The organism is Actinomycetospora sp. TBRC 11914 (assembly GCF_012933465.1).
Taxonomy (GTDB): Bacteria; Actinomycetota; Actinomycetes; order Mycobacteriales; family Pseudonocardiaceae; genus Actinomycetospora.
Genome location: NZ_JABBND010000020.1, coordinates 57231 through 112572, shown reverse-complemented (window position 1 = coordinate 112572; position 55342 = coordinate 57231). Strand labels below are relative to the sequence as shown.

General features: G+C 74.2%; 58 protein-coding genes and 1 tRNA gene. 29 read left to right on the top strand and 30 right to left on the bottom strand.

The features are described 5' to 3' along the window. The first annotated feature begins 61 nt into the window (after positions 1-61). Complete coding sequence (locus HH311_RS25370) at positions 62-682, top strand: malonic semialdehyde reductase (protein WP_169186490.1); 621 nt, start codon at positions 62-64, stop codon at positions 680-682. 153 nt (positions 683-835) lie between these two features. On the opposite strand, the gene HH311_RS25365 is transcribed toward HH311_RS25370, so the two are convergent. Then, a complete protein-coding gene (locus HH311_RS25365; RefSeq protein ID WP_312030395.1) occupies positions 836-1636 on the bottom strand; it encodes an enoyl-CoA hydratase/isomerase family protein in 801 nt (266 codons plus the stop codon). A gap of 154 nt (positions 1637-1790) precedes the next feature. On the opposite strand from HH311_RS25365, the gene HH311_RS25360 reads away from it, so the two are divergent. Together HH311_RS25360 and HH311_RS25355 are read left to right on the top strand one after the other, a co-directional pair. Then, the gene (locus HH311_RS25360; RefSeq protein ID WP_169186489.1) at positions 1791-2933 is read left to right on the top strand and encodes a metallophosphoesterase; all 1143 of its coding nucleotides are present in this window, start codon (positions 1791-1793) and stop codon (positions 2931-2933) included. After that, positions 2930-5800, top strand: a complete 2871-nt coding sequence (locus HH311_RS25355; protein WP_169186488.1) for an AAA family ATPase — start codon at positions 2930-2932, stop codon at positions 5798-5800. The genes HH311_RS25360 and HH311_RS25355 overlap by 4 nt, the downstream gene beginning before the upstream one ends. 327 nt (positions 5801-6127) lie before the next feature. Here HH311_RS25355 and HH311_RS25350 read toward each other — a convergent pair whose 3' ends face one another. Both HH311_RS25350 and HH311_RS25345 read right to left on the bottom strand, forming a co-directional pair. Next, positions 6128-6805 (bottom strand): 4'-phosphopantetheinyl transferase superfamily protein, encoded by a 678-nt coding sequence (locus HH311_RS25350; protein ID WP_312030394.1) that lies wholly within the window; start codon positions 6803-6805, stop codon positions 6128-6130. Further along, entirely contained in the window at positions 6793-7695 is a 903-nt protein-coding gene (locus HH311_RS25345; protein ID WP_169186487.1) for a metallophosphoesterase, read from the bottom strand. Before HH311_RS25345 ends, HH311_RS25350 begins: the two co-directional genes overlap by 13 nt. Before the next feature lie 86 nt (positions 7696-7781). Here HH311_RS25345 and HH311_RS25340 point away from each other — a divergent pair, with 86 nt between their 5' ends. Beyond that, complete coding sequence (locus HH311_RS25340) at positions 7782-8957, top strand: adenylate/guanylate cyclase domain-containing protein (protein WP_169186486.1); 1176 nt, start codon at positions 7782-7784, stop codon at positions 8955-8957. Positions 8958-9142: 185 nt separating this feature from the next. Here HH311_RS25340 and HH311_RS25335 read toward each other — a convergent pair whose 3' ends face one another. Further along, positions 9143-9370, bottom strand: coding sequence for a hypothetical protein (locus HH311_RS25335; RefSeq protein ID WP_169186485.1), 228 nt, complete (start codon positions 9368-9370; stop codon positions 9143-9145). A gap of 87 nt (positions 9371-9457) precedes the next feature. Between HH311_RS25335 and HH311_RS25330 the strand changes: the two genes are divergently transcribed. After that, positions 9458-10138: a DUF4440 domain-containing protein gene (locus HH311_RS25330; protein ID WP_211190780.1), complete on the top strand. Its 681-nt coding sequence runs from the start codon at positions 9458-9460 to the stop codon at positions 10136-10138. Between the two features lie 3 nt (positions 10139-10141). On the opposite strand, the gene HH311_RS25325 is transcribed toward HH311_RS25330, so the two are convergent. Next, the gene (locus HH311_RS25325) at positions 10142-10594 is read right to left on the bottom strand and encodes an SRPBCC family protein (protein WP_169186484.1); all 453 of its coding nucleotides are present in this window, start codon (positions 10592-10594) and stop codon (positions 10142-10144) included. Positions 10595-10748: 154 nt separating this feature from the next. After that, positions 10749-11288, bottom strand: coding sequence for a DUF1097 domain-containing protein (locus HH311_RS25320; RefSeq protein ID WP_169186483.1), 540 nt, complete (start codon positions 11286-11288; stop codon positions 10749-10751). 377 nt (positions 11289-11665) lie between these two features. On the opposite strand from HH311_RS25320, the gene HH311_RS33580 reads away from it, so the two are divergent. Together HH311_RS33580 and HH311_RS25310 are read left to right on the top strand one after the other, a co-directional pair. Beyond that, positions 11666-12139 (top strand): Clp protease N-terminal domain-containing protein, encoded by a 474-nt coding sequence (locus HH311_RS33580; RefSeq protein ID WP_169186482.1) that lies wholly within the window; start codon positions 11666-11668, stop codon positions 12137-12139. Between the two features lie 329 nt (positions 12140-12468). Then, positions 12469-12666, top strand: a complete 198-nt coding sequence (locus tag HH311_RS25310) for a hypothetical protein (protein ID WP_169186481.1) — start codon at positions 12469-12471, stop codon at positions 12664-12666. On the opposite strand, the gene HH311_RS25305 is transcribed toward HH311_RS25310, so the two are convergent. Beyond that, positions 12663-13826: an SGNH/GDSL hydrolase family protein gene (locus tag HH311_RS25305; protein WP_396027460.1), complete on the bottom strand. Its 1164-nt coding sequence runs from the start codon at positions 13824-13826 to the stop codon at positions 12663-12665. The genes HH311_RS25310 and HH311_RS25305 overlap by 4 nt on opposite strands. 81 nt (positions 13827-13907) lie before the next feature. On the opposite strand from HH311_RS25305, the gene HH311_RS25300 reads away from it, so the two are divergent. Beyond that, positions 13908-14369 carry an SRPBCC family protein gene (locus HH311_RS25300; RefSeq protein ID WP_169186480.1) on the top strand — a complete coding sequence of 154 codons (462 nt, stop codon included), beginning with the start codon at positions 13908-13910 and terminating at the stop codon, positions 14367-14369. Here HH311_RS25300 and HH311_RS25295 read toward each other — a convergent pair. The 9 genes from HH311_RS25295 to HH311_RS25255 all read right to left on the bottom strand — a co-directional run bounded on the left by HH311_RS25295 (position 14347) and on the right by HH311_RS25255 (position 23360). After that, the gene (locus tag HH311_RS25295) at positions 14347-14706 is read right to left on the bottom strand and encodes a VOC family protein (RefSeq protein WP_169186479.1); all 360 of its coding nucleotides are present in this window, start codon (positions 14704-14706) and stop codon (positions 14347-14349) included. The genes HH311_RS25300 and HH311_RS25295 overlap by 23 nt on opposite strands. Before the next feature lie 196 nt (positions 14707-14902). Beyond that, the gene (locus HH311_RS25290; RefSeq protein WP_169186478.1) at positions 14903-15625 is read right to left on the bottom strand and encodes a CDP-alcohol phosphatidyltransferase family protein; all 723 of its coding nucleotides are present in this window, start codon (positions 15623-15625) and stop codon (positions 14903-14905) included. A gap of 112 nt (positions 15626-15737) precedes the next feature. Further along, on the bottom strand, positions 15738-16472 hold the full coding sequence (locus tag HH311_RS25285; protein ID WP_169186477.1) for a GAF and ANTAR domain-containing protein: 735 nt from the start codon (positions 16470-16472) through the stop codon (positions 15738-15740). Positions 16473-16626: 154 nt separating this feature from the next. Then, positions 16627-18237 carry a cation transporter gene (locus tag HH311_RS25280; protein WP_169186476.1) on the bottom strand — a complete coding sequence of 537 codons (1611 nt, stop codon included), beginning with the start codon at positions 18235-18237 and terminating at the stop codon, positions 16627-16629. A gap of 45 nt (positions 18238-18282) precedes the next feature. Then, positions 18283-19029, bottom strand: coding sequence for a helix-turn-helix domain-containing protein (locus tag HH311_RS32230; RefSeq protein ID WP_312030392.1), 747 nt, complete (start codon positions 19027-19029; stop codon positions 18283-18285). A 146-nt stretch (positions 19030-19175) separates the two neighbouring features. After that, complete coding sequence (locus HH311_RS25270; protein ID WP_169186475.1) at positions 19176-19937, bottom strand: dihydrodipicolinate synthase family protein; 762 nt, start codon at positions 19935-19937, stop codon at positions 19176-19178. Positions 19938-19981: 44 nt separating this feature from the next. After that, positions 19982-21289: an MFS transporter gene (locus tag HH311_RS25265; protein ID WP_169186474.1), complete on the bottom strand. Its 1308-nt coding sequence runs from the start codon at positions 21287-21289 to the stop codon at positions 19982-19984. Then, positions 21286-22053, bottom strand: a complete 768-nt coding sequence (locus tag HH311_RS25260; RefSeq protein WP_169186473.1) for a FadR/GntR family transcriptional regulator — start codon at positions 22051-22053, stop codon at positions 21286-21288. The genes HH311_RS25265 and HH311_RS25260 overlap by 4 nt, the downstream gene beginning before the upstream one ends. Then, positions 22050-23360, bottom strand: a complete 1311-nt coding sequence (locus HH311_RS25255) for an enolase C-terminal domain-like protein (RefSeq protein WP_169186472.1) — start codon at positions 23358-23360, stop codon at positions 22050-22052. Before HH311_RS25255 ends, HH311_RS25260 begins: the two co-directional genes overlap by 4 nt. A 305-nt stretch (positions 23361-23665) precedes the next feature. Here HH311_RS25255 and HH311_RS25250 point away from each other — a divergent pair, with 305 nt between their 5' ends. Further along, the gene (locus HH311_RS25250) at positions 23666-24586 is read left to right on the top strand and encodes a DUF2961 domain-containing protein (RefSeq protein ID WP_169186471.1); all 921 of its coding nucleotides are present in this window, start codon (positions 23666-23668) and stop codon (positions 24584-24586) included. A gap of 49 nt (positions 24587-24635) precedes the next feature. Here the strand turns inward: HH311_RS25250 and HH311_RS25245 are convergent, their stop codons facing one another. The 6 genes from HH311_RS25245 to HH311_RS25220 all read right to left on the bottom strand — a co-directional run bounded on the left by HH311_RS25245 (position 24636) and on the right by HH311_RS25220 (position 31683). Then, entirely contained in the window at positions 24636-24890 is a 255-nt protein-coding gene (locus HH311_RS25245) for a DUF1059 domain-containing protein (protein ID WP_169186470.1), read from the bottom strand. A 90-nt stretch (positions 24891-24980) separates the two neighbouring features. Continuing rightward, positions 24981-25796, bottom strand: coding sequence for a sigma-70 family RNA polymerase sigma factor (locus HH311_RS25240; protein ID WP_169186469.1), 816 nt, complete (start codon positions 25794-25796; stop codon positions 24981-24983). Between the two features lie 404 nt (positions 25797-26200). Beyond that, on the bottom strand, positions 26201-27472 hold the full coding sequence (locus tag HH311_RS25235) for a patatin-like phospholipase family protein (RefSeq protein WP_169186468.1): 1272 nt from the start codon (positions 27470-27472) through the stop codon (positions 26201-26203). Positions 27473-27579: 107 nt separating this feature from the next. Then, the gene (gene gvpJ, locus HH311_RS25230) at positions 27580-27981 is read right to left on the bottom strand and encodes a gas vesicle protein GvpJ (RefSeq protein ID WP_169186467.1); all 402 of its coding nucleotides are present in this window, start codon (positions 27979-27981) and stop codon (positions 27580-27582) included. A gap of 67 nt (positions 27982-28048) precedes the next feature. After that, entirely contained in the window at positions 28049-30967 is a 2919-nt protein-coding gene (locus HH311_RS25225; protein ID WP_312030391.1) for a LuxR C-terminal-related transcriptional regulator, read from the bottom strand. 350 nt (positions 30968-31317) lie between these two features. Next, positions 31318-31683, bottom strand: coding sequence for a cupin domain-containing protein (locus tag HH311_RS25220; RefSeq protein WP_169186466.1), 366 nt, complete (start codon positions 31681-31683; stop codon positions 31318-31320). A gap of 326 nt (positions 31684-32009) precedes the next feature. On the opposite strand from HH311_RS25220, the gene HH311_RS25215 reads away from it, so the two are divergent. From HH311_RS25215 to HH311_RS25190, 6 genes are all read left to right on the top strand, one after another. After that, positions 32010-33209, top strand: a complete 1200-nt coding sequence (locus HH311_RS25215; protein WP_169186465.1) for an epoxide hydrolase family protein — start codon at positions 32010-32012, stop codon at positions 33207-33209. A gap of 35 nt (positions 33210-33244) precedes the next feature. Then, positions 33245-34435 (top strand): epoxide hydrolase family protein, encoded by a 1191-nt coding sequence (locus HH311_RS25210; RefSeq protein WP_169186464.1) that lies wholly within the window; start codon positions 33245-33247, stop codon positions 34433-34435. Next, positions 34432-35409, top strand: coding sequence for a thioredoxin (locus HH311_RS33575; protein ID WP_169186463.1), 978 nt, complete (start codon positions 34432-34434; stop codon positions 35407-35409). Before HH311_RS25210 ends, HH311_RS33575 begins: the two co-directional genes overlap by 4 nt. Before the next feature lie 116 nt (positions 35410-35525). Further along, positions 35526-36236, top strand: a complete 711-nt coding sequence (locus tag HH311_RS25200) for an SDR family oxidoreductase (RefSeq protein ID WP_248293066.1) — start codon at positions 35526-35528, stop codon at positions 36234-36236. A 74-nt stretch (positions 36237-36310) separates the two neighbouring features. Next, a complete protein-coding gene (locus HH311_RS25195) occupies positions 36311-37210 on the top strand; it encodes an MBL fold metallo-hydrolase (RefSeq protein ID WP_169186461.1) in 900 nt (299 codons plus the stop codon). 241 nt (positions 37211-37451) lie between these two features. Next, the gene (locus tag HH311_RS25190) at positions 37452-38444 is read left to right on the top strand and encodes an alpha/beta fold hydrolase (RefSeq protein WP_169186460.1); all 993 of its coding nucleotides are present in this window, start codon (positions 37452-37454) and stop codon (positions 38442-38444) included. Positions 38445-38466: 22 nt separating this feature from the next. On the opposite strand, the gene HH311_RS25185 is transcribed toward HH311_RS25190, so the two are convergent. From HH311_RS25185 to HH311_RS33570, 3 genes are all read right to left on the bottom strand, one after another. Next, entirely contained in the window at positions 38467-39177 is a 711-nt protein-coding gene (locus HH311_RS25185; protein WP_169186459.1) for an HdeD family acid-resistance protein, read from the bottom strand. 138 nt (positions 39178-39315) lie between these two features. Continuing rightward, positions 39316-40518, bottom strand: coding sequence for an AI-2E family transporter (locus HH311_RS25180; protein WP_169186458.1), 1203 nt, complete (start codon positions 40516-40518; stop codon positions 39316-39318). Positions 40519-40555: 37 nt separating this feature from the next. Further along, positions 40556-41587 (bottom strand): helix-turn-helix domain-containing protein, encoded by a 1032-nt coding sequence (locus HH311_RS33570; protein ID WP_169186457.1) that lies wholly within the window; start codon positions 41585-41587, stop codon positions 40556-40558. A gap of 143 nt (positions 41588-41730) precedes the next feature. Here HH311_RS33570 and HH311_RS25170 point away from each other — a divergent pair, with 143 nt between their 5' ends. After that, entirely contained in the window at positions 41731-42435 is a 705-nt protein-coding gene (locus HH311_RS25170) for an alpha/beta fold hydrolase (protein ID WP_169186456.1), read from the top strand. Positions 42436-42647: 212 nt separating this feature from the next. On the opposite strand, the gene HH311_RS25165 is transcribed toward HH311_RS25170, so the two are convergent. Then, positions 42648-43481, bottom strand: coding sequence for an SDR family oxidoreductase (locus HH311_RS25165; protein WP_312030389.1), 834 nt, complete (start codon positions 43479-43481; stop codon positions 42648-42650). Between the two features lie 100 nt (positions 43482-43581). Between HH311_RS25165 and HH311_RS25160 the strand changes: the two genes are divergently transcribed. Continuing rightward, positions 43582-43851, top strand: coding sequence for a DUF2277 domain-containing protein (locus tag HH311_RS25160; protein ID WP_169186454.1), 270 nt, complete (start codon positions 43582-43584; stop codon positions 43849-43851). A gap of 24 nt (positions 43852-43875) precedes the next feature. Here HH311_RS25160 and HH311_RS25155 read toward each other — a convergent pair whose 3' ends face one another. After that, the gene (locus HH311_RS25155; protein ID WP_169186453.1) at positions 43876-44739 is read right to left on the bottom strand and encodes a LysR substrate-binding domain-containing protein; all 864 of its coding nucleotides are present in this window, start codon (positions 44737-44739) and stop codon (positions 43876-43878) included. A 102-nt stretch (positions 44740-44841) separates the two neighbouring features. Between HH311_RS25155 and HH311_RS25150 the strand changes: the two genes are divergently transcribed. The 3 genes from HH311_RS25150 (at position 44842) to fdhA (ending at position 47453) form a co-directional block, all read left to right on the top strand. After that, complete coding sequence (locus tag HH311_RS25150; protein ID WP_248293065.1) at positions 44842-45828, top strand: 4,5-dihydroxyphthalate decarboxylase; 987 nt, start codon at positions 44842-44844, stop codon at positions 45826-45828. Positions 45829-45889: 61 nt separating this feature from the next. Beyond that, positions 45890-46099, top strand: coding sequence for a BBE domain-containing protein (locus tag HH311_RS25145; protein ID WP_169186452.1), 210 nt, complete (start codon positions 45890-45892; stop codon positions 46097-46099). A 139-nt stretch (positions 46100-46238) separates the two neighbouring features. Beyond that, on the top strand, positions 46239-47453 hold the full coding sequence (gene fdhA, locus HH311_RS25140) for a formaldehyde dehydrogenase, glutathione-independent (protein WP_169186451.1): 1215 nt from the start codon (positions 46239-46241) through the stop codon (positions 47451-47453). A gap of 48 nt (positions 47454-47501) precedes the next feature. Here the strand turns inward: fdhA and HH311_RS25135 are convergent, their stop codons facing one another. Together HH311_RS25135 and HH311_RS25130 are read right to left on the bottom strand one after the other, a co-directional pair. Beyond that, positions 47502-48362: an amidohydrolase family protein gene (locus HH311_RS25135; RefSeq protein ID WP_169186518.1), complete on the bottom strand. Its 861-nt coding sequence runs from the start codon at positions 48360-48362 to the stop codon at positions 47502-47504. A 175-nt stretch (positions 48363-48537) separates the two neighbouring features. Beyond that, positions 48538-49017, bottom strand: a complete 480-nt coding sequence (locus HH311_RS25130; protein WP_169186450.1) for an ArsI/CadI family heavy metal resistance metalloenzyme — start codon at positions 49015-49017, stop codon at positions 48538-48540. 89 nt (positions 49018-49106) lie between these two features. Between HH311_RS25130 and HH311_RS25125 the strand changes: the two genes are divergently transcribed. The 8 genes from HH311_RS25125 to HH311_RS25090 all read left to right on the top strand — a co-directional run bounded on the left by HH311_RS25125 (position 49107) and on the right by HH311_RS25090 (position 54541). Continuing rightward, positions 49107-49526, top strand: a complete 420-nt coding sequence (locus HH311_RS25125; protein WP_169186449.1) for a helix-turn-helix transcriptional regulator — start codon at positions 49107-49109, stop codon at positions 49524-49526. Continuing rightward, positions 49523-50635: an ACR3 family arsenite efflux transporter gene (arsB, locus tag HH311_RS25120; protein WP_312030387.1), complete on the top strand. Its 1113-nt coding sequence runs from the start codon at positions 49523-49525 to the stop codon at positions 50633-50635. The genes HH311_RS25125 and arsB overlap by 4 nt, the downstream gene beginning before the upstream one ends. Further along, on the top strand, positions 50628-51071 hold the full coding sequence (locus HH311_RS25115; protein WP_169186448.1) for an arsenate reductase ArsC: 444 nt from the start codon (positions 50628-50630) through the stop codon (positions 51069-51071). The genes arsB and HH311_RS25115 overlap by 8 nt, the downstream gene beginning before the upstream one ends. 135 nt (positions 51072-51206) lie before the next feature. After that, on the top strand, positions 51207-51626 hold the full coding sequence (locus HH311_RS25110; protein ID WP_169186447.1) for a hypothetical protein: 420 nt from the start codon (positions 51207-51209) through the stop codon (positions 51624-51626). Between the two features lie 370 nt (positions 51627-51996). After that, complete coding sequence (locus HH311_RS25105; RefSeq protein ID WP_169186446.1) at positions 51997-52224, top strand: hypothetical protein; 228 nt, start codon at positions 51997-51999, stop codon at positions 52222-52224. Between the two features lie 406 nt (positions 52225-52630). After that, complete coding sequence (locus tag HH311_RS25100; protein ID WP_169186445.1) at positions 52631-53035, top strand: PRC-barrel domain-containing protein; 405 nt, start codon at positions 52631-52633, stop codon at positions 53033-53035. A gap of 446 nt (positions 53036-53481) precedes the next feature. Beyond that, on the top strand, positions 53482-53811 hold the full coding sequence (locus HH311_RS25095; RefSeq protein WP_169186444.1) for a hypothetical protein: 330 nt from the start codon (positions 53482-53484) through the stop codon (positions 53809-53811). Positions 53812-54082: 271 nt separating this feature from the next. Beyond that, positions 54083-54541, top strand: a complete 459-nt coding sequence (locus tag HH311_RS25090) for an SRPBCC family protein (protein ID WP_169186443.1) — start codon at positions 54083-54085, stop codon at positions 54539-54541. 220 nt (positions 54542-54761) lie between these two features. On the opposite strand, the gene HH311_RS25085 is transcribed toward HH311_RS25090, so the two are convergent. Then, positions 54762-54834 (bottom strand) — tRNA-Asn (locus HH311_RS25085). Between the two features lie 103 nt (positions 54835-54937). Here HH311_RS25085 and HH311_RS25080 point away from each other — a divergent pair. Continuing rightward, positions 54938-55213, top strand: a complete 276-nt coding sequence (locus HH311_RS25080; RefSeq protein WP_169186442.1) for a hypothetical protein — start codon at positions 54938-54940, stop codon at positions 55211-55213. Positions 55214-55342: the final 129 nt, after the last annotated feature.

Below are 55342 nucleotides of genomic sequence, written 5' to 3'. Positions count from 1 at the left end.
TCGGTGCTAGTCTCCGGCTACGTACTTCGAAAAAGCGAGCAACAAGGAGAAGGCGAGCACCATGACCGTCGTCGACGACCACGCCCGAACGCTCCCCCGCCTCGACGACGCCGGGCGGGCGCTGCTGTTCACCGAGGCACGCACGGCGAACACCTTCGCCGACACGCCCGTCACCGACGCCGAGCTCGCGGGCGTCTGGGACCTGGCCCGCTGGGCGCCCACCGCGGCGAACACCCAGCCGCTGCGCGTGGTGTTCGTGCGCCGCGAGGAGGGCAAGGCGCGGCTCGTGCCGCTGATGGCCGAGGGGAACCAGCAGAAGACCGCGCAGGCGCCGGCCACCGCGATCCTCGCCCGGGACACCCGCTTCCACGAGCACGTGCCGACCGTCCTGCCGTTCCGCCCCGAGATGCGCGAGATGCTCGAGGAGAACGAGGGCATGCGCGAGCACATGTCGACCTACGGCACGACGCTGCAGGTCGCCTACTTCATCCTCGCCGTCCGCGCGCAGGGGCTGGCCGCGGGACCGATGGCCGGGTTCGACGCCGAGGCCATCGACCGGGAGTTCTTCCCCGACGGCCGCTTCCGGTCGAGCCTCGTCGTCAACATCGGCCACCCCGGCTCCGACCCGTGGTTCGACCGGCTCCCGCGCCTCGACGCGGACGAGGTCGTCGCCTGGGCCTGACGCCGACTTGCGCGAGGGGACCCTTCGCTCGCTCTAGTCGACCGAAGGGTCCCCTCGCGCGGAGTCCGGTGCGGCTCGCCGATCTGGGCGAGGGGGCCCCTCGCTCGCTCTAGCCGACCGAAGGGTCCCCTCGCGCGGATCACGGGCCGACGCTCAGCGCCCGCGGAACGTCGCTTTCCCGTGCCCCTGCTCGACGAACGACTCCATCGCCCCGCGGAGATCCTCGGTGCCGAACAGCGCGCCGGCGATCTCCGCCGTGTGCGCGTTGGCCTCGCCGAGCCCCCCGACGGCGAGCTCGCGCAGGATCTCCTTGGTGGCCGCGTGGGCCCTCGTCGGGCCCGCCGCCAGGGACCGGGCGAGCTCGCGCGAGGTGGCGTCGACCTCGTCGTCGGGGACCATCCGGTCCACCGCGCCCCACCGCTCCATCTCAGCGGCGCCGAAGCGGCCCGCCGTCATGACGAAGTACTTCGCCCGGCCCTGCCCGACGCGCTCGGCCAGCCGCTGGGTCCCGCCCATCGCCGGCGTCAGCCCGACCGTGGCCTCGATCAGCCCGAAGCTCGCGGACTCGCCGGCGACGATGAGGTCGCAGGCCAGCGCGAGCTCGAACGCCCACGTCAGGGTGAGGCCGTGGGCGGCGAACACCGTCGGGAACGGCAGCAGGTGCACGCGCTCGCCGAGCTCCACCAGCTCGGCGAAGTAGCGGCGGCCGGCCTCGACGTCGGAGTTCTGCGCCAGCGGCAGGAACGCGTCGCGGACGTCGACCCCGCCGGACACGACCTTCCCCTCGGCCCGGAAGAGCGCCCCGCGCGGGCGCTGCGTCTCCAGCGCCGTGACCGCCTCGAGCAGGGCGGTGTGCAGGTCGCGGTCGTAGAGGTTGAGCGGCGGGTGGTTGATCGTCACGACGGCGAGCTCGGGATCGGTGCCGGTCTCGACGCGCACAGGTGGGGTGCTCACGCCCCGGACCCTGCCGCTCGGGCCCGTCGGGCGCCACCGTGCCCGCGAGGCTGTCGGGGGGTCGTGCTCTGCTTGATCACGACGGCGGCCGGGGTGTCGCCGTCGGGTCGTCGGGGCCGACGGCCTACCGTCGTGCCGACCGGGGGAGGTGAGCATGCGCTTCGTCCACACCGCCGACTGGCAGCTGGGCATGACGCGGCGGTTCCTCGGCGCGGGGCGCCCCGGTCAGGCGGCCGGGGAGGCCCAGGCCCGGTTCGCGCAGGCCCGCCTCGACGCGGTGGTGGCGCTCGGCCGGGTGGCCACCGACGAAGGCGCGGCGTTCGTCGTCGTGTGCGGCGACGTGTTCGAGTCGAACCTCGTGGGGCCCGACGTCGTCGGCCGCGCCTGCGAGGCACTGCGCGGGTTCACCGTGCCGGTCCTGCTCCTGCCCGGGAACCACGATCCGGCGGACGCCGCCCTGGTCACCCGCCGGGCCGACTTCGCGCGGCGGTGCCCACCGCACGTCACGGTGCTCGACCGGGCGGGGGTCCACGAGGTCGCGCCCGGGATCGAGGTGGTGGCCGCTCCGTGGACCTCGAAGCGCCCACTGTCCGACCTCGTGGCCGACCAGCTGCGCGCACTCGACCCGGCGCCCTCGGGCGTCGTGCGGGTCCTGGCGGGTCACGGCGCGGTCGACGTGCTCTCGCCCGACGCGCACGATCCCGCGGTCGTGCACACCGACCTCTGCCGGGCGGCGCTCGCTGACGGGCGGGTGCACTACGTCGCGCTGGGCGACCGGCACTCCACCTGGGCGCTCCCGGGCGAGTCACGCATCGGCTACTCCGGCGCGCCCGAGGTCACCTCGCACGACGAGACCGACCCGGGCAACGTCCTCGTCGTCGACGCGGGTCCCGACGGTGCCGTGGTCCGGCCGGTGCGGGTCGGCCGCTGGGCCTTCACGCGCGACCACGCCACGCTCGACTCCGACGCCGACCTCGCGGCCCTCGACGCGCGGCTGTCCGCACTCGCCGCCCCGGAGCGCACGGCGCTGCGGCTGCTCTGCGAGGGCACCCTGACGCTGCGCCAGCGGGCCCGGCTCGACGACGTGCTCGCCGCCCACGTCCCGGTGCTCGCCGCGCTGGAGGTCGACACCACCGAGCTCGTCACCCGCCCCGACGACGCCGACGTCGAGGCCCTGGGCCTGTCGGGGTTCGCCGCGTCGGCCGCGGCGGAGCTGGCGGCGGACGCCGCCGACGCCGAGGCCCTCGACGCGCTCGGCCTGCTCCACCGGCTCGCCGGCACCGGGGGTGAGCGATGAGGCTGCTGCGCATCCGCCTGACGGACTTCCGCGGGGTGCACGACCGCGAGGTCCACCTCGCCGAGCAGGGCGTGACGGTGCTCGAGGGCGAGAACGAGGTCGGGAAGACGTCGACGGTGGCGGCGCTGGACCTCCTCGTCGACTTCCGTGACAGCTCCACCGCAGCCGAGGTCCGCGCGGCCGCCCCCGCGGGCCGCGACGCCGGCCCCGAGGTCGAGGCCGAGATCGTCACCGGGCCCTACCGCCTCGTCTACCGCAAGCGGTGGCTGCGCCGGAAGCTCACCGAGCTCTCCGTCCTCGCGCCGCGCCCGGAGCAGCTCACCGGCCGCGAGGCCCACGAGCGGGTGCTCGCCATCCTCGACGAGACCATGGACCTCAGCCTGTGGCGCGCGCTGCGGGTGGAGCAGCACACCCCGCTGGGGCAGGCCGACCTCGGGGGGCAGGACGCGCTGACCCGGGCACTCGACCGGGCGGCCTCGGGGGCCTCGGGCGCCGGCGGCACCGTCCCGGGAGCCGACGCGGCCGCGGAGGACCTGGTCGACCGGGCCGTCGCCGAGGTCCGGCGCTACCACGGCGGGCACCACCGGCCGGTCGGTCCGCTGCGCGAGGCGATCGACCGGCTCGCCGCCGCCCGCGCCGAGGTGGAGGCGGCCGAGGCGTCGGTGGCGGAGGTCGAGCGGGACGTCGCGCTGCGCGCCGACCTCGACCGTGAGGTCTCCACGCTCACCGTCGAACGGCAGGGCCAGGCCGAGCGGGCCCGGGAGCTGGAGGACCGCTGGTCGGCGTTCGAGTCCCGCCGGCTCGAGGTCGCCGCGGCGGCCGAGCGGGCCGAGGCCGCCCGGGAACGCGCCCGCCGGGCCACCGACCGGCAGGCCGAGCGGGCCCGCCTGGTGTCCCGCGCGGCCGGGACGGCGCAGGCCGCCGACGCCGCCGACACCACGATCGCGGCGCAGGAGGAGCGCGACGCCGCCCGGCGGGCCGACCGCGACGAGCGCCGCGCGGCCTGGGAAGCCGCCCGGGCCGCGGCCACTGAGGCCGACGCCGCGTCCCGCGCCGCCGACGACGCGCTGGCCACCGCCCGTGACCGGGGCGAGCTCGCCGACCTCTCCGGGCGCCTGCGGCGCGCCGAGGCCGCGGAGGCCACGCGCCGCGAGGTGGAACGGGCCGCCGCCGGGCCGCGGGTCGACGCCGCCGCGCTCGAGGAGCTCGAGGAGCTCGACCGGCGCCTGGTGCGCGCCGAGGCCGAGCTCGCCGCGGGCGCGGGCACCGTCGAGGTCGTCGCGCACGAGGGTGCCGCCGGGCTGACCGCCGACGGCGAGGCGGTGCCGCCGGGCGAGACGCGGACGGTGCCCGTGGCCGGCCCGGTGACCGTCGCGGTACCCGGGGTGGTCGAGGTCCGGGTGCGGCCGGGGCTCGACGGCGCGGAGGCCCGGCGCCGGGTGGAGCGCGCCCGCGAGGAGCGCGACCACGCCTGCGCGGCGCTCGGAGTGGCCGACCTGGCGGCGGCGCGGGCGGCCCGGCACGCCGGTGAGGACGCGGCGGCTCGGGTCCGGGAGCTGTCCGCGGTGGTGGCCCGCGAGCTGGGCGGGCGGTCCACGGCCGAGGTCCGCACCGAGGTCGATCGGCTCGCCGAGCGGCTGCGCCCCGAGCCCGACGCGAAACCGCCCGCGAAGCGGAGGGCGCGCGGGCAGCCCGACGGCCCCGCGCTGTTCGACGACCCGGCCCTCGTGGAAGACCCGGAGGCCCCCGACGAGGAGGCCCGGGCCGCCCGCGCGGCCGAACTGGACGGGTTGCGACGCGCGGCCGCCGCGACACGCGACGCCGCGGCCGCCGCCCGACGCGTCGCCGAGGAGGCCGAGCAGGCGTGGCGGCGCGCCGACGACGCGGTGCGCGACGCCGAGTCGGAGGTCGCCGCGGCGCGCACCGCCGGGGCCGTCGCCCGCAACGACGCCGACCGGCTCGCGGCCGAGCTCGCCGAGGCCCGCGCGGGCTCCCCCGACGCCGCCCTCGACGCCGAGGCCACCGACACCCTCGCGCGGGCCCGCCGCACCGAGGCCGACCACGAGCAGCGTGCCGCCGCCCTCGCCGCGGACGATCCGGACACCGTCGAGGCGCTCGTGGTGTCCGCCCGCCGGGCCACCGAGTCGCTGACCACCCGCAGCGCCGAGGTCGAGCGCCGCCGCGCCGAGGTGACCGGCCGGCTGCAGGTGGCCGGGGGCGAGGGCCGCCACGACCGGTTGGCCGCCGCCCGCGACGAGCTCGCCGCCGCGGAGCGCGAGCACGCCTCGGTCTCCCGCCGCGCCGCGGCCGCTGTCCGGCTGCACACGACGCTCGCGCGGCACCGCGACGAGGTCCGGCAGGCCTACGTCGCGCCGTTCCGCCGCGAGGTGGAGCGCCTCGCCCGCATCGTGTTCGGCCCGACGCTCGCGCTCGAGGTCGACCAGGGCCTGCGCATCGTCGCGCGGACCCTGCACGGGGTGACGGTGCCGTTCGAGGCGCTGTCCAGCGGGGCGAAGGAGCAGCTCGGGCTGTGCGCGCGGCTGGCGGTCGCGGCGCTCGTCGACGCCGAGGACGGCGTGCCGGTGATGATCGACGACGCCCTCGGCCACTCCGATCCGGGCCGTCTCGAGCGCCTCGCGGCCGTGTTCACCGCGGCGACCACGGGGACCACGCACCAGGTCGTCGTGCTCACCTGCAGCCCGGCGCGCTACCGCGGGGTCGGCGCCGCGCGCACCGTCGCGCTCTCCCCCTCGCTGCCCCCGCCCACGGCCGTGCCCTCCCCCGCTCCGGTCGAGGAGACGCCGGCCGAGGAGACGTCGGCCGAGCCGGCCGCCCCGACGGACGACCCGCTGCGCGACGTGGGCTGAGGCCTGGCTCGTTGATCACGAGCACACTCGGCAGCCCCACAGGCCGCCCAACCTGCCCCACGTGCCCCTCGCGACCCCGATGGTTCCAGCGAAGCGTCGTTGCTTGCATCCAGTGGCAGAAAAGCCCCGTCGTCGGTGACGCCGACCCAGGCGCCGCAGGCGTGCCCTGGGCTGGTACTCCGCTTCTGAGATCACGAGCACATGAGGAAGCCCCGCGAGCCGGATCGCCTGCCCCATGTGCCCCTCGCGCGAAGACCCACCAAACCACAGGTGTTGCGACCACCCCCTGAGCCCACAGGCCGCGGAACCTGCCCCACGTGCCCCTGATCAAGCACCCCGAGCGGCGAGCGCGATCCCCGTCACCAGGATCCCGCCACCCACGGCCCACCGGCCCGCGAACGACGACACCACCACCCCGTCCACGGTCGGCCCCTCCACCAGCAGCCGCGCCACGAACGTCCCGTCCACCGCCGGCTCGAGCTCCGCGTCCTCGAACCCCAGCCAGCGCCCCGTGAGCGGAAACCAGGCCTTGTAGACCGACTCCTTCGCGGAGAACAGCAGCCGGTCCCACGCGACGTCCGGGCGCTCCGCCGACAAGCGATCCAGCACGGCCCGCTCGCCCGGGGAGGAGACCACGTCGAGCACCCCGTCGGGCACGGCGTCATGCACCTCGGCGTCGATCCCGACCGAGCGCACCGCCGACCGCCACGCCACCGCCGCACCCCGGAACCCCCGGGTGTGGGTGATCGACCCGACCACCCCGTCCGGCCACACCGGGGCCCGCTGCTCCCCCACCGGCACCGCCTCGGCCGGCGCCCCCAACGACGACAGCGCCTCCCGCGCGCAGGTCCGGCCGGTCGTGAACTCCGCCCGCCGGGTCTCGACCGCCCGCGCCACCGCGGTCTCCTCGCTGGCGTGCAGCGGGCCGGCGTCGTCGTCGGCGAGTCGCGCCACCGCCACCACCGACGGCGGCAGGACCGACGAGAGCAGCGCTACCGGCTCCACGGCGCCCCCCGGGCGGCGGCCCAGGCCGTGAACGGGTCGCGCTCCTGCACCGGCGGCGCCGGGAGGATCTGGCGCAGCGGGCCGCGCACGAGGTTGTGGCGCTGCCACTCGCGCGGGTAGCCGACCGACACCTCCTCGAAGCGCACGCCGTCCTCCCACGTGGTGCGCGGCAGGTGCAGGTGCCCGTAGACGACCGCGGCCGCGTCGTACTCCACGTGCCAGCGTGCCGTCTCGGTCGACCCGCACCACAGCGCGAACTCGGGATGGCGGAGCACCTGCAGCGGGAGCGACGTCAGCGGCCAGTGGCTGACCAGCACCGTCGGCATCCCGGCGGGCCGCGCCGCCAGCCGCGCCCGGGAGATCGCCAGCCGCTCCGCGCACCAGGCCGCCGGTCCGGGATGAGGATCCGACGACATCAGGAACTCGTCGGTGCACACCACGCCGGCGTCGCGGGCGAGGTCGAGAGCGGCCTCCTCGTCGAGCCCGACCATGTCCGGGCGCACCCGCCACGAGTAGTCGTAGAGCAGGAACAGCGGGCAGACCAGGGCCGGGCCGCCCTCGCCCTCCCACACCGGCCACTCGTCCTCGGGGGTGAGCACCCCGAGCGAGCGGCACACCTCGACGAGCCGCGCGTACCGGGCCGTCCCGACGTCGTCGGGCTCCTCGCCCCCCGGGGTCCACAGCTCGTGGTTGCCCGGCACCCAGATCACCCGGGCGAAGCGGTCGGCGAGGACCCCCATCGTCCGGTGCAGATGCTCGAGGCGGTCGCCGACGTCGCCGGCGACGATCAGCCAGTCGCCGGGGTCGGACGGGTGCAGGTCGTCCACGACCGCCTCGTTCTCGGAACGGTTGACGTGGAGGTCGCTGGTGGCGAGCAGCCGGGGAGCCATCGGCCGCCCACGATAGTCACCGTGACCTGCGCTCGACGGGGCACCTTTCGCGCGCCGTCGCCCGCCGTGTTTGTCACGATGACCTCGTGCCGCCCCGTCACACGTCGCTGCCGATCCCGCGCCGCCTGCGATCCGCGATGGCGGAGACCGAGTTCGAGCGCGAGGGGCTCCTCGACGGGCTGACCGGGCAGGCGCGGCGCACCCGCGTGGACGTGCTCACCGCCCTCGCCGCCGACGGGGTGAGCACGACGACGATGCGGGATGCCATCGACCGCGATCGGCTCGGTCTGCTGCTGCTCGAGCGCACGCTGAACCCCGAGGACGGCTGGTCGATGACCTCGATCTGCGAGCACACGGGGCAGGACCCCGAGATCATCGCCAAGTGGTTCCGGGCCCTGGGGCGCCCGGTCTCGACCGACCCCGACGAGGAGATCTACACCGACGAGGACGCCGAGATCGCCGAGCGGATCGAGGGATACCGCGCGCTCGGGTTCAGCGACGACGAGATGCTGCCGGTGGTCCGCGCGATCGGGCGCGGGGTGCTCAACATGGCCGACGCGCTGGGCTCGCTGATCGGCGAGGCCCTGCTGGCCGCCGGCGAGCCCGAGCCGGAGACGGCGCTGCGCTACGCGATCGAGGCCCGCCGATTCGCCGAGCACGACGCGCTGCACCTGACCCACCTCGTCGCGGTCGCCCTCGCGGACCGCATCCGCTCGCACGCGGTCGCGATCGAGGAGTCGTCGGCCGGCCGGCTCCAGGGCGCCCAGGAGGTGTCGGTGTGCTTCGCCGACCTCGTGGGGTTCACCGACCTCGGGGAGAACATCTCCGCGGCGGAGCTCTCGGAGGTCGCCGAGCAGCTCGCGGAGTGCGCCACCGAGGTGGCGTCCCGGCCGGTGCGGCTCGCCAAGACCATCGGCGACGCCGTCATGCTCGTCTCCTCCGACCCCGTCGCACTGCTCCGCGCCGCGGTCGACCTGGCGGGCCGCTGGGCGCGGGCCGACGACGGGCGACCCGACGTGCGCATCGGGCTCGCCATCGGCACCGGCGTGCCGCACGCCGGCGACTGGTTCGGCCCGCCGGTCAACCTCGCCTCCCGGGTGACGACGACGGCGCGGCCCGGCCAGGTGGTGGTGACGGCGGCGGTGCACGACGCGGTGGTCGAGCAGGTCGGCGAGGCGGAGTTCCGGTGGCGGGTGGCGGCGCCCCGGCGCTTCAAGGGCATCCGGGGGGCGCAGCGCCTCTACCGGGTGACCGGGATGTGAGCGGCGGGAGGGAGAGCCGGGGCCGGCGACGGTCCGCTCCCCAGCGACCGTCGCCGACCCTCGGCCGTCGGTGTTCCCCGAACACCGACACCAACCGTCCGTCGGTGAGACAACGGTGAAGCACGCGGGTACTCCGCGTCCAGCGGGAACCCTCGATCACCACACGAGTTCACCCACTGGAGTGTCTATTTCGGGCGCTTGACCGCGTGCTCGCCGGCCCGGAGACGCAAGAGGTTGACGGCGACGGTCATCGAGGTGATCACGCCGAGGAAGAACACGACGGCCCCGACGATCGTCGAGCCGGTGAGCACGAGCGCGAGGCCGGCCAGCAGCAGGACTGCGGCCAGGACCCAGCCGCCGATCAGAAGACGCATCTCCGAGACGCCGAGCCTCGCCGCGAGCCGCTCCACCATGCGCGCCAGCGTACGGGATCGCCAGGGTTGACCCTACCCCAGGACTCTTTGGTACGTTTTCCGAACTTCAACCACGAGGAGGCCGACATGACGACGAGGACCGTGCTCGCCGGTGTCCTGGTCAAGGACTGGGCCGCCGCACAGGACTTCTGGACGACGGTGTTCGGCCGGCGGCCGGACGAGGTGCCGATGCACGGGTGCGCCGAGTGGCACGTGGCCGGAGGCGGGTTCCTGCAGCTGGTCGAGGACGCGGGCCGGGCCGGGGCATCGTCGGTGAGCCTGCTGGTCGACGACGTCCGCGCCGAGCGCGACCGCCTCGTCCAGGCCGGCGTCACCGTCCCCGAGGTGTGGACGGTGCCGGAGTTCATCCACGCGGTGACGTTCGCCGACCCCGAGGGCACCCAGGTCACCCTGGTCGAGCCGATCGCGCCGCAGACGGCGGCCGACGTCGTGCGGGCACTCTTCGCCGCCTACCGCGACCAGGACGCCCCCGCCGCTACGGCACTGCTCGCCGACGACTTCGTGTTCACCAGCCCGCAGGACGAGCCCATCGGGCGCGACGAGTGGCTGCGCCGCTGCTTCCCGACGGCGGACCGGATGCGCTCCCAGGAGCTGGTCGACGTCGTCGAGGTCTCCCCCGGCGAGGTGTTCGTGCGCTACGTCTACGAGCTGCACACCGGCGCGCGGCACCGCAACACCGAGGTGCTCACGGTGCGGGACGGGCAGGTCGTCGAGACGCAGGTGTACTTCGGCGCCGAGCTCGCCTGAGGGTCAACCGCCGGTGGTCGCGAGGCGGCGCTCGAGGTTCGCGAGCACGCCGTCGTGGATGCGCTGCAGGCCCTTCGGGGCGAACAGCCGCTCGAAGAACCCACCGACCCCGCCGGCGCCGTCCCAGGTGGTGTCGACCTCCACCGTCGCGGCCGCCTGACCCTCGGGACGGACCCGCCAGGTGGTGACCATGCTCGAGTTGCGGTCGGTCTCGACGACCCCGCCCCCGGGCGCGGTGGAGACCTCGACGCGCTGGTCGCGCTGCCGCTTCGAGGTCGCCTGCAGCACCCAGTGCACGACGGTGCCGGACCCCTCGCCGCCCGCCTCCACCTGGTAGTCGCGGTAGTGCTCGGTCAGGATCGCGGGCCGCACCTCGCGGTAGTCGGCCAGCGCCGCCAGCACCTTCTCGGGGTCGGCGGTGATCGTGCGGCGGGCGGTCGCCCTCACCTGCGCCATCGCGGCTCCTCGGTCGGGGGCGTTCGGCGGCGCCCCGTGGGGTGCCCTGCTTACTCCTCCGGGCCGCGGCACGCAGCGGCCCCCCGAGGTGCCCCCGACTCGCGAGCACCGGCCGGCGCCGTGCGGGCCGGTGCTCGACGAGCGCGGCGCGCGCCTACGCGGCGGCCTCCGCCGCGGGAGCCGGCGCCGAGGACCGCGACCCCAGGCCCGCGAGCCGGCCGACGAGGATGCTGCCGACCCAGCCGTAGAGCCCGCCGACCACGAACGAGATGAGCATGACGGTGAAGGGGCCGGTCGCGACCGCGAAGTCGGTGCCCGACGCCGAGGTGAGCAGCCCCCACCCGACGGTCATCGCGAAGGCGACCACCGCACCGGGGACGAAGTCGAGCAGCGGCACGAGCGCGCCCAGGATCAGCACCGCCGTGCCGGCCCCGACGACGACGCCGGTCAGCGCCGCCCCCGACACCGTTCCGGCCACGATCAGGGTGACCGTCCCCATGACCACACCCCAGACCGTGGCCGGGAGCGACTTCTTGAGCGCGGCCACGTCGCCACCCGCGGCGAAGTAGAGCGCGGCGCCCATGAACGTGGCGGGCACGAAGAGCCCCAGCGCGGCCAGGGGGCCGACGTAGAGCCAGGTCAGGATGCCGCCGAGGACACCGATCACGAGCGCGAGGGCAACGGGGAGTTTCACTGCAGGAGTCCTTCCGAGGGAGCCACGCTGCGCCGGGTGGCCGAGCGAGAACCGTCGAATAGCAGCGTGCCGGGGCGGGACGAATCGCCACAATGCGTCCCCGGGAGCGTCATGCAACGTTTTCCGGATGGCATGTCCCTGACATTTTCCGACGATTCCCGGTGGCCCACGTAACTGCTCCGGCTCGCCACGGAGGTTTCTGTTCCACGGTGGTGTCGCGCGGACCACGGGCGTGTGTCGAATGTGTCGGCGCACGGACTCGCCGCCGCGCACCGGACCGTCACCGCGCGCGGTCGGGCGGCCACGCCCGGCGTCGTGACCCGATCGATTCCGGGATCGAGGGTCACGAACCGGGCTCGGCGGGCGATCCTGGGGATGTGCCCATCGACCGCTCCGCCGCCGGCTCCTGGGCCGGGCTGACCGCGGCGCGTGAGCACGCGGCCGCCCAGGGCGCCAGCTCGGTGGGCACCCAGCACGTGCTCCTGGCCCTCCTGCGGCGGGAGGCCGTCGAGTCCGGGACAGTGCTGCGCGGCGCCGGCGCCGACACCCCCGCGGTGGTGGCCGCCCTGCAGGGCATCACCGGGGTCGGGGCGCGTCCGCACCCGGTCCCGGTCGAGCGGGTCTCGGTCTCGCCGCGGGTGGGCGCCCTCCTGCGCCGCGCGTCCGCCGGCACCGACGCCCCGACCGACCTCGGCGTCCTGGGTCAGCTCCTCGAGGAGGGCGGCGAGCCGTCGCTCGCGCACCTCGTGCTCACCTCGCTCGGGGCCCGACGGCGGGCGCTGGTCGCGCTGCGGGGCGCCACCGCGGCGGCCGCGGTCGGGCACGAGGGCGGGGAGCTCGTCCCGGGCTGAGGCCGGACGGCTGTCAGGAAAGCCACGTTCCGGACGCTGGACGTCCGGACACCGGCGTCGATCATGGGGCGGCCGGGCCACCCCGGAGATCTCGATCCCGGGGGCGACACGCCCACCCGGTGCCACGACTCGCGACCGGGATCGGGATCTTCGAGCTCGGAGGCCGAGGACCCGCCCGGGAAGGTCTGGCGCCTCGGCCGAACGGGAACCCGAGGCCGGGCGGACCACGGCGTCGATGGCGCACAACCAGATCGCCAGTGGTGTGAACCTCTGCGCTACGGTCGCCCAGGGGGCCGAGGGTTGTTGCCGTCACCGCCGCAGGAGTTGGGATGGTCGAGCACATCGACGACGAGCGGGCGGACCGGACGGACACCGACCCGGGCCAGGCACCCGGCGGCCGCGCCGCCGTCGACCGCGGCTGCACCTGCTCCGTGCTGGCCAACGCCGCCTACCGTGCGGGCGCCCCCGGGGAGCGCTCCTTCGTCGACCCGGTCTGCCCGCTGCACGCGCGTCGTCGTGACCCCTAGCGGGAACTGAACGGACCCCCGGGACCGAAGACCGCGCGCGCGAACCGCTCCCCCACCAGCCGGTGGGTCGCGGCGTCGGGGTGGAGGCGGTCGGGCAGCGGGTGCTCGGCGGCGTCGGCCTCGCCGTAGAGCGCGAGCCCGTCGAGCAGGTGCAGGTGTGGGTCGTCGGCCGCCCGCTCGGTGACCAGCCGCGTGAGCTCCTGCCGGATCGTCCGCAGGCTGAGCCGTCCGGCGGCGACGTCGGCCGGATCGCCCGTCGCGCGGAAGCGGACGGCGCCGTCGGCGAGGTCCGCGGCCCCGGGCCCCGGGGTGTCCTCGTGGATCGGGCAGAGCAGCGGGGTGATCACCAGCAGCGGCGTCCGGGGGTGGCCGTCGCGGAGCGTGTCGAGGAAGCCGTGCACCGCCGGGACGAAGGCGCGCATCCGCATCGCGTCGGCATTGGCCAGGTTGATCCCGATCTTGACGCTGAGCAGGTCGGCCGGCCGGTCGCGCATCACGCGCGCGACGAACGGGTCGAGCATCATGCTGCCGCTGAACCCCAGGTTGACCAGCTCGACCCCGCCGGCGGCCGCGGCGAGCGCCGGCCACGTCGTCGTCGGGCTCGCCGCGTTCGAGCCCTGACTGATCGAGCTGCCGTGGTGCAGCCAGACCGGACGCGTGCCGGCCCCCACCGGTTCCAGCGGCGCGTCGGCACGCAGCGCCACGAGCTCGATCGTCTCGTGGTGGGGCAGCCAGAGCTCGACGTGCTTGTCGGCGGCCGGGAGCCCCTCGAAGGCGATCGTCGCCGCCGGGCCCTCGCGGACCTCCGTCGCCCCCGTCGCGAGGTCGGTGACGACGGCGGTGCCCCCGGAGGAGACCTGCTGGTCCACCAGCGAGCCGTCGACCAGCAGGTCGTACACGCCGGCGGGGCGGGGCGGGACGCCGGCGAACGCGAGCGTCGTCCGGTGCGCGTCCAGCTCGAGGCGGGTGGCGGCGGTGCGGAACACCAGCCGGACGCCCGAGGGGTGCGACTGCGCGGCGAGCAGCTGCTGGTCGGCCCGGGCCCGCGCCCACGACGGCAGGCGGTGCGGCCGGATCCCGAACCGGCCCCGGTCGAGGTCGAGCGCCCCGCGCACCAGCTCGGGGACGATCTCCGTCGGGCGCAGCGCGGCGTCGTCGATCACGGCGCCCACCCTCTCGCCGGGCCCGCCCCCCGCGCATCCCGGATCCCGTTCCCGCGCCCGAGCCGCCATCATGATCGGGTGGACGAGTTCACCCATGCCGAGTCGATCCACGTCGACGCCGACCCGCGGGCGGTGTGGGACGTCGTCTCGGACGTCACCCGCACCGGCGAGTGGAGCCCGATCTGCGCGCGCTGCGAGTGGGACCCGGGCGACGGGCCGCACGTCGGCGCGCACTTCACCGGCTACAACGTCAAGCCCGACCGCGAGTGGGAGACGCGCAGCGAGGTGGTCGCCGCCGAGACCGGCCGGGTGTTCCGCTGGTCGGTCAACGGCGGCCGGGTGTTCTGGGGGTTCGAGATGGTTCCCGACGGCGAGGGCACGCGCCTGACCGAGACGTGGGAGTTCCCGCCGGAGGGCCGGGAGTTCTTCCGGCAGCGCTACGGCGAGGCCGCGGACACCGAGATCGCGATCCGGCAGGCCGATGCGCGCGCCGGGATCCCGGAGACGCTCGCGGCGGTCAAGCGTGTGGTGGAGGGCTGACGACGATCCCGCCGAACCCGACCTCGTTGCCGTCCGCGTCGCCGAAGACCGCCTTCTGCATGCCGCCCGGGTAGTCCTCGCGGCGGGCCGGCGTGAGGCCGCGACCGGCGATCCCGGCGAGCGTGCCCTCGAGGTCGTCGACGAGCACCATCAGCGCGCCGTGGCCCGCGTGGGCCGGGTTCTGCTGGACGTAGACCCAGCGGTCGTCGGCGAGCCGCCACACCGACTCGGTGTCGGAGGCGGCGAACGACGGCTCCGACCCGAACAGGCGGGAGTACCACCCGACGACGGCGTCGTGCTCGGAGACGAGCAGTCCGGCGAAGAGGGCGAGCGCCATGGTCGCCAGTGTCGCGCGGCGGGGGCTCGGACGGTCCCGCTGCCCGAGGGGGACCGGGCAGCGGGACCTCGCCGGCCCTCCTGGGGGGCAAGAGGCCCCGACGTGCCGTGATCGTCCCAGCTCCATCCGAGCACGAACAGACGGACACGCCCCGAATTGTGTCTCAGTTTCCGGCGCGTTTCCGACGCGGTCGCGTTCAGCCCTCGGCCGGCGTCGGGTCCGCGTCGCCGTCGTCGGCCCGGGCCACGTTGCGCGGCAGACCGTGCAGCAGTCGTCGGACGTTGACCACGAGCTGCAGGGTGGCGGCGAGCGCCAGCACGGCCCACGCGGTCGCGCCGCCGGTGACGACGAGCGGGGCCACCGACGGGACGGCGCCCGCCCCGAGCAGCGAGAGGCTGCCGAGCACCAACCGGGTGGGGCGCTCGGGGACGCTGACGAGGCCGACCTCCACCACACCCTCCGCGCCCGCGCTCGCGCGGACGGCCTCGTCGAACACGGTCAGGACCGCCGCGGCGGCGCACACCGGGCCGGGGGCGCCGAGGGCCCAGAGCCCGACGAGCATGGCGACGTCGCCGACACGGTCGACCAGCTGGTCGAGGATCCGGCCCCAGGCCGTCGCAGTGTCGGTCATCTCGGCGAGGGCGCCGTCGACGCCGTCGAGGACCGCGACGACGAGCACGAGGACCGCCGCGAGCAGCGGCCACCGGCCGCCGAGCGCGGCGACGGCCCCGACGGCGACCGCGAGCACCCCGCCGGTGTAGGTCACCGCGGTCGGCGGGACGCGCCGGCGCGCCAGCGGGCTCGCGCACCGGTGGGCCAGCCGCAACCACGCCAGCGTCGGCCGGGAGGACCGGACGTCGTAGCCACCGTGCGCCCGCGACCACCGCTCGATGTAGCTCTCGAGGTCCAGGACGTCCACCGCGCACCACCTCGCGAGCCTGTGGGCCCGCGCGGGAGTTCACCCCCCGACGTGGCCCCTCCCGGGGTCTACGGGCCGCGACTGTACCGGCCGGACACGCTCCGGGACCGGATCAGTCGGCGGTGCCCGGCCGGACGCGGGCTCCGCCGGTGTTCTCGGTGAGCCACTGCGCCACGGCGGTGAGCTTCATGTTGGTGTCCTGCGAGGACTTGACCAGCATCTGGAACGCGGTGTCGTCGTCGACGCCGAAACGCTCGGCGAGGATGCCCTTGGCCCGCCCGATCAGGTCGCGGCTGTCGACGGCCCGCTGCAGGTGCCGGGCCTGGCTCGCGCCGTAGAGCAGCAGCGCGGCCTGGACGCCGAAGAGCCCCGCGAGGGTCCGGGAGTGCTCGTCGAACGCGTGCGGCTCCCGGGCGTAGAGGTTCAGCGCGCCGCGCATGCCGCCCTCGGTGGTCAGCTGGGTCGACATCAGGCCGCGGAACCCCATCTCGACGGCGGCGGCCGAGAACTTCGGCCACCGGTGGGCGTCGTCGCCGCCGAGGTCCTGGGCCACCACGAGCCCGCTCTCGGGCGGGTCCTCGATGGCGCTGAGGCAGGGCCCCTCGCCGAGCTCGCTCTGGGTGTCGTCGAGCCGGCCGATCAGGTCGCTCGTGGGGTGGCGCGTCTCGACGTGGCCCTGCTCGATCATCGAGATGCTCCCCGCATCGACGGCGGGGATCGTCTCCACCGCCGAGGCCACGACCTGCCCGAGGACCTGCTCGAGGTCACGGATGCTGCGGTGGCCGGTGAGGTCGTTCACCGCCGTGCGCAGGGCGATGACGAGGCGCTCGTCGTTGCCGGTGTCCATGGCCGTTCCTCCTGGCTCTGCGAGGACCGTCGGGTGACCTCGGGTCGCGGCTCCTCGAACCACGGCCGTCGGCTCGACCGGGACACCCCGCTGCCCGGACCGGGCGGGGGTGGGGCGGCCCCGCGGGTGCCCCGGCGCCGCGGACGCCGAAACGTCACCCGCGCGGGAGGGCAGCCGTGCGGTGACCGCTGACCAGCGCGGCCAGACCGGCGACGTGCACCGGGAGCAGGGCCCGCGTCGTGGAGCCGGGTCCCGGGAGCAGCACGGCGCTGAGGAGACCGGTCGACGACCCCGCCAGGGCCAGGGCGACCCCGCGCCGGCTCGCGCGGCGGGCCGCGGGGAGGGCGCCCAGCAGCGCGATCGCCGGCTCCAGGCCGTCGCTGATCAGGTCGGCCGCCCAGCACACCGGGTTGTGCTCCCGCCAGATCGCCACGGCGACGTCGGCGGCCTCGAGCGCGGCGTCGTCGGCGGCCGCGAGCAGCAGCACGCCGTGCCCGTCGGCCTGCAACTGCCGCACCCGGGTGGCCAACGAGAGTTCGAGGCCCTCCGGGTCGGTCGTCGGGGCGACCACGCTGACCTCGGTGCCGGCGTGCTGGGCGGCCTCCATGACGGCCTCGAGGGCCTCGGCGCCGGCGGCGCGCCCCGGCGCCGCCTCGGGCAGGACCCGCAGGTCGAGGACGACGTGGGTGATGCGGTCCAGCCGCCGGTAGGCGCTGCCGTCGAGGGGCACCATGCCGCGGTCGGTCAGACCGCGGGCGAGCGTGGCGGCGAACGCCTCCCGCCCGAGCCGGGCCGCCCGGGGCATCCCGACCAGCGACACCTGCGCCCCGAGCCCCGGACGCCCCAGGAGCGTGGCCGCGGTCGATGCCAGCAGCGACCCCGCGGCGGCGAGCTCGGCGTAGGTCTCCACCGCCCCGGCGGGCAGCTCCTCGTCCCGCCCGGGCACCACCGGCGCTTCCGGCGGTGGCGGGAAGGCGCTGAGCTCGACGGTGGGCTCCCACGCGGCCCAGACCGCCCGCCGGGCCGACACCTCGGCGATGATCATCACGCGGTGCACCGCGTCGACGGCCAGGGTCCCGGGGTCCTGGGTGCCGGCCTGGACCACGGCGTCGGCGACGCCCAGGAGGAACTCGGTCCCGGGCGGCCCCAGCCAGCGCTCGAGCTGCCGTCGGAGCCGCGGCTGGGCCTGCAGCACCCCGACCACGGCCCGCACCCCGTTCGGCAGCGCCGGCGCCCGGGCCAGCCACATCGCGGTCGCGGCCCCCATCCCCAGCACGTCCCCGGCCAGCGCCACCGAGGACGCGACCAGCGGGGCCGGGTCGGCCGGATGGTTGGGGCGCGACCACGGGAACTCCTCGTCGTCGGTGGACACCGCCTGCTCGGAGGCCTCCACCACCGCGACCAACCGTTCGAGCGTCACCGCGTCGGGGTCGAACGCCACCAGCAGCTGCCCCGTCACCCCGTTGACGTCGGCCCAGCGCACCCCGCGCAGCCGCCCGACCGCGGTCTCGGCCGCGTGGGCCACGCGGCGGTGGGTGGTGCCGTGCCCGGTGAGGCCCCGGACCTCGATGTGGGCGTGGCCCGGCCGCGTCCAGACGTGCCGCCGGCGGCGCCCCGAGCCGACGTCGAGCAACCCGCCCACGGCCCTCGAGACCTGGTCGCGGAGCCCGGCCACGCCCGCCCCGGCCGCGGCGACCGTCGCCTCCACCGGATCGATCACCAGGGACGCCGCGCTCCGCATCGTGTCCAGGGCGAGGCTGCGCATCGCGGCATCACACCGTGTCGCGGGCGGTCGCGCACCCCGAGCGGATCACGGGGACCCGGCGCCACCGCCCGGCACCGGGCCCGACTCGCTGAGCGTGAGGGTGGCGCCGAGGACGCGCCCGTCGTCGTCCCGCCGCGTGGCGACGAGGACGTCGAAGACGCGGCCCCGCCCGGGGCAGGGCACGGCGGTGCGGGCGGGCGCGGGCAGCTCGCCGTGCACGGCGGCGCGGATCGAGGCCCCGACGGTCACGCTCGGCGGGTCGTGCGCGGCGGGGTCGCAGAGCGCGAGATAGGAGCGGCCGACCCCGGCCCGCGTCGGGTCGCCGCCGTTCGCCACGCAGAAGTCGTCCCAGGCCTGGTTCACCCACACCACCCGACCCGCCGTGTCCAGCAGGGCGACCTCGACGCGCCCGTCGCGCCCGGCCCGGGGCTCCCGCAGCGTCGTGCCCGGTCGCGCCCCGTAGCGGCGGCGGTACTGCTCGGCGAACCGGCCGAGGTGGTGGAACCGCCACCGGGTGGCGATGGCAGCCACGGAGTCGCCCCGCGCCCGGTCGGCGGCCACCAGGTCGCGGTGGGCGCTCTCCAACCGCACCCACCGCAGGTACTCGACGGGGGTCTGGTCGCGGTGGCGCCGGAACGCGACCTGCAGCGCCCGCGGGCCGACGCGCGACGCACCCGCGATCTCCGCGATGGTGATGTCGTCCTGCGCGTGGCGCTCGATGAACTCCATCGCGCGGCGCACGTGCGCGAGATCGCGCGCGCCGGACCCTTCCGGCGGTCGGACGCTCCCCACCGGGGGTCCGCCTCCACCCTCCACCATGTGATCCACCCTGATCGCGGCTCGAGCCGGCAACCACGGGGGCCGCTCTGGTCGGGCACCCACGACCGACGGCCCCGCATACCCACCGGCCGCGGGCCGCCACGCGTGGATCGGTGGTCTCACCCCATCCGCACGACGTCCGACGTGCCGAAGCGCTTCGCCACCAGCTGCTTCACCCCGCGCGGGAAGTCGTGCTCGCAGGCCAGGTGGGTCGGGGTGAACGCGCGCACGGCCTCGGCGTCGCCGGCGAACGCCGCCGCGCAGAGCTCCGGGGCGACGTTGGCCAGCGCGAGGATGCCGCCGGCGCACCCGAGCGCCCCGGCCTGGTGGATCAGGGCCGGGTTCCCGGTCCAGACGGGGCCGGAGTAGGACGCGACCGTGGCGAGCAGCCGCGTCGGGTCGCCCGAGGAGTCCTTGGTGCCCGCGACGGGCAGCGACCGCAGCAGGTCGACCGGGATCCCCGGCGGGGAGACCGCCGGGAAGTGGTACGAGAGCACCGGGGTCGGTCCCGCGGCGGCGGCGACGGCCTCGTAGTAGCCGGTCGGGTCGACGAGCCCGCGCGGGGTGCGGGCGATCACCGCGTCCACCCCGGTGTCGCGGGCGCGGGCGGTCAGCTGCGCCGCCTGGTGGGTCGAGGCCGCGCCGGTGCCGCCGACCACGACGGTGTCGCCCACCGCCGAGCGCACCGCGGTGAACAGCCGCAGGCGCTCGTCGTCGTCGAGCGCGTCGGCCTCGCCGGTGGTGCCCGCGACGACGAGCGCGTCGACGCCGAGCTCGACCAGCTGGACAGCCAGACCGGCGGTGGCGTCGGCATCGAGCTCGCCCCGGGCGTCGAACAGCGTCACCAGGGCGACGCCGATGCCGGTGAAGACGGGATCCATCGTCAGGACCTCCTCGCAGGGGGATCAGTGGGACTCGGGCCCGCTCACGCCGCACCGCCCGACGTCGTCGTCGCGCGCTCGGCGTCGACCGCCGCCCGGCCCGGGTTCGCCCGCCCCCGCACCGTGATCATGACGAGGCCGCCGAGCAGGAGCGCGATCGCCAGCACGACCGACGTGGACAGGAAGCTGCCGGAGACGTCCTGCAGGTAGCCGCCCAGGTAGGGCCCGACGAACCCGCCGAGGTTGCCCAGCGCGTTCACCAGACCCATGGCGCCGCCGGCCAGGGTGACCGGCACGGCGAGCGACGCGCTCGCCCAGAACGGTCCGTCGTAGGCCAGGGCGCCGGCCATCGCCACGCTGACCAGCGCGATCGAGAGCGCGGCCAGGTTGCCGAGGGCGACCGAGGCCACCAGGGTGACCGCCCCGATGGCGAGCGACACCAGCACGTGCAGGCCGTAGCGCCGGGTGCGGTCGGCGGCCCGCCCGTTGAGGTACATCGCGACCGCGGCGACGACGTACGGGATCGCCGTCAACCAGCCGACGAGCGTGGAGTTGCCGCCGGTGGTGGCCTTGAGCAGCGTCGGCAGCCACAGCGTCAGGCCGTAGAAGCCGACCTGGATGAGGAAGTACACACCGACGAGGCGCCAGACCACGCTGGACCGGAACACCTCGCCGTAGCCGGCGAAGGCCGGCGCGTCCCGCTCGTCGTCGGCGAGGGAGTCCTCGATCCAGTCCCGCTCGGCGGGCGACACCCACGACGCCTGCGACGGCCGGTCGGAGACCATGAACCACCACAGCGGCAGCGCGATGAGGAACGGCAGCGCGCCCTGGATGAAGAACAGCGCGCGCCAGTCGGAGAACGAGAGGATCCAGCCCGACAGCGGCGCCGTGATGATCGACGAGATCGGGATGTTCATCATCCACACCCCGAACGCGCGGGCCCGTTCGCGGCGCGGGAACCAGTGGCTGATCAGCACCAGGATCGCGGGCCAGATGCCGCCCTCGGCCACCCCGAGCAGCAGGCGGACCACCAGCAGCTGCCCGAAGGACTGCACCGCGCCGGAGAGCAGCGCGAAGACGCCCCAGGCGACGATCATGATGGCGACGAACTTCTTCGCGCTCCACCGCTCGGCCAGGTGCCCGCCGGGGATCTGCAGGACGAGGTAGCCCAGGAAGAACACGCCGCCGGCCAGGCCCTGCTGGGCCTTGTCGAGGTGCAGGTCCTGGCCCAGCCCGCCGAACGCGAAGCTGATGTTCGTCCGGTCCATGTACGAGATGACGTAGACGATCACGGCGACGGGGATGAGGCGGACCCATCGCGCCCGGCCGATCGGGGGTGCTGTGGCGGTCATCGTCGACCACTTCCTTCGTCGGTGCCGTCGGTGCCGTTGGTGTCGTGCGGTCCGTCGAGGTGGGCGCGCACCCACTCCTCGACCTCGGTGACGTGAGTGGTGGCGGCCGTCCAGGCGGCGAGCGAGTCGCGGGCGCGCAGGGCGCGCAGGATCGCCGTGTGCTGGTCGTGGGTCCACGACAGGACGTCCTGCTCGACGACCGCGCGCCAGATCCGCACGCGGGCGGTGCGCCCGGCGACGGCGCCGGTCAGGGAGGCGAGCGTGGCGTTGCCGGCCGCCGTCGCGATCGCCGCGTGGAAGTCGAGGTCCTCGGCGACGAGGCGCTCGGGCTCGGTGAGGTCGCGCATCCGCTCGAGGCGGGCCCGGAGGTCGACGAGGCCGGCGTCGTCGATGCGGGTCGCCGCCAGCGCGGTGACGCCCGGCTCGAGGATGCGGCGGCACTCGAAGAGCTCCGCGACGCCCTGCTCGCCGACGAGGTCGAGGAACGTCCCCGAGGCCCGCACGAGCCGGTCGGGGCGCAGGTCGGTGACGAACGTGCCGGTCCCGCGGCGCACCTCGAGGACCCCGGCGCCGGCCAGGGCGCGGACGGCCTCGCGCAGCGAGAGCCGGGAGACGGCGAGGTCCGCGGCCAGGTCCGCCTCGGGCGGCAGCCGCTCCCCCGCCGAGAACTCCCCGGTCTCGATCCGCGCGACGAGCGCCCCGATCACCCGGTCGACGACGCTGTCGGGCCGATCGGGGGGCGCCCCGGCCACGTCCGTGCTCATCGGCCCGGCTCCGCCCACACCGCGCCGTCCGGGAAGGCGTACGCCTCGCGCGTCGCCGCCCGGATCTCCGCGCTGTAGCCCGGGGCCGTCGGCGGCAGGTAGGACGTGCCGCGCATCCGGACCGGGTCGGCGAAGTGCTCGTGCAGGTGGTCGACGTACTCGATCATCCGGTCCACGCGGGTGCCGCTGACCGCCACGAAGTCGAACATCGACAGGTGCTGCACGAGCTCGCACAGCCCGACGCCGCCGGCGTGGGGGCAGACGGGCACGTCGTGGGCGGCGGCCAGCAGCAGCACGGCCACGGCCTCGTCGACCCCGCCGGGGCGGGCCGCGTCGAGCTGGCAGACGCCCATCGCGCCCGCGGCCAGGAACTGCTTGAACATCACCGCGTTGTGCGCGTGCTCGCCGGTGGCGACCCGGGTCGGCGCGATGGCCCGGGCGATCGCGGCGTGGGCGAGCACGTCGTCCGGACTCGTCGGCTCCTCGAACCACCAGATGTCGCAGGGCGCGAGGGCCTCCATCCACCGGATCGCGTCGGCGGCGCCCAGGGTCTGGTTGGCGTCGATCATGAGCCGCCGACCGGGCCCGAGGACGTCGCGGGCGAGGCCGCAGCGGCGCACGTCGGCGTCGAGGTCGGCCCCGACCTTCAGCTTGATCGACTCCCAGCCCGCGGCGACCGCCTCCCGGCAGCGTCGGACGAGCTTCTCGTCGTCGTAGCCGAGCCAGCCGGCGCTGGTGGTGTAGGCGGGGTAGCCCTCCTCGCGCAGCAGCGCCTCGCGCTCGGCGCGCCCCGGGACCTGCTTCTCGAGCAGCTCGAGGGCGGCCTCGGGGGTGAGGGTGTCGCGCAGGTAGCGCCAGTCGACGAGGTCGACCAGCTGGCGGGGCGTCATGTCGGCGAGCACCTTCCACACCGGCCTGCCGGTGGCCCGCCCGATGAGGTCCCAGGCCGCGTTGACGACCGCGGCCAGCCCGAGCTGGATGGTGCCCTTGGCCGGGCCGAGCCAGCGCAGCTGGCTGTCGCCCTGCAGGTGGCGGGAGAACGCGCCGGGGTCGGCGACCAGCTCGGCCACCGACCAGCCGCGGGCCCGGCGACCGATCGCGGCCGCCGCCTCGACGGCAAGCTCGTTGCCGCGCCCGATGGTGAAGGTGAACCCGTGCCCGGAGAGGCCGTCGGGGCCGTCGGTGTGCAGCACGACGTAGGCCGCCGAGTAGTCCGGCGCCTCGTTCATGGCGTCGGAGCCGTCGAGCTCCCGCGACGTCGGGAACCGGAGGTCGACGGTCTCCACGTCGACGATCACCGCGTCCATGGCGCTCCCGGAGCCTCGACATCTGATCTGTCGTCGATTCCTGTGCGGCTGTCGGGTGGATCACAGCCCATTTCCTACCGTGACAGAGACAGACATCAGATGTCTACCGGCGGCGGCCAGGGAGTCACCGTGGCCCGGCCGAACCGGTCCGTGGTGCGGCCGACCGGACGGCGAGGAGGCCGTCCAGGTGTTCCGTCGTGTCCGAGCGGGTGACGCCGCCCGGTGGTGGGTGACGGCGCGGAGGCACCTGGCCTTGGATCGGAGTCCCCCGTCGGTCCCCGGCCCACCTCCAGGAGGGCGCGTCGATGTCCTCGCCTCTCGCCTCGTTGAGCAGCGACAAACTACGTATGGTCAAGGTCGAGAACGTGACGGTCGCGACCAGGACCGAGCGGACGCTGGCCGATCTCACCGGCCCCGGCAGCGTGAAGTCACTGTGGATGGCCCTCGGTGGCGGCAACGGTCCTGCCCTCGACGCCCGCCTGCGCGTGTACTACGACGGCGCCGCGACCCCTGCGGTCGACATCGACATGGGCACGCTCCTCGCGACGCACTTCGGCGCGGGCTCAGTGGCCGGGTCGCACACGCTGGCCCACGTGCACGTCGAGATCAACAGCAACAACGTCAACACCGGATTCCTGGTGACGTTCCCGATGCCGTTCGGGGCGCGGATCCGGCTCGCGTACTACAACGCGAGCACCACCCAGCCGGCGACCATCTACTCGATGGTCGCGTACGCGTTGACCCCCACCGACCGGGCCAACGGGACCCGGCTGCGACAGCAGGGCGCCCGCTGGCTCGACCAGCGGGTGGCGCGGACCGCGTCCCAGACCACCACGCTCGCGACGATCACCGGTGGGCCGGGGTGGATCGTGTACCACTCGCAGGTGTGCGGGGTGGGTGCGACGAACCTGTCCTGGCTGGAGCGCAACGTGCAGATCGCCGTCGACGGCGAGGCCACCCCGTCGATCGTGTCCACCGGCACGGAGGACTGGTTCGACAGCGCCTGGTACTTCAACGGCTGGAAGGACTTCGAGGCCGGTGTGCACTCCTACATCGGCACCGACCAGCCGGCCGCCCCGAACCAGTACGTCGCGGGCATGGCCACCGACTTCATGTCGAAATGGGGCGGCGTCCCCTTCACCACCTCGGCGACCATGACCGCGCTGACCGAACCCGCCTGCACCACCGGCGACAGCCTCTGCTGGTGCATCCTCTACTACCAGTAGATGCGGTCGAGCGCGGTCGTCGAGGCGTCGCCGGCCGAGCCCGGCGCGCTCAGTGTCGGGGGTCCGGCTGGTCCTGGGGCAGGTCGGCGAAGGCCTGCTTGACGTCCCGGTACCAGTCCATCGACTTCTTCGGGTGCCGCCAGCGCCCCTTCATCGCCTCGCGCGCCTCCCGGTGGGTGCCGTCACCGGCCTTCTCGGCGTCCTTGAGGTGGCGGTCCTGGGCCTTGATGACGTCGTCGGCGGTCTCGCCCCGGTGCTCGAGCTCGCAGGGTCCCCCGAGCTGGCGGCAGGTCATGGTCTTCATCTCGTTCCCTCTCGTCCGTGGTGTGGTCGTTCACCCCTGTGACGTTCGCGGCGCCGCGGGTGTGACCGGCTCTCGGTAGGGCCCCGGCGCTCAACGCCGCGTCACTCGCGCCAGGACCTCCGGCTCGGCACGGAAGGTGATGCGCTCGACCAGGCCGTCGACGACGGTGAAGTCGAACAGCACCTTGGCCTCACCCCGGAGGAACCAGGCTGCCGCCGGCCGGTCGTCGACGGAGACCGCGAGCGCCGACTGCGCGCTGCCGTCGAAGAACGTCGCCACCGCGTGTGCTCCGTCGATCCGCGCCGGCGTGCCGGCCCGGATCGCGGCGTCGTCGGCCGTCACCGCGGCGTCCGGGGCCAGTAACCGCATCAACCGGTCGAACTCGCCGTGGCGGGCCGCGGCCATGAAGGCGTCGACGACCTCCCGGTCGGCCAGTTCGTCGTCCGGCGAGGGCTGACGCACCTTGGCCCGTGCCCGAGAGGCGAGCTTGCGGGCCGCCACCGGGGTGGTGTCCAGGACGCCGGCGATGGCCGGGAAGTCGAAGCCGAAGCTGTCGTGCAGCACGAACGCGACCCGCTCCTGGGGCGACAGCCGGTCCAGGACCACCTGGAGCGCGACGCCGACCGTGTCGGCGAGGGCGACCTCCTCGGCCACGTCGGGCGCGACGTCGGGCACCTCGATCTCGGCCGCCGGGACCGGGGTCCGGGACCGCAACCGGTCCAGGCACAGCCGGGTGGTCACCGTCGTCAGCCAGGCGGGAAGGCTCTCGGGGTCGGTGTCCGTCCCCGTGAGCCGCAGCCAGGCCTGCTGGACGACGTCCTCGGCCTCGGCGTGATCGGCCAGCACCCGGGTGGCCAGGCCCACCAGGCGCGGCCGTTCCGCCTCGAAGCTCTCCGTACGGTCCACCGCGTCCGCCCTCCGCTCGTCCCTGCCCTCTCCTCGATGTGACGAACGGGCCGCCCCGAGTGTGACCGTCGGCCACCGGAGGCCGGACCTCAGCGGCGAGCCCCGTCCCGTCCGGTCCGGGAGGTGGGCGTGGGCTGACGGATCGGCAGCTCGACGCGCACTCGCTGTGGAGGTCGTCGGCGCGCGCCGGCCCGGTGGCCGACCGCGTACATCAGGGCTCCCACCGTGACGTGTGAGAGCGTGCTGGCTACGACCAGTAAGAGTGTGCTCACCGCGTGTCCCCGAGTCGACGGTGCGTCCACCCTGGCCTCGCTCGCCCGGGCCTCCACCGTTACCGCTCGTCACGAAGTGGGGCTGGTAGGTGGGCGTCGTGCGTCCATCCAGGGCAGGGAGCGTCGAGACGTTCAGGAGGCGGGACCGAGGGCCAGGGTCCGGATCCGGCCCGCGTCGACGGTCGCGGTGGCCGTGCCCTCGGCGGTCGTCCGGTCGGGCCGGACGAGGCGGACCCGCCAGGTGATCTCGGCCCCGGCGACCTGCTTGCGGGTGAGGTCGACGGCGACGTCGCGCGCCAGCAGCTCGGCGACCGCGGTCACCGGATCCCCGGACAACGGGGCGAACGGTGCCTCCGCCGTGACGCGCGCGCCGCGGAGCAGGCCCGCCACGGTCGACGCGTCACGGTCGAGCCAGGCCCGTTCGAGGGCGAGGCCGACGAGGAAGCGGTCGGCCTGCTCGGCCCCCTCGCGCTGCAGCCGGGCGAGGAACGCCGGGTCGCGGTTGAGCTTGGACGCCGCCCCGAGCAGGTCGGACCAGGGCGCACGCGGCATCTCCAGGACGCGGACCATGATCGGGCGATAACCGCTGGTCTCGGTGAGTGCCCCGGACTCGAGCAGCTGGTCGGTGCGCTCGATGCCGTGCAGCTCCTGGTTGAGGGAGAGGTTCCCGGCGAGCTCGTTGCGACGCTCGGCGATGTCCGAGGTGGTGCGCGGCTCCCGGTCGATGCGACTCGGGTTGATCTGCAGGACCCACAGCTCGTCGGGGTGGTCATCGGCGAGCTGGGAGACGGGCGGGTTCTGGGAGAACAGGCCGTCCCAATAGACACCTCCGTCGACCGGGATCGCGCGGAACAGCGTCGGGATCGCGGCCGAGGCGAGCACGGTGTCGGGAGTGATCCGGTCACGGCGGCTGTCGAAGGCCCGGAACTCGCCGGTGAGGACCTCGACGGCCCCCAGCACCAGGCGCGGGTACCGGCCCTCGCTGTCGACGGGCAGCGCGTCGAAGTCGACGTGGCGGCGCAGGAGGCGCCGGAACTCCTCCCGGCCGTCGAGCGCCGGCGGCACCAGGTAGGGATTCAGCGGCGGCACCAGCCCGAGGTTCTGCCCGACCCCGGCCCCGACCGTCACGAGGTTGACCAGACGCTGCAGCGGGCCCGTGGCCGCGTTGTCGGCCCAGAAGTCCGCCAACGCCGGCCCGATCTCGTCCGGTCGGCCGTGCACCAGGCACGACCAGGCGATCAGCGCGTTGACGGCGCCGCCGGAGGTGCCGCTGATCCCGACGACGTCTGCTGCCGCGACGGCGCCGGAACCGAAGAAGCGGCTGAGTGCGCCGGCGCTGAACGCGGTGTGGCTGCCTCCACCCTGGCAGGCGAGGGCGAGACGCCGCGGGCCGCCGTGGGTCACGTCGGCGCCAGGTCAGGGTCGGTGTTCCACATCGCCGACACCCTCGCAGGCCGCGGGAGGTGGGGGAATCCCGAGATCGGCGCGGCCGCGCCGCGACGGCCTCCGGCTCAGCGACGGCGCCTCCCCGGGGCACGCTGCTGGTCCTTGCCGCGGATCTCGTCCCACTTCTCCTTGCCGGCCTCGAGCACGCCGGTGGTCTTGCTCTTCGCGGCACGGTAGGTCGCTCCTTCGGCGGCCGCGCGCCCGCCGCCGCCGAGGAGGTCGGGAAGACCCTTCCCGCCCTTGGCGTGGAGGTCGAGACGGTTGGTGGCCTCGGCGAAGCGCAGGTAGGTGTCGACGCTGGCCACGACGACCCGGGCGTCGATGGTGAGGATCTCGATGCCGACCAGGGACACCTTGATGAACGCATCGATGACCAGGCCCTTGTCGAGGACGAGGTCGAGGACCTCGGCCAGGCCGCCCTGCGGCGAGTGCTGGACCCTGCCTGCGCCCGACCGAGCCACCGTCACCGCAGGCACCTCCCGACACCACGAGGGTCCGCTGCGGACAGCGGACCTCTCCAGCATCGCGGCCCGGTCAAGACCGCCGAGGGGCGAGCCCGAGCGTGCCCCGCGAGTACTCGGCTCGCCCCGGCGGACCAGCCGGTGCGCCGGACAGCCCGAGGCGTAGCTCCCGGCGGGATCCGACGCCCAGCTTCGTGAACACCTTCCGCAGGTGCCACTCGATGGTCCGGGCGCTGAGGAACAGTTGCGCCCCGATCTCGGCGTTGGTCTGTCCGTCGGCGGCGAGCCGGGCGATCGAGGCCTCCTGCGAGGTCAGCTCCGACGGCGTCTGGAGCGCCCGCCGACGCACGGACTCGCCCGTGGCGAGCAGCTCGCGACGGGCGCGCTCGGCGAACGCGGTCATGCCGATCGCCTGGAGCATCTCGTGCGCGGTCCGCAGGTGTCGGCGGGCATCGACCCGACGGGTCTCCCGCCGCAGCCACTCCCCGTAGAGCAGGTGGCTCCGGGCCAGGGCGGGATGCGCGCCCCCGGTGTCGAGGTGGTCGATCGCGTCGCGGTGGGCGGTCTCGGCCGCGGTTCCCTCGCTCACCAGGGCCCGCGAGCGCGCTTCGAGACCGAGGCCGAACTCCGCGGCCCCGGCGTGCACGGTCTCGCCCAGCCGGGCGAGCGCCTCGTCGGCCGCCTTGCGGTTCCCCGTCCGGGCGGCGGCTTCGACCAGCTCGGGAAGAGCCCACCGCGACACGGACACATGATCGTCCGCGACGGCATGCTCCGCGGCCGCGAAGGCGTCGGCGTACCGGCCGTGACCGTTGTGCAGGATCGCGGCGGCCCACTGCGCGCACGTCCCCGCGACCCCCTGCCCGCCGACGGCGGCGTCGGTGGCGGCGGCCGCGACCAGCGCGGTGACCTCCTCCTGGTCACCCCGCAGCGCGGCGAGGTACAGGGCCGCACAGGGCGCGATCCGGCTCCCGGTCACCCCGGTCACCGTGTCGATCTCCGCGACGAGGGCGGCGGCGGCCCCCAGGTCGCCGCGACCCGCCTCGTCGATGGCGAGCGCGGTGAGGTCGACGGGGAGCGCTCCGAGAGCGCCGGCCGCGCGGGCCGACCGGACCTGCCGGCTCGTCATGGTGCGTGCCGCGTCGACGTCCCACAGCGCGGTCGCCGCCACCCGTCCCCACCGCAGCCCCTCGTCCCGGTCGGGGTCGCCGTCGACGAGGACCGCGACGGCCGCGCGGAGGGCGGGCGCGGCGGCGGTCGGACCCTCGGTCGCGAGCTGCACGAGGCCGTCGAGGAGCACCTCGCTCCCACGGCGGGCGGACCCGCACCGTGGGAGCGACCTCGCGGCGAGGGCGATCTCGACCGGGTCGACGTCCGCCAGGTGTCCGGCCGCCGAGGCAGCGACCCACGCGTCGACGTAGGTCCGGCGGGCCAGCTCGAGGTCGACGGGCTCGAGCCTCCGGGCCGCCGCGAGCAACCGGGAGGGAGCCTCGTGGCCGAGGTGCGCGGCGAACTCGACCTGGCCCCGGAGCAGGTCCGCCCGGGCGCGGACCGACTCGTCGCACGCCACCACCTCGAGCGCGGTGAGCAGCTCGATAGCCGTCGCGAAGGCTCCGGCCCGCAGGTTCGTCCGGGCCGCCGTCAGGATCCGCTCCGCGTGGCGGGCGGGGTCCTCGGTGAGCGCGACCGAGCGCTCGAGGAAGGCCGCCGCCGCGGGCAGCCCGCCTCGGACCTGGGCGCGGCCGGAGGAGCGCTCCAGGTCCGCCGCGACGCCCTCGTCGGGTGCCACGACCGCGTGGGCGCGGTGCCAGGCGCGGCGATCCGCGTCCGCCACCGGATCGGTGACCTCCGCCAGCGCCGCGTGCGCCCGGGTGCGGTGGTGCACCGACGCCGAGCGGTAGGTCACCGACCGCGCCAGCGGGTGCCGGAACCGCAGCCGGATGCCGAAGTGCACGAGGCCGGACTCGGACGCCGCGCCGGCCGCCTGGTGCGGGATGCCCAGCCGCTCCGCCGCCCGGCGCACCAGCACCGGGTCGCCGGTCGGGTCGGTGGCCGCCAGCTCCACCAGCCGGTGCGCCGGGGACGGCAACGCCGCGAGACGACGACGGAGGCCGTCCTCGATCCGGGGCGCCGCCGGCATCGCGCCGGGCAGCCGGAAGCCCCCGGCCAGCTCGAGCGGGGACGGCAGCTCGAGCAGCGCGGCGGGGTTGCCGCTCGTCTCCGCCACGATCACGTCTCGCGCCCGCTCGTCGAGCGGGCCCGGGAACGCGGCGTCCAGCAGCGCGCGCGCCTCGCCCTCCGGTAGGCCGTCCACGCCGAGCTCCGGCACGCCGGCCAGGTGATCACCGCCGGCCCGGGTCGCCACCACCAGCCCCACGGCTTCGGATCCGAGACGACGGGCCACGAAGCCGAGCGTGCGCGCCGACTCGCGATCGAGCCACTGCTCGTCGTCGACCACGCACAGGAGCGGCTGCTCCGCGGCGGCCGCCGACAGGAGCCCCAGTACCGCGAGCCCCACCGCGAGGGGGTCGGGTGCCGGGCCGGCGCCGACACCGATCGCCGTCGAGAGCGCCTCCCGCTGGCGGCCCGGCAGCTCGGTGAGGTGTGCGGAGAACCGCGCGCACAACTGGTGCAGGCCCGCGAACGCGAGCTCCCTCTCCGCGAGCACGCCGGCGACCCGCGCCACGCGGACCCCGCGAGCGGCCTCGACGAGACGGTCGAGCAAGGCCGTCTTGCCCGCGCCCGGCTCGCCGCGGAGCACCAGCGTCCGGCTCTCCCCGCCGCGCACGGCGTCCGCCAGGCGCGCGAGCAGCTCGCACTCGACGCGTCGGTCGGTGAGTGCTGCCCCGCGACGGCGGCCCCGGGCGGACGGTGCCACGGCCCGGGCCCGGCCGGGCACGGCGGCCCACGACTCGCCGGGCGCCGGGGAGATCGCGCACGCCGATCCCGTCGCCGTCGGGTGTCCGGCGGACACGTCCTCGATGCGTGTGCTCACGTGGCCACCTCCGCCGGCCGCGATCACCGCCCGTGCAGGCCGGGCCACCGCTCCGCGCGAGGACCGCGTCATCCCGCCGGCGAACGCCGTCCCCTCGTGTGCCACCCGTCAGCACATCGACAACGTGTCATCGCGCGCACCGCAACCGGGCCTCGAAGAGTAGCCCGAGCGCGTGAATGCGACCACATCTCTCACTGTGCGTCACTTCGCTTGTCGGATCGCCCTGGTGCTCCGCCCCGTGACCGGGTGCCCGGCCAGGGGACGTTCCGGGTCGGACCAGGGCCCACACGGGCGCACGGGACGCACGTCCGGCCGGACCGCCGTCGAAGGCGGCGGCCTCGCACCGGTCGTCACTCGACGACGGTGAGCAGCGGCTTCCCCTTCTCGACCACGTAGGTGGCGAGCTCGGCGGCGTTCCGGCCACCGACGTTCCGCACGGAGTGGGCGGCGCCGGCCGGGACGGTCAGGACGTCTCCCGCGCGGTAGGTCCGGGGCGGCTGCCCGTCGATCTCGTAGCGGAGCTCCCCGTCGAGGACGTAGATGATCTCCTCGCCCGGGTGGGTGTGCCTGACGGCCGGGGCTTCCGGCCCGATGTCCACCCGCGACTGGACCATCTCACGTCCGTCGACGCTCAGGTCGCCGCGCTGGAGATCGGTGCGGGTCAGGCCCGGTGCCTGTTGGACGACCGCATGGCCGCGGCCGTCTGTGCTGCCCATGTCCTGCTCCGATCGGCTCGTTCCGGTCGCGTTGCTCAGCCCTCGGCCGTGCCCACGCTGGACAGCCCGTCGCCGGGTTCGCGCCCGTCGGTCTCCCTGGGCCCTCCCCCGGGATCCCGTGACGCGGGTGCTCGGGACCGGCCGTCGGCCCCCGCTCCGTGGGCGGCGCCGACGGCGGCGTACGCCTCGTCCTCCTCGAGGCTCTCGGTCGCGGCGAGGGTCCGGGCCGCCGACCAGGGCTGCGGCCAGGGGATCCCCCGGGCGCGCCCGCCCGGGCTCCCGCTCGACGGTGGACCGACACCGCGGGGCGAGTGAGGGGAGCCTGCATGTCGGCACCGACGGGAGCCACGACCACCGCCGACCCGCGCGAGCAGGTCCGACCCTTCCGGGTGGAGGTGCCCGCAGCGCAGCTGGCCGACCTCCGGCAGCGGGTCGCCGCCACGCGCTGGCCGAACCGGGAGCTCGTCGACGACCGCTCCCAGGGGGTGCAGCTCGCGATGCTGCAGGAGCTCGCGCGCTACTGGACCGACGAGTACGACTGGCGGCGCTGCGAGGCGAGGCTCAACGCGGTACCCCAGTTCACGACCGAGATCGACGGCGTGCACATCCACTTCCTCCACGTGAGGTCGCCCCACGCGGACGCGATGCCGCTCGTCATGACCCACGGCTGGCCCGGCTCGGTCATCGAGCTCCTCGAGGTCGTCGGCCCCCTCACCGACCCGACCGCCCACGGGGGGCACCCCACCGACGCGTTCCACCTCGTCCTGCCCTCGCTGCCCGGCTACGGGTACTCCGGCGTCCCGGCCGAACTGGGGTGGGGGCCCCAGCGGATCGCCCGCGCGTGGGCCGAGCTGATGCGCCGGCTCGGCTACCGCCGCTGGGTCGCGCAGGGCGGCGACGTCGGCGCCGCCGTCACCGACGCGCTGGGTCGCCAGGCGCCCCAGGGCCTCGCCGGCATCCACCTGAACCTGCTCGTGACGGCACTGGGAGGCGGCCCTGCCGAGCCGCGTTCCGACGAGGAGCGAGCGGCGGCCGAGGCGCTGCACACCTTCCGGACCACCGGCAACGGCTACTTCCTCGAGCAGGCCACCCGGCCCCAGACGATCGGCTACGCCCTGCTCGACTCCCCGGTCGCCCTGGCCGCCTGGATGCTCGACCACGACACCGACAGCTACCGGAAGATCTCCCGCGCCTTCCTCGAGCAGCGGCCGGCGGGCAACCTCACGCGCGACCACGTGCTCGACAACATCACCGTGTACTGGCTGACCGGCACCGGCGCCTCGGCCGCCCGGGCCTACTGGGAGAGGGCCCGCGCCGCCGCGTCGGCCCCGCCGCCGGTCACGGTCCCCGTCGGCTTCACGACCTTCCCCGGCGAGATCTTCCGCGCCCCCCACCGTTGGGTGGCGGAGTCCTACCCGACCCTCGCGACCTTCCACGAGGCCGCGGCGGGTGGCCACTTCGCGGCCTGGGAGGAGCCGCAGGTCTTCGCCGAGGAAGTCCGCGCCGCCTTCCGGGGCCTGCGCTGAGTGCCCGGCTCCCGAGCCCCGACCAGGAGGACCAGATGTCAGCCACCACCACGACCTCGCCGGACGTGCGCCCGTTCACGTTCGACGTGTCCGACGACCAGCTCGCCGACCTGCGCCGGCGCATCGAGGCCACCAGGTGGCCCGATCGGGAGACCGACCCGTCCCAGGGCGTGCGCCTCGACACCATCCGCGCCCTCGCCGACTACTGGGCCGGCGAGTACGACTGGCGCCGCTTCGAGCGACGGTTCGCGGCCCTCCCCCACGTCGTCACCACGATCGACGGGGTGGACATCCACGCCATCCACGTCCGCTCGCGGCACGAGGACGCGCTGCCGCTCATCGTCACCCACGGCTGGCCAGGGTCGACGGTCGAGCAACTGAAGATCCTCGAGCCGCTGACCGACCCCACCGCCCACGGCGCCCCCGCGTCGGACGCGTTCCACCTGGTCGTCCCGTCACTGCCCGGCTACGGGTTCTCGGGCAAGCCGACCGGGACCGGCTGGGACCCGCAGCGGATCGCGCGCGCCTGGGTCGAGCTGATGGACCGGCTCGGCTACCGGCGGTTCGTCGCCCAGGGCGGCGACTGGGGCAACGCCGTCACCGAGCAGATGGCTCTCCTGAAGCCGTCGGGGCTGCTCGGTATCCACACGAACATGCCCGCCACGGTCCCGCCCGAGGTCTCCCGGGCGATCTCGCGCGGCGACCCCGCGCCCCCGGGCCTCACCGCCGAGGAGCAGAGCGCGTTCGACGTGCTCGTCCACTTCTTCGCGACCGGCACCGGCTACGCCGGGGAGATGGGCAACCGCCCCCAGACGCTCTACGCCATCGCGGACTCCCCGGTGGGGCTCGCGGCCTGGATGCTGGACCACGACGTCGCGAGCTACGAGCTGATCGCCCGCGCATTCGCGGGGAACCCCGGGGGCCTCTCCCGCGACGACGTGCTCGACAACGTCACCCACTACTGGCTGACGAACACCGCCGTCTCCTCGGCCCGCCTGTACTGGGAGAGCACCCTCGCCTTCTTCGACACGAAGGGCGTGGAGATCCCGGTCGGGGTGACGGTCTTCCCGGACGAGCTCTACCGGGCGCCGCGGAGCTGGGCCGAGCGGGCCTACCCCCGGCTCATCCACTTCGCCGAGGTCGACGAGGGCGGGCACTTCGCGGCGTGGGAGCAGCCCGAGACCTTCTCCCGGGAGATCCGGGCGACCTTCCGGTCGTTGCGGTGACGACGACGGCCCGGCTGCCGGTCGAGGGTGACCTCCCCGGCCTGGGCGGGGCGACCAGCTGGCTCCACTCCGAGCCGCTCAGCCCGGCCGGACTCCGCGGCCGGGTGGTGGTGGCCCAGTTCTGCACGTTCTCCTGCGTCAACTGGCTGCGCACCGTGCCCTACGTGACGGCGTGGGCGGACCGGTACCGCGACGACGGGCTGGTCGTGGTCGGCATCCACTCCCCGGAGTTCCCGTTCGAGGAGGACGTCGGGCGGGTCCGGCAGGCGCTCGCCGGTCTCGGCATCACGTACCCGGTCGCGCTCGACAACGACTTCGCGGTCTGGGAGGCCTTCGGGAACCGGTACTGGCCGGCGCTGTACTTCGCGGACGCGGAAGGACGGCTCCGGCACCACCACTTCGGGGAGGAGGACTACGAGCGCTCCGAGACTGTCATCCGGGACCTGCTCGCCGAGGCGGGCAGCGTCGTCGGGGACCAGCGCGTCGCGGTCGCCCCCCGGGGCGTCTCGCTGCCGGCGGACCTGGACACCCTCGGGTCCCCCGAGACCTACGTCGGCTACGCCCGCGCCAGCGGCTTCGCCTCGCCCGGCGGGGTCCGACGCGACCACAGCCAGGTCTACGCCCAGCCCCGCCGGCTCGGCCTCGACCGATGGTCACTGTCCGGCGCGTGGACCGTCGGGCCCCGACACGCGACCCTCGACGAGCCCGGCGGGCGCCTCTCGCACCGCGGACACGCCCGCGACGTCAACCTGGTGATGGGGGCCCGGGACGGGCCGGTGCGCGTCACGGTCCGGCTCGACGGCGCACCACCCGGTCCGGCGCACGGGCTCGACGTCGACGACGGCGGACGCGGCACGGTGACCGACGCGCGCCTCTATCAGCTCATCCGGCAGCCCGGCCGCATCACCAGCAGGACGGTCGACATCACCTTCGACGACGCGGGCGCCGAGGCCTACGTCTTCACCTTCGGCTAGCCCACGCGCGACCACCCTCGCGCGATCCGGTGAGGAACCCGACGACCATCCCCACACGAGCGGAACATGCCATGACCACCACACCCGCGCCCGCGACGGGCCATCAGGGACCCGCGTTGGTCGGACAGACCGTCGTCGTCGTCGGCGGCAGCGCCGGCATCGGCCTCGAGACCGCTCGACGGGCCCGGAAGGCGGGCGCCGAGGTCGTCCTGACCGCCCGCAGCCCGGGCCGGCTCGAGCGCGCCGCCCAGGAAGTCGACGCCCGGACGACCGCCGCCTTCGACGCCACCGACCCCGCCTCCGTGGCGGCCTTCTTCGAAGAGCTCTCCTCGCCCGTCGACCACGTCATGGTGACCGCCGGCGGTCCGCACTACGGACCGCTGCTGGAGATGGACGCGGCCGCCGTGCGCGACGCGCTCAGCGAGCACATCGTGGTGGCGCTCGAGGTCGCCCGACACGCCCCCGGGCTCATGCGCCCCGGAGGGACGCTGGTCTTCGTCGGCGGCACCGGCGCCCGGCGCGTCGCGCCCGGCCTCGGGATCGCGACCGCCGCGACCGCGGCGTTCCCTCCGTTCGTCGCGGCGCTGGCGCTCGAGCTCGCCCCGGTGCGCGTCAACCTGATCGCCCCCGGCTTCGTCGACACCGGGCTGTCGGCCTCGCTGCTCGGCGACCAGCTCGAGGACCGCCGCGCCGAGCTCCGACACACGCTGCCCATCGGTCGCGTCGTCACACCGGCCGACGTCGCCGCACTCGCCGTGCACCTCATGACCAACACCGCCCTGACCGGCGCCACCTACGACATCGACGGCGGCCAACAGTTCACCTGACCCGGGCGCGCAGGGGTCGAGGCCAGGGATCCCACCGGGCGCGACCCGACCGCGACCGGCGAGAGCGTCCCGGCATGACCAGCACCGCCACCAGGACCCTGAGCTACGAGGTCTTCATCAACGAGCCGGCGCCCCAGGACGGCGTACTCCCCAACGGAGAGCCGAAACGGTTCTCGCCCCAGGCGAGCACCCTGATCTACGGCCGCGAGGACGCGATCCTGACCGACCCACCGCTGACCACCGACCAGGCGCGCGTGCTCGGCGACTGGATCGCCTCCAAGGATCGGAACCTGACGGACATCGTGGTCACCCACGGCCACGGCGACCACTGGTTCGCCGCCGGCCCGCTGGTCGAGCGGTTCGGGGCCCGAGTGGTCGCCTCGGCCGGGACCATCGCCCAGATGCACGGCAACGTCGCCACGAGGCCCCTGCTCTGGGACAGGATCTACACCGGCATCCCGCCCACCCCGGTCACCGCGGTGACGGCGCCGGACAACCGCGTCACGCTCGAGGGCCACGACCTCGCGATCGTCGAGGTCGGCTCCACCGACAGCGACGACACCACGGTCCTGCACGTGCCCGATCTCGACCTCGTCGTCGCCGGGGACGTCATCTACACCGGCGTGCACCTCTACCTCGCGCAGATCGCCGTCAACGGCGGCTTCGGGCCATGGCGCCAGGCGATCGACACGGTGGAGTCGCTCCGGCCCCGGCACATCGTCGCCGGCCACCAGGACAGCCGGCGCGACGACGACGCCGTCCGCACCATCGCGGAGACCCGGGAATACCTCGACGACGCCGAGGAGCTCCTGGACACCCAGCACGGGGCCGTCGACTTCTTCGACGCGAAGATCGCGCGCTACCCGGACCACCTCGGGCGGACGATCCTGTGGATCGGCGCGAACATCCTGTACGGCGCCCGCGAGCACCCCGACCGTGACCTCCGGGAAATCATCGTCTCCGCGTGGCTCTGAGGCTTCCCTCGTCGACACCCACCGCGGACAGGAGTCGGCGGGCCGCCGCTTCGTCGGACGGGGCGACGAGCACGCGCACGGCGCGCCCGTGACCGGCCCTGGTCCTCGCCGGCCCGCCGGGGCCCTGGCCCCTGGGCGGCGCCCCGCGCACGACCCGCGCGACGACCAGGGACCGGCACCGGCTCGACACCCGGGCCGAGGGGCGATCGTCGGTGTACCGCTGCCGGAGAGGGGAGGCCCCATGCCCCCGTCGTCCACCGCTCCCGAGAGCCCCGTTCCCGACGCCGAGGCGTCGGACCTGCCGCCCGGGTTCGTCGACCGGTTCACCAGCCGATCGATCCCCCTCCGCGAGGGCTACGCCGAGCTCGGCGACCAGCGGCTGCACTACGTCGAGGCCGGCGAGGGCCCGCTGGTCCTCCTCCTGCACGGCTTCCCCGAGTTCTGGTACGCGTGGCGGGAGCAGATGGCACCGCTCGCCGCGGCCGGCTTCCGGGTCGTGGCGCCGGACATGCGGGGCTACAACCTGTCGTCCCGGCCGCCGGAGGTCACGGCCTACGGCACCGAACTGCTGGCCGCCGACATCCGCGACCTCGTCCACGAGCGCGGTGCCGAGTCCGCGACGCTGGTCGGGCACGACTGGGGCGGGAGCGTCGCGTGGGCCACCGCGATGGTCCACCCCGAGGTCGTGGACCGCCTCGCGATCCTCAACGCGGCCCATCCCCGGAAGCTGTCGCAGGGACTGCACCACCCCGCCCAGCTGCGCCGGTCCTGGTACTTCTTCTTCTTCGACCTCCCCGAGCTGCCGGAGGCCGTCGTCCACGCCAACGGGTGGCACTTCTTCCGGCACTTCCTCCGCGACGCCGACCCGGCCTTCACCGCGGACGTCGCCGATCGCTACGTCGCGGCCTGGTCCCGACCCGGCGCGGCCACCGGCATGATCAACTACTACCGCGCCTCCGTCCGGACACCCCCGCGGGAGGCCGACGCCGCCATCCGCCCGATCCAGGCGCCCACCCTGGTCATCTGGGGCGACCGCGACCGCTACCTCGGCGGCGAGCTCGCGGAGCCCGAGCACGACGACGTGCCGCACCTGGACCACGTCGAGCGGATCCCCGACGCCTCGCACTGGGTGCACCACGACGCGCCCGACCGCGTCACGCGCCTGCTCGTCGAGTTCTCGACGACGGCACCGGCCGCCGGGACCGCGGGCGCGACGGAGAAGGCGTCGAGCTGACCCGGACGGGGCCGCGGCACCGTCACACGCTCGGCGTCGTGTGGGACCGCGGCTCCGGCTCGACACCTCCCGCCATCGACCGCCGGTCCTGCGAGGGCACGGACGGCGCCTCACCGGCGGGTCCGGGCTCGCTCCTCCGGTCCTCCCGGCCGACACGGCGCAGCTCGAACGCGAGCACGAGGTCGTTGATCCCGCGGAAGACCGCGTAGAAGCCGACGAAGAGCAGCACGAACACGGCGCGGGCCGCCAGGTCCCACGCCCGGTCGGACGTCGACACCCAGATGCCGAGCAGCAGGACCAGCACGCCACAGACCATCCCCACCCACCAGTAGGGGCTCACCTCGCGGGCCGCTGCGGCCCGGGCGATGTAGAAGACACCCTGGATGAGCAGCAACAGGCCCAGCACCGAGGCCAGCGCGAAGAAGGTGTTGATCGGCCGGATGAAGGCCCACAGCGCGCCCAGCAGGAACACCACCGCGAGCACGATGTGGACGGCCTTCCAGCCACCCATCGCCAGGCCCGCCATCCCGGCCTCCGCGACCGCGGCGAGCAGGAAGACGATCCCGACGAGGATCCCGACCGTCGCCAGCGAGACCACGTCCACGCGGAGCACCGCCCAGGCGATCGCGAACCAGAGGATCCCGGCGACGAGGGGCGCCCACCACCACCGCGCCGCCTCGCGGCGCAGCAACTGGGCCGCCGGCCCCTCGGGCACGGAGGTGTCTGGCTGCATGATCGCTCCCTCGGGTCGGTGTGCCTCGGCACGGCACTGCCGGACGCCACCGTCGGACGCCGCCTCCCCGGCGACAAGGACCTTCGGGTCGCCGGCCGGGGACGGAGGTCCCGCACTCGGAGGGGTCGCCGTTCGCTCTCAGCGGGTGTCCTGGCGTGGATGGACCACCTCGCGGACGACGACGAGCGCGGCCGCGGCGACGGGGATCGCGAGGAAGGCCCCGAGGACACCGAGCAGGGCGCCGCCGACGAGCACCGCGACGATGGTCAGCCAGGCCGGCACCTGGACCGCTCGGCTCGCGACCCGCGGCCACAACAGGTAGTCCTCGAAGACCTTGTAGACCACGTAGAACCCGAGGGTGGCCACCGCGACCGGCCAGGAGACCGCCAACGCCGCCAGGGCGACCAGGCCTCCCGCGATGATGGAACCGATGGTGGGGATGAGGTCGAGGAGGCCCACGAGCACCGCGAGCGCGAGCGCGTACGGCACCTTCATCACCAGCAACCAGATGAAGGTCACCACCGCGATGACCACCGAGGTGAACAGGTTCGCCAGCAGGTACGCGCCCACCTTGGCGACGATGCTGTCGCCCACCAGGATCACGCGGGGCCGGCGGGAGTGCGGCACGAGGCGGTAGGCGCCGGCCCGCAGGCTCGGCAGCGCCGCGAGGAAGTACACCGTGAGCACCAGCACGATCACCGCGCCGCTCAACGCCCCGAACACCTGCATGCCGAAGCCCACCAGCCCGTCGGCGATCGAGCCCGTGTTCGCCTCGACGTAGGAGGTCACGCGCTCCTGCAGGTGCAGCTGCCCGGCCCACCGGCCCCACGCGGAGTTCTGGTTCTGCACCTCGGTCAGCACCAGTCGCGTCTCGTTCGAGAGCGAGCCGACCTGGGTGACCAGCGGCGGGATCACGATCGCCAGGAAACCCGCCGCCGCGACCACGAGCCCGAGACAGACGGCGCACACCGCGACCCCTCGTCGCCACCCACGGCCCACCAGCACCGACACCACCGGTTCGAACCCGAGGGCGAGCACCAGGGCCAGACCGATGAGGATCAGGACCTCGAGCGCGAGCCAGGCCAGCACCGCCAGCCCGACCGCCACCAGCGCCCCCGCCGCCGCCCGGAACCCCACGGTGAACGGTGCGCGCCGGTCGCTCGGGGCACCGACCGTCCCCAGCGGATGGTCCGGGGTCACCAGCGCCGCGGCAGTGGCTTCGGCCTCGGCGACCACGCCTTCCGCGGACCCGTGCGGCTGGGCCACCAACCGGTGGTGGCCCGACCACCCGACCGGCCCGGACGCGTCGCCGGAGTGCCGGCCGTCCCTACCGCCGGCCATCGTCCTCACCACCTGCCGAGTGGGCGCAGCCCGACGATCAGCCGCTGCGAGGCGCCGGCAGGAGAGCCGTCGGTCCCGGCGCCGGGGCCCCGAGGTCCCGGCCACGCCGCGGTGCAGGCACCCCGCCGCGGCGCCGGAGCGTGCGGGGGCTGAGCCCGTACCTCGCCCTGAAGGCGCGGTTGAACCCGCTGAGGTCTCCGAAGCCCGCCTCGAAGGCCAGGGTCGCGATCGACTGGTGGGAGTACCGCGGGTCCAGCAGGCGCAGCCGGCACCGCTCGAGGCGCCGCTCGCGGATGTAGTGGGCGACCGTCACGTCCTCACCCTCGAAGAGCTTGTGCAGGTAGCGGACCGAGATGCCGAACGCGGCTGCCACCCGGGCGGGAGACAGGGCCGGATCGGCGAGACGCTGGTTGACGTGGTCCCGGATGCGCAACGGCAACGTCCGGTGCAACGCGTCCGCGAGGCGTCGGTCCTCGGCCAGGGGCACGTGGAGCAGCGTCGTCAGGAGATCGTTGGCGAGGGCGAGCGCACCGCCGTCCGACGGGTCGCCCAGCTGCTCCCCGTGACGCGCGAGATCCAGCAGCGCCCGCCCGGCCACGCCTGCCAGGCCGGAGCGGAGATCGACGCGCCGAGCGGACAGACGCGCTCGATCGCGCTCCCCGAGCCGGACCAGGTCGCGGGGGAAGGCGAAGACCCAGAGGTCGAAGGCCTCGTCGAACCCGAGCTCGAACGGGCGGTGGGACTCGACCAGCGCGGCGTCTCCGGGACGCACCAGCGCCCGGCGGCCGGCTTGTGCCACACACCCCGATCCGCGACCGGGCATCGTGAGCAGGAGGTACTGCTGGTCGGCCCGGTCGATCAGACGCGGCGTGCGGATCATCCGCTGCGGCGACGCGTCGATCTCCCCCACGACCAGCTCGCCGAGGTCGTGGGCGCGGACGCTGCCCTCGAGCGGCTCGCCGGACGTCGCGTCGACCTCGACGCCCACGAACGTCCCGGTGCACGCCTCGTACCAGAACTCCGCGCCGTCGCGGGCGTCTGTCCCCTCGAAGCTCACGACGACGGGCACGGCGACCTCCGACCCAGGTGTGCACCGCGGTCCTGGTCGGTGTGCACCGTCATCCGAGACCCCGCCGGCACAGCTCCGCACGGTGGGCGGGCATCCCCGGGGCGGTCCCGGCGGACGCGGCCCACGACGGAAGGAAACCGATCATGTCCACCGACACCCTCCCGAACGTCGTCCTGGTCCACGGCGGCTTCGTCGACGGCTCGGGCTGGCGCGGCGTCCACGGGCTCCTCGTCGACGAGGGCTACCGGGTCGCGGTGGTCCAGAACCCGACGGTGACGCTGGCGGGCGACGTCGACGCCACCCGGCAGGTCCTCGACGACCTCGACGGGCCCGTCGTCCTGGTGGGCCATTCCTACGGCGGAGCCGTCATCACCGAAGCCGGCACCGACGAGCGGGTCAGTGCCCTGGTCTACATCGCGGCCTTCGCCCCGGACACCGGCGAGTCGGTCAACACCCTCATCGCGGACCCGCCCCCCGGCGCGCCGGTGCCGCCGATCCTGCCGCCCCGCGACGGCTCCCTGTTCCTGGACCGGGAGCGGTTCGCGGCGTCCTTCGCCGCCGACCTCCCTACCGACGAGGCGCGGTTCATGGCCGACTCGCAGGTGCCCTGGGGCACCGGCGCGCTCGAGGGCAGCGTGACCGACCCGGCCTGGCGATCCCGGCCCAGCTGGTACCTCGTCGCCACCGAGGACCGCATGATCCCGCCGCCGGCCCAGCGCGCCATGGCCGAGCGGGCCGGCGCGACGGTGACCGAGGTGCCGGGCAGCCACTCGATCTACGTGTCCCGCCCCGACGTCGTCGCGGACCTGGTCAAGAATGCGGCGGCGACGGTCCTCGCCTCGGCCTAGCAGGGGGCCGGACGGTGCTCCGGCCCGCCGTCCGTCCTGGTCGATCAACCCGGCCTCCCGGCACCCACTCCCCGGACGGAGGGTCGGAGCCCGGCAGCGGCGTCGGCCAGGGCCGAACGGTCCCGGTTCGCCGAGGACGGGGCCGGGCGCGCCCACGGCGTCGGTAGCCCCGCGGGCCGGGGCCGCCGTCACCGCGGCCCCGGCCCCTCGGCTCAGCCCTGCGCGAGGTGGGCGACGTGCTGCCAGGCGCGCCAGGTCTCCAGGCGGGAGGCGTAGTCGGCCTCCGCGATCCCGAGCGGCGCGTCGCCGAAGAACACCCGCAGCGGCGGCTGCTCCGCGTCGACGATCTCCATGACGGCCTTCGCGCTGGCCGCCGGGTCCCCCGGGGACGCCGTGCGCTGCCGGCGGGACGCCGCCGCCTGCTCGCGGACGCCGTCGTAGGCCGGTAACGGCGTGGAGTGGCGGGCCGAGGAGCCGCCCCAGTCGGTCGAGAAGCCGCCGGGCTCGATGAGGGTGACGTGGATGCCGAAGTCCGCGACCTCCTGGGCCAGCGCCTGGCTGAAGCCCTCGAGCGCCCACTTCGAGGCGTGGTAGGCGCCGACGGTCTGGAACGCGGAGATACCGCCGATCGACGACACCTGCAGCAGGTGGCCCGAGCCCTGCTCCCGCATGATCGGCAGGGCCGCCTGGGTGACCCACATGGCCCCGAAGACGTTCGTCTCGATCTGGGCCCGGAACTCCTCCTCGGTGAGCTCCTCGATCATGCCGAAGTGCCCGTAGCCGGCGTTGTTGACCACGATGTCGAGCCGGCCGAAGTGCTCGTGCGCCCGCGCCACCGCGTCGAAGCAGGCGGCCCGGTCGGTCACGTCGAGGGTGAGGGCGAGCACCCGGTCGCCGTACTGCGCGACGACGTCGTCGAGCGAGCTCGCGTCGCGTGCGGTCGCGGCGACGGAGTCGCCACGCTCGAGGGCGGCGAGCGCCCACTCGCGGCCGAAGCCGCGCGAGGTGCCCGTGATGAACCAGATCCTGCCGTTCGGAGGACTCACGTCCGCGACGGTAGGAGTTCGAGCGCGCTCGAAGTCAAACGCGGCGAGTCCGGGCGGCCGCCCCTCCCACCGGCACCGGTCGGTGGGGCACGATCGCCGCATGTGCCGCAACATCCGGGTCCTGCACAACTTCGAGCCCCCGGCCACCCGCGACGAGGTGCACGAGGCCGCGCTGCAGTACGTCCGCAAGATCAGCGGCTCGGCCCGACCGTCGAAGGCCAACGAGGAGGCGTTCGCCCGGGCCGTCGCCGAGGTCACGGCCACCACCCGCGTGCTCCTCGACGAGCTGGTCACCACCGCGCCGCCGAAGAACCGCGAGGTGGAGGCGCAGAAGGCGCGGGAGCGGGCGAAGGAGCGCTACGCCCGCTGACCGGGTGGATCGTCGACCGCGCGGTCAGCCCGGGCGGTGGTACGCCTCGGCCGCGATCCGCACGAACGAACGGACCAGCGGGGAGGGCTCGGTCGCCGGCCAGGCGAGCACCAGCCGGCTCGGTGGGCGGTCGGCGACGGGGACGATGACCAGCCCCGCGGGTGTCAGCTGGTCCAGCGGGGCCAACGCCGACCGGCCGTCCCACAGCACCGCCTGCAGGCACTCCTGGATGGTGCGCATCGGGGCGTCGTCCCGGTCCCCGCGGGTCCCGGCCGTCCAGTAGGCGGTCCAGACCGGGTCGGTGTCCGGTGGAAGTCGCACCCAGCGCCGGTCGGGCAGCTCCGCGAGCCGCACCGACGGCTGCGCGGCGAGCGGGTCGTCGTCGCGCACCACCAGCCCGACCGGCTCGGAGTGCAGGACCCGGCAGCGCAGGCCGTCGTCGGTGAACGGCAGCCGGGTGAGCGCGACGTCCACCAGCCCGGCCCGCAGCCCGGCGCTGGGATCGCCGAGGTCGGCCTCGTGCACGCGTACGGAGACGTCGGGATGGCGCGCGCGGAACGCCGAGACGAGCCGGCCGCCCACGAGCTCGGCGGCGTCGGCCAACGACCCGACGGCGAGGGTGGCGCGCCCGGCCCGGGAGCGGGCCCGGACCTCGACGCGGTCGGCGTGGTCGAGCAGGGAACGGGCGTCGTCGTAGAGGCCCTGGCCGGCCGCGGTCAGCTCGACCCCGGCCGGGGTCCGCACGAGCAGCGCCGTGCCGAGGTCGGTCTCGAGCCGGTGCACCGCCCGGCTCAGCGGCGGCTGGGTCATGTGGAGCCGGGCGGCGGCGCGGCCGACGTGGCGTTCCTCGGCGACGGCGACGAAGTAGCGCAGCACCCGCAGCTCCACCCGCCGGACCATACCGATCGGGTATCGGGTCGACCGGGAAGGTGTTGGCGGCTCCCGGTCCCCGATCGCGACGCTCGACGAGCCCGCGATCGAGGAGGAGCCATGGACCTGCGCATCGGGAGCTTCCGCTACGACACGACGGAGGCGCTGTTCGACGGATCGGTGACGGTGGACGGGGTCGGCACGACGATGTCGACCGCGGCGACGCTGCCCGACGTCTTCACGCAGATGGCGCGGGGCGACCTGGACGTCTCGGAGTTCGGGATGACGTTCCTGCTGCGGGCCCTGGACCAGGGCGTACCGTTCGTCGCGATCCCGGCCTTCCCCTGCCGGGCGTTCCGCCACTCGGCCGTCTTCGTCCACGCCGACAGCGGCATCAGCGGACCCGCCGACCTGGTCGATCGGACGATCGGCGAGTTCGGCGTGTACGGCCAGGACCCCGGCGTCTGGATGAAGGGCGTCCTCGCCGAGGAGTACGGCTTCCGGCCGGAACGCAACCGGTGGGTGATCGGCGGGCTCGACCACCCCGCCCCGCCGTTCGCGTTCACCAGCCACCCGCATCCCGAGGGGCTCGACGTCACGACGGTCCCGGAGGGCAGGACCCTGTCGGGCATGCTCGACGCCGGGGAGATCGACGCGCTGTTCACGGCGAACGTCCCGCAACCGTTCCTGGACGGCTCGCCGCACATCACCCGGCTGTTCGTCGACTACGAGCCGCTCGAACGGGACTGGTTCCGCCGGACCGGGATCTTCCCGATCATGCACACGGTGGTGGTCCGCCGGGACTTGCTGGCGGACCACCCCGGGCTCGGCCGCGCGCTGTACACCGCGTTCCGCGACGCGAAGGAGGTCGGCGCCGAGCGCTACCGGCGGTTCCGCCGCCTCTACGAGACACCGGTCATGGTGCCCTGGCTCAATCCGTTGGTGGAGCGGAACGAGGCCTTGCTCGGCGACGACTGGTGGCCCTACGGGATCTCCGCGAACCGCACGGCGCTGGAGACGTTCCTCCGTTACCACCACGAGCAGGGTCTCTCGGCGCGCCGCTGGACGGTCGAGGAGGTCTTCGCTCCCGACCTGCTCGAGACCTGATCCGACCGTTGCCCCCGCTCACCGCCGCTCACCAGCGTCGAGGCGGTCCGGGAGGCAGGCGTTGCTCGACGACCTGCGTCCCTGGAGCGACGGCGGCGCGCTGGTCAACTTCCTCGCCGGCCCGCACGTGACGCCCGCCGACGTCCGCGCCGCGTGGGAACCCGACCGTTGGGACCGGCTCGTCGAGATCAAGACGGCCTGGGACCCGGACAACGTCTTCCGGATCAACCACAACGTGCCGCCCCGCCCGGCGCCCTCCGGGCGGCCGTGACCCGCGGGCTGTTCCAGGGCCTCGGGACCAACGGGGGTCCGGTCGGCCCCTGTCGAGGGCGCCGTGGCGTGCCCACGGTGGGGGCGGACGCCGGGGGCAGCGGGGTCGTCGGTGTCCGCCGACCCGAAGGAGCGCCTGCATGAAGGCCGTGGCCTACATCGAGCCCATGAAGGTCGAGGTCCAGGACATCGAGTACCCGGGCCTCGAGCTCAAGGACGGACCCGGGGTGAACCCGGCGAACGTGGGACGGCAGTGTCCGCACGGCGTGATCGTGCGCTGCGTCTCGACCAACATCTGCGGCTCCGACCAGCACATGGTCCGCGGCCGCACCACCGCGCCACCCGGCCTCATCCTCGGTCACGAGATCACCGGAGAGGTCGTCGAGGTCGGGCGCGACGTCGAGTTCATCCGGCAGGGCGACCTGTGCTCGGTGCCGTTCAACATCGCCTGCGGCCGCTGCCGCATGTGCAAGGAGGGCCACACCGGGGTGTGCCTCAACGTCAACCCCGACCGGCCCGGCTCGGCCTACGGCTACGTCGACATGGGCGGGTGGCAGGGCGGCCAGGCCGAGTACGTGATGGTGCCCTACGCGGACTGGAACCTGCTGCCGTTCCCGGACCGCGAGCAGGCCCTGGAGAAGATCCTCGACCTGACGATGCTCTCGGACATCTTCCCGACCGGCTACCACGGCTGCGTCACGGCCGGGGTCACCACCGGCTCCACGGTCTACATCGCCGGCGCCGGCCCGGTCGGTCTCGCGGCCGCCGCCTCGGCCCAACTGCTCGGGGCCGCCGCGGTCATCGTCGGGGACATGAACGCCGAGCGCCTGGCCCACGCCCGCGATGCCATCGGGGCCGAGACCGTCGACCTGTCCGAGGAGGGCGAGCTGCCCGACAAGATCGAGCAGATCGTCGGCGAACCGGTCGTCGACGCCTCCGTCGACGCCGTGGGCTTCGAGGCGCGCGGATACGGCAAGGAGGCCGGCACCGAGCACCCGGCCACCGTCCTCAACTCGATCATGGAGGTGACCCGTGCGGCCGGGAAGCTCGGCATCCCCGGCCTCTACGTCACCGGCGACCCGGGCGCCTCCGACGAGGCCGCGAAGCACGGCAGTCTGTCGATCCGCATCGGGCTGGGCTGGGCGAAGTCGCACTCGTTCACCACCGGCCAGTGCCCGGTCATGCGCTACCACCGCCAGCTCATGAACGCGATCCTGCGTGACAAGGTGCAGATCGCGAAGGCCGTCAACGCCACGACGATCAGCCTCGACGACGCCCCGCAGGGCTACGCCCAGTTCGACTCGGGTGTCGCGAAGAAGTTCGTCATCGACCCCCACGGCATGGTCGCCGTCTGAACGCCACCGGCCGGCACCCTCCGAGCGGGTGCCGGCCGCGCCGCCGTGTCACAGTCCGAGGGCACGTACCGCGTTCTGCTTCATGATCAGCGGGCGGACCTCGTCGCGGATCTCCAGCGCCTCGAAGTCGCGGATCCAGCGCTCGGGCCGGATCAGGGGGTAGTCCGAGCCGAAGAGCACCTTCTCCTTCAGCAGGGTGTTGGCGGCGTGGACCAGCTGCGGCGGGAAGTACTTCGGTGACCATCCCGAGAGGTCGATGTAGACGTTGGCCTTGTGCTGGGCGACGGCGATCGCGGAGTCCTGCCAGGGCACCGACGGGTGGGCCATGATGATCGTCAGGTCGGGGAAGTCGGCGGCCACGTCGTCGAGCAGCATCGGATCCGAGTAGCGCAGCTTGATGCCCCGCCCGCCCGGCAGCCCCGAGCCGATGCCGGTCTGGCCGGTGTGGAACAACGCCGGCACCCCGAGGTCCTGCAGCTGCTCGTAGAGGGGATAGGCCGCGCGGTCGTGGGGCACGAAGTCCTGCAGGCTGGGGTGGAACTTGAAGCCCCGGACGCCGTGGTCCTCCACGAGCCGCCGGGCGGCGCGGACCCCGGCGACACCCCGGTGCGGGTCGATGGACCCGAACGGGATGAGCACGTCGGGGTGCTCGGCGGCCGCGGCGGCGATCTCCTCGTTCGACAGCGCCGCCTGCCCGGTGGCGGCCTCCGCGTCGACGGTGAAGATGACGGCCGCCATGTTCAGGGCCCGGTAGTCAGCGGCGATCTGGGGCACCGTCGGGTCGTACGGGTCGCCCTTGAAGTACTTCGCGGCCGCGGCGGCGAGCTCGTCGTCGAGGGCGAGGTGGCCGTGCAGGTCGGCCTGGACGTGGACGTGCACGTCGATCGCGGCGAGCGCGTCGAGGTCGATCCGGCTTCTTGGGGGCACGGCGACCACGTAACCACCCGCGACGCCGGGCCGCGCCCACGGCTCCCCCGGGGTCGGGTCGCCGAGCATGGCCTGCCGGGTCGGCTCGCTGCTGAACCAGCCCAGACAGGTGCCTCGTGTTCGCGCCAACCGACGGAGCGGTTCGCCGTCGGACGGCTCAGACCGCGGCACCCCCACCGGCGGTCGTCCCCGCGCAGCAGGAGGCGCGGTCGTCGGCGGTGGCGCAGGAGCCCATGGGCCGGCTGACGACGCCGTCCGTGCCGTACTCCGGGGAGTCCTCCTTCACGGTGTAGACCTCCCAGGGCTCGTTGCCGGGCCCGTGGACCCAGACCTTGTCCTGGCGGGCGTAGCAGCAGGTGGTGTCGTCCTCGACCTGGGTGAACAGCCCGAGCTCGTCGAGGCGCGCGGTGGCGTCGTCCACCTCGGCGGTGGTCCCGACCTCGACGCCGAGGTGGTCCATCACGGTGGGACGGTCGGCCTCGCCCTCGAGCAGGACGAGCTTGAGCGGGGGCTCGGCGACGGCGAAGTTGGCGTACCCGGGCCGGCGCTTGGCCGGCTCGACCCCGAAGAGCCGGCGGTAGAAGCGGATCGACCCCTCGAGGTCGGAGACCCGCAGGGCGAGCTGCACACGGGACATGGTGGTCCTCCTCGACTCCGCTGACGCCTGGTTCGACGTCGGTCGAACCAGAGGTTGCCCCCTGCTTCGACAGGCGTCAAGGTAGACGGATGTCGAAGCAGGGCGGGACCGAAGAGCACGCGCTCGCCGAGGTCGTGGGGTGCTGCTCGCCGCTGGCCCGCGAGCCGTTGTCGGCCGCGCAGTCGGTGGAGCTGGCGCGGGTGTTCAAGGCCATGGGCGACCCGGTGCGACTGCGGCTGCTCTCGCTGATCGCCTCCCACGCCGGCGGCGAGGCCTGCGTGTGCGACCTGACCGACGTGTTCGACCTGTCCGGCCCGACGATCTCGCACCACCTGAAGGTGCTGCGCGAGGCCGGCCTGATCAGCGGCGAGCGGCGCGGGACGTGGGTGTACTACCGGGTGCACCCCGACGTGCTCGCCCAGGTGTCCGCGGTCCTCGTGCCCGCCGCCCCCGACAGCCCGGCCGCGATGCCCGGCGACCGCGAGGCCCTGCCGGTGGTGGAGGCGTGAGCATTCCGCACAGCGAGGTCCGCGACCCGGCCGAGGCCGGGGTGGTCGCGAAGCTCTCCACGCTCGACCGGTTCCTGCCGGTGTGGATTCTCGCCGCGATGGCCGTCGGGCTCCTGGCCGGCCGGCTCGTTCCCGGGCTGGGCCAGGCCCTCGGCGCGGTCGCGGTCGACGGGGTCTCGCTGCCGATCGCGCTCGGTCTGCTCGTGATGATGTACCCGGTGCTGGCCAAGGTCCGCTACGACCGCCTCGACACCGTCACCGGCGACCGCCGGCTGCTCATCTCGTCGCTGGTGCTGAACTGGCTGATCGGGCCGGCGCTGATGTTCGCCCTGGCCTGGCTGCTGCTCCCGGACCTGCCCGCCTACCGCACCGGGCTGATCGTCGTCGGGCTCGCCCGCTGCATCGCCATGGTCATCATCTGGAACGACCTCGCCTGTGGCGACCGCGAAGCCGCCGCCGTGCTCGTCGCGCTCAACTCGGTGTTCCAGGTCATCGCCTTCGGCGCCCTGGGCTGGTTCTACCTCTCCGTCCTGCCCGGCTGGCTCGGCCTCCCGACCACCGGCCTCGACGTCTCCCCGTGGGCCATCGTCCGCTCGGTGCTCATCTTCCTCGGCATCCCGCTGCTGGCCGGCTACCTCACCCGCCGCCTCGGCGAGCGCGCCCGGGGCCGCGACTGGTACGAGACCCGACTGCTGCCCCGCCTCGGGCCCTGGGCGCTCTACGGGCTGCTGTTCACCATCGTGGTCCTCTTCGCCCTGCAGGGCGACGCGATCACCTCCCAGCCCCTCGACGTCGCCCGCATCGCGCTGCCGCTGTTCGCCTACTTCGCGATCATGTGGGCCGGGTCCTACGCCCTCGGCCGCGGCGTCGGGCTCGGCTACCAGCGCACCACCACACTGGCGTTCACCGCCGCGGGCAACAACTTCGAACTCGCCATCGCCGTCGCCATCGCCACCTGGGGCGCGATCAGCGGCCAGGCCCTCGCCGGGGTCGTCGGACCGCTCATCGAGGTCCCCGTCCTCGTCGCGCTGGTCTACGTCTCCCTGCGGCTGCGCCGCCGGCTCTTCCCCACCACCCCCGCGCCGCTCGAGGAAGCCCGCCATGACTGACCACGTCCCCGAGGTGCTGTTCGTCTGCGTCCACAACGCCGGCCGCTCCCAGATGGCCGCCGCGCTGCTCGCCCACCACGCCGCCGGCCGGGTCGCGGTGCGCTCCGCCGGCTCCACCCCCGCCGACGAGGTCAACTCCGCCGTCCGCCAGGTCATGGACGAGCTCGGCATCGACCTGTCCCACGAGGTGCCCACCAAGCTGTCCACCGACGACGTCGACGCCGCCGACGTCGTGGTCACCATGGGCTGCGGCGACGCCTGTCCGGTCCTCCCCGGCAAGCGCTACCTCGACTGGCAGCTCGACGACCCCGCCGGCCTGCCGCCCGAGCACGTCCGCCCCATCCGCGACGACATCGACCAGCGGGTCCGAGGACTCTTGGCCGAACTCACCGCCGCGCCCATCCTGGACGAGTCATGGTCGGCGGGTGAGGCGTAGAGCGACCCACCCGCCCCGACCTGGCGAGGGCTCCTCCGGCCGGACCCGGACCAGTGATCCCGCGAGTTCCAGCGTCACCGACGAGAAAGGTCGGGCCGCCGCAACGCGACCGACCCCGTCGGGGTTCGACGGGGCATGAGCGATCGCAACGAGAACCGTGATCAGACGGCAACGCTCGTCTCGCATGCTGCGGCCTGGAGCGCTGACCACGAGGGGATGGAGAACACCCCGCCACCGCCGAAGGACTCGCCGGCAGAACGCGATCTCACGACGGTCGAACGGGCTTCGGCCCTGCGATCGGCCCGATACGCGTCGCAGGCATATCCGGGCCCGGTCGGGGACCTCATCACGGCGAGGATCGAAGAGTACGTCGTCGACGGTAGGCGACACGAACCCTTCGACCTCGCACCCCGCCTGGTGCGGGCGATGCAGACGATGGAGACCTGGAGTCCGCTCCCGTCGCGGGGCGGATACGACCACCTCCCCGCTGTCCCGATTCCGGGCAGCGGCATGCGGTGGCGCTACCGAACGGCCACGGACGAGGACCGGGACTGAACAGGGACCCCGTGTTCGACTGCCGCTTCGACGACACCTTTCGGGAGTTCCAGAGTGAAAGCTCATGTGATCCTGTGCAGCGGAACGGAACAAGAGGTGCTCTCGGTAGCCGTCGACGACTTCGATCCCTACGTCGTGATGACGGTGCGCGGGGTGTTCGTGCCCTTGTCCAGAGACGAATGCCGAATGACCGCCGATGCGCTGAGGGCTGCCTCGCTCCGACGTCCCGACCAGGCGGACTCCTGATGCGCCGTCGAGACCTCGGCGATGCCCACAGGTACGACCACGAGCGAGAATGGACATGCACTGTGTCGACGGACGAGAACAAGGCCGTCGTCGGCCGCGCCCACACAAGGGGGCCTGACACGCCGTGGACGAGAACACCGACACGACCGTGGTCGGATCGTTGATGGACTCACCCACGAAGGCGTTCCTGCTCGGAGCCGCGAGGGCGGCCGAGGCGCGCTATCCGGGCGCGGTCGGTGAGCTGCTCAGCCAGGAGCTCCTCTCGTGGATGGTCTTCGGCCATCTGCTCGGCAGCGACCTGATCATGAGGGTGGCCGCTGAGGTCCTGGCCGAGGACGCTGTCTCACCCTGATCCCGCCTCGCGGGTGTACGTCGTCACCGGTTCTGGTCCCCGGCGGCCGGGAGTGTGCGCGCCGGCCGTCGGGCCGGAGGCAGGAGGCAGGGAGGCCGGCCCGGCCGTGAGTGCCGGCTCGACGATGTCCATCGCCAAGATCGTGGATCGCCCCTGCGGCACGAGGGGCAGGCCGCGTTTTCGGCCTCCCGGATCGACGCTGCCGGCCCCACCCGGCTGCGATCGTCGTCGGCGAGGCGAAGAAGGGTGGTTCGGCAACACCGCAGTGGGCAGTGCGTCCGGTCCGTACCGGTCGACGCCACCATGGCGACGGCGACCTGCCGACGCGACCCTCGAGGGTTGCTGATCCCGCTTCGCCCGGACCGCCGCGCGCAGGGCCGGCGGAAGCCGACACGTGGAGAATCGCATGACGCAAGCGCTGGAGTGGGTCGCCTACCGGGGTGCACCCCTCTACGACGAGGACGGGAACGTCATCGGCAGCATCGAGGAGTTCTTCGTCGAGACCGACGACGGCCCGCCGGCCTGGGCCGTCGTCATCAACGAGGCGGAGCCCGCGACACGCTCCTACGTCCCGATGCGTGACGCCCGTCGCGCCGACGACGGACAGGGCCTACAGGTCTCCGTCGACGGCGACACGGTCCGTGACGCACCCAGGACCCAGGCCGACGACGACCTCTCGGGCGAGCAGGAGCGCCAACTGTACGAGCACTACGGACAGGACTATCCGGACGGACAGAGATCGGAGGACACCGACAACGAGGAGCGCAAGCCGGGCCTCCTGCAGCGCCTGTTCGGCCGCGATTCGCGCTGATCCAGGATCGGTGAGCGGCCGTGCTGCCACGCGGTCGCAGGAACAGCGACACCCGCCGGCTGACCCGGACCTGCCCACCACAGGTGCTCGGTGAGATCGCCGGGGCCGCCGGGCCGGCTCCTCGGGACCAGGTGGGCATCCACAGCTGCGACCGGGTGCCGCGCACATCTCCGGCCAGTCCTCCACCGTGGCCACCCTCGCAGCGTCGGGGGTGGCCACGCGTGATTCGTCGGCACCTGCTCTCTTCTCAGCCGTCGTCGGTACCAGCCCCGTCACGAGGTGACAGGGACTCGCCGAGCCGGGGCGGGCCGATTCCGTACCGCGGCCGTAGCCGGTGACGGCTCGGCCACCCCCCAGCTACCGGCCCTCTTTCCACTGCCGCGCCGGCCGGTCACGACCCCGGACATCTCCGGGCTCACGACGCGCTGGCCAGAGAGGAACTCCCGATGCTCGACCAGTCCGACCCGGCAGCGGTCGCCACCGCCGGACCCCGCCCCCAGGCCAGCACCGGGCGGGTCCCGGGCACCACCGACTCGTTGCCCACCGCCGTGGATGCCGGCCTGGAGTGCCTGCGCAACCTCGCGCTCGTCCACGGCGTCCTCGAGGCCGGCAACGTCGAACATCGCCTGCGGACCGCGCTCAGCGCCGAGGGGCCCGCAGCGCACGGGCGCGCCGCTGCCCGGGTCGCCTGCGCCCATCTCGCCGCCGGCGACCTCACCGACGCCTACTTCGCCCTACTCACCGCCCGCGACCAGCTACGAGAGACCTCTCGCTGACCGGGGGCTCGACCCCGCGGCGGGACGCACCTGGTCGGCGCGGCATGAGGCGGGGCCGGAGGGTGGCGGCCTCGCCGCCCGAGGGGGGCTCGGACGGCGAGGCCCAGCCGGAGCTCCTGGGGGGCAAGAGCCCCGACCGGACACAGATGGTTGCACATTCACCTACCGCCGCACGCACACCCCCGGCCTGGATCGCGCATCGACCTCGACCCTCGCGGCGCGTGGATGCGGCATCTCCCCACGACGGTCAGGCCGCTGACATCCTCTGCGCATGGGACGGGTCGACGTTCAGAGCACGATCGCCATTCAACGTCCCCGGGCCGTGGTGGCGGCGTTCGCGAGCGACCCGGACAACGCCACGCGGTGGTACAGGAACATCGAGTCCGTCGAGTGGGAGACACCTCGGCCGGTGCAGCCCGGCTCACGGATCGCGTTCGTCGCCCACTTCCTCGGCCGGCGGCTCGCCTACACCTACGAGGTCCGGGAGCTGGAGCCGGCGCGCCGGTTCGTCATGAGCACCGCCCATGGGCCGTTCCCCATGGAGACCACCTACACGTGGGAGGACACCGCCGAGGGCGAGACTCGGATGACCTTGCGCAACAGAGGGGAACCCTCCGGTTTCGCCGGCCTCAGCGCGCCGCTCATGTCCGCTGCGATGCGTCGAGCCAACGCGAAAGACCTGCTGACCCTCAAGAACCTCCTCGAGGGGAACGGCGCGACCCACGAGTAGGAACTCGTCGCCCGTGGCGACCGCTTGACCCGCCGACCCGGACCAGCTCGGCCACCCCCAGGTGTCGATGACGCAGAGCTTTTGCTTCGGCCGTCGGATCGTGAACCCGGCAGCCGCGGACGCCGTCGGCGCCTGGCACGAGGTGAACGAAAACCATGGGTAAGTCATGGCTGGCGGCGGGCCGCACTTCTCAGGTCAACGCGGTGACCTGGAGGAAGGGCTCCTCCGACTGGACTCGAACCAGTAACCCTGCGATTAACAGTCGCATGCTCTGCCGATTGAGCTACGGAGGACCGTCGTGAACCCGTGCCTGCCGGGCTCGTCGTAGACCGTACCCGACGGGCTCCGGGGGCCGTGCGGCAGGATGGGCCCACGCCGTCGTCGGGAGGTTCGATCATGAAGGCACTGCCGTTCCTGCTGGGTATGGGCGTGGGATACGTCCTCGGGACCAGGGCGGGACGTGAGCGCTACGAGCAGCTGTCGAAGGCCTACCGCCGGGTGGCGGACAACCCGCAGGTGCAGGCGGCCGCCGGGGTCGCGCGGGCGAAGGCCGGGGAGGCCGTGCAGGCCGGCGTCGCGGTCGCCAAGGACAGGGTCTCGCCGTCGTCCAACACGGGTCACGAGCCGGCTGCGCCCGGCCGGTCCGCGACCGGGAACGGCACGGCCCGCTAGCGATCCGGACGAACAGGGATCATCCCGGCGTGCTTCACCTCACGGATGATCCCTGTTCAACCGCTGTTCTCCTTCGTGTGGCGAGCCGGGACGCGAACGCTCCGTAACGTCGCGGCCGTCTGACACGAC

What these genes read in the sequence shown, in the direction of transcription:
- HH311_RS25370 (WP_169186490.1), top strand. Translation starts at nt 62, where the DNA reads ATGACCGTCGTCGACGACCACGCCCGAACGCTCCCCCGCCTCGACGAC.
- HH311_RS25360 (WP_169186489.1), top strand. Translation starts at nt 1,791, where the DNA reads ATGCGCTTCGTCCACACCGCCGACTGGCAGCTGGGCATGACGCGGCGG.
- HH311_RS25355 (WP_169186488.1), top strand. Translation starts at nt 2,930, where the DNA reads ATGAGGCTGCTGCGCATCCGCCTGACGGACTTCCGCGGGGTGCACGAC.
- HH311_RS25345 (WP_169186487.1), bottom strand. Translation starts at nt 7,695, where the DNA reads ATGGCTCCCCGGCTGCTCGCCACCAGCGACCTCCACGTCAACCGTTCC.
- HH311_RS25335 (WP_169186485.1), bottom strand. Translation starts at nt 9,370, where the DNA reads ATGGTGGAGCGGCTCGCGGCGAGGCTCGGCGTCTCGGAGATGCGTCTT.
- HH311_RS25330 (WP_211190780.1), top strand. Translation starts at nt 9,458, where the DNA reads ATGACGACGAGGACCGTGCTCGCCGGTGTCCTGGTCAAGGACTGGGCC.
- HH311_RS25325 (WP_169186484.1), bottom strand. Translation starts at nt 10,594, where the DNA reads ATGGCGCAGGTGAGGGCGACCGCCCGCCGCACGATCACCGCCGACCCC.
- HH311_RS25310 (WP_169186481.1), top strand. Translation starts at nt 12,469, where the DNA reads ATGGTCGAGCACATCGACGACGAGCGGGCGGACCGGACGGACACCGAC.
- HH311_RS25295 (WP_169186479.1), bottom strand. Translation starts at nt 14,706, where the DNA reads ATGGCGCTCGCCCTCTTCGCCGGACTGCTCGTCTCCGAGCACGACGCC.
- HH311_RS25285 (WP_169186477.1), bottom strand. Translation starts at nt 16,472, where the DNA reads ATGGACACCGGCAACGACGAGCGCCTCGTCATCGCCCTGCGCACGGCG.
- HH311_RS25280 (WP_169186476.1), bottom strand. Translation starts at nt 18,237, where the DNA reads ATGCGCAGCCTCGCCCTGGACACGATGCGGAGCGCGGCGTCCCTGGTG.
- HH311_RS25270 (WP_169186475.1), bottom strand. Translation starts at nt 19,937, where the DNA reads ATGGATCCCGTCTTCACCGGCATCGGCGTCGCCCTGGTGACGCTGTTC.
- HH311_RS25265 (WP_169186474.1), bottom strand. Translation starts at nt 21,289, where the DNA reads ATGACCGCCACAGCACCCCCGATCGGCCGGGCGCGATGGGTCCGCCTC.
- HH311_RS25260 (WP_169186473.1), bottom strand. Translation starts at nt 22,053, where the DNA reads ATGAGCACGGACGTGGCCGGGGCGCCCCCCGATCGGCCCGACAGCGTC.
- HH311_RS25255 (WP_169186472.1), bottom strand. Translation starts at nt 23,360, where the DNA reads ATGGACGCGGTGATCGTCGACGTGGAGACCGTCGACCTCCGGTTCCCG.
- HH311_RS25250 (WP_169186471.1), top strand. Translation starts at nt 23,666, where the DNA reads ATGTCCTCGCCTCTCGCCTCGTTGAGCAGCGACAAACTACGTATGGTC.
- HH311_RS25245 (WP_169186470.1), bottom strand. Translation starts at nt 24,890, where the DNA reads ATGAAGACCATGACCTGCCGCCAGCTCGGGGGACCCTGCGAGCTCGAG.
- HH311_RS25220 (WP_169186466.1), bottom strand. Translation starts at nt 31,683, where the DNA reads ATGGGCAGCACAGACGGCCGCGGCCATGCGGTCGTCCAACAGGCACCG.
- HH311_RS25215 (WP_169186465.1), top strand. Translation starts at nt 32,010, where the DNA reads ATGTCGGCACCGACGGGAGCCACGACCACCGCCGACCCGCGCGAGCAG.
- HH311_RS25210 (WP_169186464.1), top strand. Translation starts at nt 33,245, where the DNA reads ATGTCAGCCACCACCACGACCTCGCCGGACGTGCGCCCGTTCACGTTC.
- HH311_RS25195 (WP_169186461.1), top strand. Translation starts at nt 36,311, where the DNA reads ATGACCAGCACCGCCACCAGGACCCTGAGCTACGAGGTCTTCATCAAC.
- HH311_RS25190 (WP_169186460.1), top strand. Translation starts at nt 37,452, where the DNA reads ATGCCCCCGTCGTCCACCGCTCCCGAGAGCCCCGTTCCCGACGCCGAG.
- HH311_RS25185 (WP_169186459.1), bottom strand. Translation starts at nt 39,177, where the DNA reads ATGCAGCCAGACACCTCCGTGCCCGAGGGGCCGGCGGCCCAGTTGCTG.
- HH311_RS25180 (WP_169186458.1), bottom strand. Translation starts at nt 40,518, where the DNA reads ATGGCCGGCGGTAGGGACGGCCGGCACTCCGGCGACGCGTCCGGGCCG.
- HH311_RS25170 (WP_169186456.1), top strand. Translation starts at nt 41,731, where the DNA reads ATGTCCACCGACACCCTCCCGAACGTCGTCCTGGTCCACGGCGGCTTC.
- HH311_RS25160 (WP_169186454.1), top strand. Translation starts at nt 43,582, where the DNA reads ATGTGCCGCAACATCCGGGTCCTGCACAACTTCGAGCCCCCGGCCACC.
- HH311_RS25150 (WP_248293065.1), top strand. Translation starts at nt 44,842, where the DNA reads ATGGACCTGCGCATCGGGAGCTTCCGCTACGACACGACGGAGGCGCTG.
- fdhA (WP_169186451.1), top strand. Translation starts at nt 46,239, where the DNA reads ATGAAGGCCGTGGCCTACATCGAGCCCATGAAGGTCGAGGTCCAGGAC.
- HH311_RS25130 (WP_169186450.1), bottom strand. Translation starts at nt 49,017, where the DNA reads ATGTCCCGTGTGCAGCTCGCCCTGCGGGTCTCCGACCTCGAGGGGTCG.
- HH311_RS25125 (WP_169186449.1), top strand. Translation starts at nt 49,107, where the DNA reads ATGTCGAAGCAGGGCGGGACCGAAGAGCACGCGCTCGCCGAGGTCGTG.
- HH311_RS25115 (WP_169186448.1), top strand. Translation starts at nt 50,628, where the DNA reads ATGACTGACCACGTCCCCGAGGTGCTGTTCGTCTGCGTCCACAACGCC.
- HH311_RS25110 (WP_169186447.1), top strand. Translation starts at nt 51,207, where the DNA reads ATGAGCGATCGCAACGAGAACCGTGATCAGACGGCAACGCTCGTCTCG.
- HH311_RS25100 (WP_169186445.1), top strand. Translation starts at nt 52,631, where the DNA reads ATGACGCAAGCGCTGGAGTGGGTCGCCTACCGGGGTGCACCCCTCTAC.
- HH311_RS25095 (WP_169186444.1), top strand. Translation starts at nt 53,482, where the DNA reads ATGCTCGACCAGTCCGACCCGGCAGCGGTCGCCACCGCCGGACCCCGC.
- HH311_RS25090 (WP_169186443.1), top strand. Translation starts at nt 54,083, where the DNA reads ATGGGACGGGTCGACGTTCAGAGCACGATCGCCATTCAACGTCCCCGG.
- HH311_RS25080 (WP_169186442.1), top strand. Translation starts at nt 54,938, where the DNA reads ATGAAGGCACTGCCGTTCCTGCTGGGTATGGGCGTGGGATACGTCCTC.